At 57.5% G+C, this 42,111-nt stretch carries 39 protein-coding genes and 1 pseudogene (1 of these 40 cut by a window edge); 18 read left to right on the forward strand and 22 right to left on the reverse strand.

What is annotated here, in order from left to right:
• Together ASC96_RS05325 and ASC96_RS05330 are read right to left on the reverse strand one after the other, a co-directional pair.
• Window positions 1-256, reverse strand: the 5' end (the start) of a protein-coding gene (locus tag ASC96_RS05325) for an ABC transporter permease (RefSeq protein WP_082511959.1). It extends 725 nt beyond the left edge of the window; 256 of the gene's 981 nt are visible here — the first part of the coding sequence; its start codon is at window positions 254-256; its stop codon lies beyond the left edge, outside the window.
• Complete coding sequence (locus ASC96_RS05330) at window positions 253-1,761, reverse strand: sugar ABC transporter ATP-binding protein (RefSeq protein ID WP_200956618.1); 1,509 nt, start codon at window positions 1,759-1,761, stop codon at window positions 253-255. Before ASC96_RS05330 ends, ASC96_RS05325 begins: the two co-directional genes overlap by 4 nt.
• A gap of 561 nt (window positions 1,762-2,322) precedes the next feature.
• On the opposite strand from ASC96_RS05330, the gene ASC96_RS05335 reads away from it, so the two are divergent.
• The gene (locus tag ASC96_RS05335) at window positions 2,323-3,807 is read left to right on the forward strand and encodes a cytosine permease (RefSeq protein WP_060502016.1); all 1,485 of its coding nucleotides are present in this window, start codon (window positions 2,323-2,325) and stop codon (window positions 3,805-3,807) included.
• A gap of 27 nt (window positions 3,808-3,834) precedes the next feature.
• Window positions 3,835-4,449, forward strand: coding sequence for an urea carboxylase-associated family protein (locus ASC96_RS05340; RefSeq protein WP_060502017.1), 615 nt, complete (start codon window positions 3,835-3,837; stop codon window positions 4,447-4,449).
• A gap of 280 nt (window positions 4,450-4,729) precedes the next feature.
• Here ASC96_RS05340 and ASC96_RS05345 read toward each other — a convergent pair whose 3' ends face one another.
• The 12 genes from ASC96_RS05345 to nthA form a co-directional block, all read right to left on the reverse strand.
• Entirely contained in the window at window positions 4,730-5,287 is a 558-nt protein-coding gene (locus ASC96_RS05345) for a CatB-related O-acetyltransferase (protein ID WP_244481896.1), read from the reverse strand.
• 488 nt (window positions 5,288-5,775) lie between these two features.
• The gene (locus ASC96_RS05350; RefSeq protein ID WP_060502018.1) at window positions 5,776-6,483 is read right to left on the reverse strand and encodes an ABC transporter ATP-binding protein; all 708 of its coding nucleotides are present in this window, start codon (window positions 6,481-6,483) and stop codon (window positions 5,776-5,778) included.
• Window positions 6,480-7,205 carry an ATP-binding cassette domain-containing protein gene (locus tag ASC96_RS05355; protein ID WP_060502019.1) on the reverse strand — a complete coding sequence of 242 codons (726 nt, stop codon included), beginning with the start codon at window positions 7,203-7,205 and terminating at the stop codon, window positions 6,480-6,482. The genes ASC96_RS05350 and ASC96_RS05355 overlap by 4 nt, the downstream gene beginning before the upstream one ends.
• Window positions 7,202-8,242 carry an urea ABC transporter gene (locus ASC96_RS05360; protein ID WP_060502020.1) on the reverse strand — a complete coding sequence of 347 codons (1,041 nt, stop codon included), beginning with the start codon at window positions 8,240-8,242 and terminating at the stop codon, window positions 7,202-7,204. The genes ASC96_RS05355 and ASC96_RS05360 overlap by 4 nt, the downstream gene beginning before the upstream one ends.
• On the reverse strand, window positions 8,239-9,105 hold the full coding sequence (locus ASC96_RS05365) for a branched-chain amino acid ABC transporter permease (RefSeq protein ID WP_060502021.1): 867 nt from the start codon (window positions 9,103-9,105) through the stop codon (window positions 8,239-8,241). Before ASC96_RS05365 ends, ASC96_RS05360 begins: the two co-directional genes overlap by 4 nt.
• A gap of 20 nt (window positions 9,106-9,125) precedes the next feature.
• Window positions 9,126-10,364, reverse strand: a complete 1,239-nt coding sequence (locus ASC96_RS05370) for a transporter substrate-binding protein (protein WP_060502022.1) — start codon at window positions 10,362-10,364, stop codon at window positions 9,126-9,128.
• Window positions 10,365-10,454: 90 nt separating this feature from the next.
• Complete coding sequence (locus ASC96_RS05375; protein ID WP_060502023.1) at window positions 10,455-11,156, reverse strand: isochorismatase family cysteine hydrolase; 702 nt, start codon at window positions 11,154-11,156, stop codon at window positions 10,455-10,457.
• Window positions 11,157-11,915: 759 nt separating this feature from the next.
• Complete coding sequence (locus ASC96_RS05380; RefSeq protein WP_060502024.1) at window positions 11,916-12,659, reverse strand: CbtA family protein; 744 nt, start codon at window positions 12,657-12,659, stop codon at window positions 11,916-11,918.
• Window positions 12,660-12,671: 12 nt separating this feature from the next.
• Window positions 12,672-12,881 (reverse strand): CbtB-domain containing protein, encoded by a 210-nt coding sequence (locus tag ASC96_RS05385; RefSeq protein WP_060502025.1) that lies wholly within the window; start codon window positions 12,879-12,881, stop codon window positions 12,672-12,674.
• A 22-nt stretch (window positions 12,882-12,903) separates the two neighbouring features.
• Window positions 12,904-13,422, reverse strand: a complete 519-nt coding sequence (locus ASC96_RS05390; RefSeq protein WP_060502026.1) for a nitrile hydratase accessory protein — start codon at window positions 13,420-13,422, stop codon at window positions 12,904-12,906.
• Window positions 13,419-14,084, reverse strand: a complete 666-nt coding sequence (nthB, locus tag ASC96_RS05395) for a nitrile hydratase subunit beta (protein WP_060502027.1) — start codon at window positions 14,082-14,084, stop codon at window positions 13,419-13,421. The genes ASC96_RS05390 and nthB overlap by 4 nt, the downstream gene beginning before the upstream one ends.
• Window positions 14,084-14,701: a nitrile hydratase subunit alpha gene (nthA, locus tag ASC96_RS05400; RefSeq protein ID WP_060502028.1), complete on the reverse strand. Its 618-nt coding sequence runs from the start codon at window positions 14,699-14,701 to the stop codon at window positions 14,084-14,086. The genes nthB and nthA overlap by 1 nt, the downstream gene beginning before the upstream one ends.
• Window positions 14,702-15,057: 356 nt before the next feature.
• Between nthA and ASC96_RS05405 the strand changes: the two genes are divergently transcribed.
• The 4 genes from ASC96_RS05405 to ASC96_RS05420 all read left to right on the forward strand — a co-directional run bounded on the left by ASC96_RS05405 (window position 15,058) and on the right by ASC96_RS05420 (window position 19,398).
• Window positions 15,058-16,305 (forward strand): MFS transporter, encoded by a 1,248-nt coding sequence (locus tag ASC96_RS05405; RefSeq protein ID WP_060502029.1) that lies wholly within the window; start codon window positions 15,058-15,060, stop codon window positions 16,303-16,305.
• Window positions 16,306-16,388: 83 nt separating this feature from the next.
• A complete protein-coding gene (locus tag ASC96_RS05410) occupies window positions 16,389-17,099 on the forward strand; it encodes an isochorismatase family cysteine hydrolase (protein ID WP_060502030.1) in 711 nt (236 codons plus the stop codon).
• An 87-nt stretch (window positions 17,100-17,186) separates the two neighbouring features.
• Complete coding sequence (locus ASC96_RS05415; RefSeq protein WP_060502031.1) at window positions 17,187-18,572, forward strand: amidase; 1,386 nt, start codon at window positions 17,187-17,189, stop codon at window positions 18,570-18,572.
• A gap of 94 nt (window positions 18,573-18,666) precedes the next feature.
• The gene (locus ASC96_RS05420) at window positions 18,667-19,398 is read left to right on the forward strand and encodes a LuxR C-terminal-related transcriptional regulator (protein WP_060502032.1); all 732 of its coding nucleotides are present in this window, start codon (window positions 18,667-18,669) and stop codon (window positions 19,396-19,398) included.
• A gap of 142 nt (window positions 19,399-19,540) precedes the next feature.
• On the opposite strand, the gene ASC96_RS05425 is transcribed toward ASC96_RS05420, so the two are convergent.
• Window positions 19,541-20,458 carry an IclR family transcriptional regulator gene (locus ASC96_RS05425; RefSeq protein WP_060502033.1) on the reverse strand — a complete coding sequence of 306 codons (918 nt, stop codon included), beginning with the start codon at window positions 20,456-20,458 and terminating at the stop codon, window positions 19,541-19,543.
• A gap of 218 nt (window positions 20,459-20,676) precedes the next feature.
• Here ASC96_RS05425 and ASC96_RS05430 point away from each other — a divergent pair, with 218 nt between their 5' ends.
• From ASC96_RS05430 to ASC96_RS05440, 3 genes are read left to right on the forward strand one after another with little or no spacing between them, the layout of a single operon-like run.
• Window positions 20,677-21,783, forward strand: coding sequence for a substrate-binding domain-containing protein (locus ASC96_RS05430; protein ID WP_060502034.1), 1,107 nt, complete (start codon window positions 20,677-20,679; stop codon window positions 21,781-21,783).
• A 23-nt stretch (window positions 21,784-21,806) separates the two neighbouring features.
• Entirely contained in the window at window positions 21,807-22,751 is a 945-nt protein-coding gene (locus tag ASC96_RS05435; RefSeq protein WP_162246329.1) for an ABC transporter permease, read from the forward strand.
• A gap of 18 nt (window positions 22,752-22,769) precedes the next feature.
• Window positions 22,770-25,268: an ATP-binding cassette domain-containing protein gene (locus tag ASC96_RS05440; protein WP_060502036.1), complete on the forward strand. Its 2,499-nt coding sequence runs from the start codon at window positions 22,770-22,772 to the stop codon at window positions 25,266-25,268.
• A 374-nt stretch (window positions 25,269-25,642) separates the two neighbouring features.
• Here the strand turns inward: ASC96_RS05440 and ASC96_RS31565 are convergent.
• From ASC96_RS31565 to ASC96_RS05475, 7 genes and pseudogenes are all read right to left on the reverse strand, one after another.
• Window positions 25,643-25,916, reverse strand: a pseudogene (locus ASC96_RS31565) (IS3 family transposase); the annotation flags it as partial.
• 68 nt (window positions 25,917-25,984) lie between these two features.
• Complete coding sequence (locus ASC96_RS05450) at window positions 25,985-26,956, reverse strand: zinc-binding alcohol dehydrogenase family protein (protein WP_082511961.1); 972 nt, start codon at window positions 26,954-26,956, stop codon at window positions 25,985-25,987.
• Window positions 26,957-27,038: 82 nt separating this feature from the next.
• Complete coding sequence (locus ASC96_RS05455; RefSeq protein ID WP_060502071.1) at window positions 27,039-27,797, reverse strand: SDR family NAD(P)-dependent oxidoreductase; 759 nt, start codon at window positions 27,795-27,797, stop codon at window positions 27,039-27,041.
• 144 nt (window positions 27,798-27,941) lie between these two features.
• Complete coding sequence (locus ASC96_RS05460; RefSeq protein WP_060502039.1) at window positions 27,942-28,964, reverse strand: carbon-nitrogen hydrolase family protein; 1,023 nt, start codon at window positions 28,962-28,964, stop codon at window positions 27,942-27,944.
• Window positions 28,965-29,122: 158 nt separating this feature from the next.
• Window positions 29,123-30,052, reverse strand: coding sequence for a substrate-binding domain-containing protein (locus ASC96_RS05465; RefSeq protein ID WP_082511962.1), 930 nt, complete (start codon window positions 30,050-30,052; stop codon window positions 29,123-29,125).
• 31 nt (window positions 30,053-30,083) lie between these two features.
• Window positions 30,084-31,049, reverse strand: coding sequence for a ribose ABC transporter permease (locus tag ASC96_RS05470; RefSeq protein ID WP_060502041.1), 966 nt, complete (start codon window positions 31,047-31,049; stop codon window positions 30,084-30,086).
• A complete protein-coding gene (locus ASC96_RS05475) occupies window positions 31,049-32,596 on the reverse strand; it encodes a sugar ABC transporter ATP-binding protein (protein WP_060502042.1) in 1,548 nt (515 codons plus the stop codon). Before ASC96_RS05475 ends, ASC96_RS05470 begins: the two co-directional genes overlap by 1 nt.
• 499 nt (window positions 32,597-33,095) lie before the next feature.
• Here ASC96_RS05475 and hpaR point away from each other — a divergent pair, with 499 nt between their 5' ends.
• The 9 genes from hpaR to hpaI all read left to right on the forward strand — a co-directional run bounded on the left by hpaR (window position 33,096) and on the right by hpaI (window position 42,059).
• On the forward strand, window positions 33,096-33,599 hold the full coding sequence (gene hpaR, locus ASC96_RS05480) for a homoprotocatechuate degradation operon regulator HpaR (protein ID WP_162246330.1): 504 nt from the start codon (window positions 33,096-33,098) through the stop codon (window positions 33,597-33,599).
• Window positions 33,600-33,871: 272 nt separating this feature from the next.
• A complete protein-coding gene (locus tag ASC96_RS05490; RefSeq protein WP_060502045.1) occupies window positions 33,872-34,648 on the forward strand; it encodes an SDR family oxidoreductase in 777 nt (258 codons plus the stop codon).
• 207 nt (window positions 34,649-34,855) lie between these two features.
• Window positions 34,856-35,245, forward strand: a complete 390-nt coding sequence (locus tag ASC96_RS05495; protein WP_060502046.1) for a 5-carboxymethyl-2-hydroxymuconate Delta-isomerase — start codon at window positions 34,856-34,858, stop codon at window positions 35,243-35,245.
• Between the two features lie 69 nt (window positions 35,246-35,314).
• Window positions 35,315-36,829: a 5-carboxymethyl-2-hydroxymuconate semialdehyde dehydrogenase gene (gene hpaE / locus ASC96_RS05500; protein WP_060502047.1), complete on the forward strand. Its 1,515-nt coding sequence runs from the start codon at window positions 35,315-35,317 to the stop codon at window positions 36,827-36,829.
• 37 nt (window positions 36,830-36,866) lie between these two features.
• Entirely contained in the window at window positions 36,867-37,847 is a 981-nt protein-coding gene (gene hpaD, locus ASC96_RS05505; RefSeq protein WP_060502048.1) for a 3,4-dihydroxyphenylacetate 2,3-dioxygenase, read from the forward strand.
• Window positions 37,848-37,911: 64 nt separating this feature from the next.
• A complete protein-coding gene (gene gabD, locus ASC96_RS05510) occupies window positions 37,912-39,363 on the forward strand; it encodes an NADP-dependent succinate-semialdehyde dehydrogenase (RefSeq protein ID WP_060502049.1) in 1,452 nt (483 codons plus the stop codon).
• Window positions 39,364-39,557: 194 nt separating this feature from the next.
• Entirely contained in the window at window positions 39,558-40,427 is an 870-nt protein-coding gene (locus ASC96_RS05515) for a fumarylacetoacetate hydrolase family protein (protein WP_060502050.1), read from the forward strand.
• A gap of 1 nt (window position 40,428) precedes the next feature.
• Window positions 40,429-41,232: a 2-oxo-hept-4-ene-1,7-dioate hydratase gene (gene hpaH, locus ASC96_RS05520; RefSeq protein WP_060502051.1), complete on the forward strand. Its 804-nt coding sequence runs from the start codon at window positions 40,429-40,431 to the stop codon at window positions 41,230-41,232.
• 11 nt (window positions 41,233-41,243) lie between these two features.
• Window positions 41,244-42,059 carry a 4-hydroxy-2-oxoheptanedioate aldolase gene (hpaI, locus tag ASC96_RS05525; protein WP_060502052.1) on the forward strand — a complete coding sequence of 272 codons (816 nt, stop codon included), beginning with the start codon at window positions 41,244-41,246 and terminating at the stop codon, window positions 42,057-42,059.
• Window positions 42,060-42,111: the final 52 nt, after the last annotated feature.

Raw genomic sequence — 42,111 nt, forward strand, 5'->3', positions numbered from 1 at the left:
TCGAAGATAGCGATAGTACGAAGAGGTTGCCCGAAAGAGTGATAAGCGCGAGACCAACCGCCGCGACGCCTACAGGCGCGGCGGTGTACAGGATCGCGCTTATGTTGTTCGCTGACGCAAAGTCGGGGATGAAGATCGACGCCACCACGATCATGACGATCAGCACGAGTAGGATCGAAGTTGCGTGCATGCGGGCAGGAGAAAAGGCACTCACAGTGATAGCCTTGCCAGGCTGAGGCATTGTGTAAGCTGTCATTGAACCGCCTCTAGGTGTCCGTGGAGAATGTCCCGGAGAATCTCGTCAGGGTTGGTAAAGTCGCGTTCGACGGTGCGGACAACCTTGCCCCGGTAAACAGTCACGATCCGGTCCGCGATTTCCATCACCTCTTCGAGGTCCGTTGAGTAGAAAGCGATGGCAAGGCCCGCGTCGGCCATCTGTCTCAGCCGCGCGTAGATCTCTGAACGAGCCCCAACGTCAACACCGCGGGTAGGCTCATTCAGGAGCAACAGAGTGGGATCGCATGCGGCGGCCTTCGCCAGCGAGACCTTTTGCTGGTTACCGCCGCTAAGGGTCGAGACCAAGTGGGAGACGCGGTTGGGATCGATCGCAAAAGCTCGTGCGAGGTCCAGTGTACGATGGCGGCTGAGCTGCGCCGAAACGAGGCCGCGCGGGCTGATCCTGTCGAGTATCTGGGAGGTAATATTTACCTCGATGCTTGCGGTCAGGAAGACCCCCCGCCCCGCCCGATCCTCGGCGACGTATGCGATGCCATTGCGGTAAGCATCGGAAATGCCGCCGAACACGATTTCGCGGCCATCCGCTCGTAATTTGCCTGCGGCCGGTTTGCGCAAACCCGCGAACGTCTCCAGGATGGCATCTGCGCCAGAACCGAGCTGACCAACGATCGCGACGACTTCGCCTGGCCAAATTTTGATGTCGACGGGCCCAAAACTGTTCTTCACGGTCAGTTCGTCAGCGGAAATCCTGGGAGATGCCTTTCGATCGACGCCGCCATCTGTCGCTCTTTTGGCGTGCTCGACATCCCTGCCGATCATAGCTCTCACCAACTCATGTGGGGTTAGACTAGAGGTCGGCTGCGTAAATATGTGTCTGCCATTCCTGAAGACTGTGATGCGGTCGGTTAGCGAAAAAACCTCCGCGAGCCGGTGACTGACAATGACGATCGACGCACCGCGCTCGCGCAGCTGACGCAGGACAGCGAACACCTTGTTGATTTCCGCATCGGACAGCGTCGCGGTCGGCTCATCCAGAAGAAGGACGCGAGAATTGCTTGCCAGACCGCGGGCGATCTCGATCAATTGCTGCTCGGCGAGTGTCAGCTTCCCGGCGAGCATGGTGGGCTGAACATGCTGCAAGCCTACCTGTTGGAGGAGATCACGTGTCTCCGTCTCAAACGAGCGCCTGAAGTAGAAACCTCCAGCGCCCCTACGACCCATCATTATGTTGTCGAGAACCGACAGGTGCGGGATGATCGAAAGCTCCTGATGAACGATCGAGAGAAGAGATGGGTCGGGCCTATGGCCAAAGTGAACGGCGGCCCCGTCGATAGACAAACTGCCGCTGTCGGGGGTTACAATGCCGCCGAGAATTTTGATCAGCGTGCTTTTCCCAGCGCCGTTTTCGCCGCACAGTCCGAGGATTTCGCCCTTGTTCAGCTGGAATCCGGCATCGGTGAGCGCCGCTACCCCGCCATACCGTTTGGTGATTCCGGATGCGATGAGCATCGGTTCATTGATCATTTTGCAACGTTCCCGCATCATTCCATTCGCGCTGCGAGAGGTTGCCCCGTTGTGCGAAGGTGCTGTCTTGGTGAGATCGTTGTATGGCGCGGATGGAAGAGGTAATTGTCTGATTCTGCCAATCGTTCGCCTGCCACTGCCAATCTGGCCCTCGGTTGGCATCCAAGGTCTGTATCGAAGCGTCCGCTTCAAGGGACGAGTGCTAGGCGCTTCGCAAAACACGGACGCCGAATTTGGAGTTTCGGCAATCGACACGTTCAGCTAGCCGCCAATGGGTCGAGATTGGAAACACATTGGAGATCACCAGATGCGTCCATCTCGAAATTACAAGAATCGGGCGGAGGACAACTCGAGAGGCCTCGCACACCTTGGCGATTGATCACCCCCCCTCTCCTCGTTGACGCTCCGGTCCAGACGAACTGACCCTCCCGGTCATTTGCGCACCTCTCCCGAGCCACTAGGCTGCCTACGCGAAAAGAAATGAGTCCGGACCACCGGACCATGGCCGCCGGATTACTTCATCCGGTGGACCCTCAACATTTGATATGGGGAACGACATCAATGACAACGAAACCAACTGCGTTGGCGGGAGCCGACGTGCCACTTGCCGGATCAACCAAAACCCTTGAGGTCGAAAGCCGCTCATTCGAATTCGTACCTCTTAATGAGCGACATGGCACGGTGCAGGACCAGCAGAAATTCTGGTTCATGGCCAACGCTTCCCTCCTTACTCTCTTCTCCGGCGCGGTCGGACATCAGTTCAATCTCGGTCTCTATTGGACCATCCTGGCGATCATTGTTGGGTCGATCGGCGGCACTATTTTCCAGGCGCTTCATGCAGCGCAGGGCCCGATCATGGGTATTCCCCAGATGATCCAATCGCGTGTGCAATTCGGCTCGCGCGGTGCCTTGATCCCGCTGCTCGCCGCCATGCTTGTTCTGTGTGGCTTCCCTCTCTTCGGCATCCTGTCCGGCGCCGGAGCTCTGAACCAGCTTGTTCCCTTGGGCTCGAGCGCTTCCCTGATCGTGGTCGGCGTGTTGGCGGTATTGGCAGCCGTTTACGGTTACAGGCTGCTGATCAAATCTGAGAAGATCGTCGCCTACGTCGTCTGTGTGAACTTCCTGATCTTGAGTGCCGCGGTCGCTTACATTGTCCCGTGGGGAGCGATAACGGCGGATGGCTGGGCGTTCACTACGGCGGGCTTTCTCGCCCAATTGGGGGCATCGGCGATGCTTCAATTGGGGATCGCCCCGTTGGTTTCTGACTACACACGATACCTTCCGACAAACATCAGTGGATTGAAAATCACCCAGGCCGTTTTTGGCGGAACCATGATTTCCGCTCTTTGGCTTTCTTTTTTGGGAGCGATCATCATCACGGCCTACCCCGGCGTCGATGAAATCGAAAGCGTCCGTCGGATCGGCAATCAGTTCGGCTTCGGTCTCGGAACCATCACTATGATCATCGCCATTCCTGCGACAATCCTGGCGGCGTCTACGGGCATCTACAGCTGCTGCGTCTGCCTCCTGAGCGGCGCGGAGGCATTCCGCCACTTCGAGACCACGAAGACGCTCCGGACGGTCGTGCTACTTGGGCTGGGTATCATCATTATCGCCGCGGGCCTTGTACTTCCCGATAATATCGTTGGAGCCTTTGGAGGCTTCCTGGCGATACTCGGTTACTTCCTCATCCCCTGGACGGCGGTCAATCTAGTCGACTTCTATGTGGTTCGTAAGGGCGTGTACTCGATCACCGACATCCTTCATCCAGACGGTGGGTTCTACGGTCGATGGGCATGGGACGGCATCGTCAGCTATGCCATCGGATTCATCGCGATGATCCCGTTCTTCAGCACCGGTATCTATGTCGGACCGGTCGCACACATGCTCGGAAACGCCGACATTGCCTTCGCGGTTGGGCTGCCTGTCTCGTGCATCGCCTATCTCATTCTGACACGGGGATTCAACAGCGCCGCATATCGCGCCAAGGTCGCGGATGCCCCTCTCAACACTCTCAAGGCCAGCACCTCGGTGATGGACTTCTGACAATCCTCCACGAAGAAAGGACTTCAAATGACAAATGCAAACGAGGAAATCATCTCAAGTATAATTGTCCAGCCAGGCGGCCATGCAGCCGGCCGGCTGGAGATCGGCCAGCGGATTCAGGTCATCGACCTTGAAGGCAAGCAGGTCTGCGATTTCGTCTGCTACAATGCCGACAACCTGAATGAAGTCAGCGACATGGTCACGACCTGCCTCGAGCAGGATAGCTGGCGACTTTCTGAAGGCAAGGCGATCTATTCCGACTACGTTCGCCCCATGCTCCGCATCACGGACGACAAGGTCGGCGTCCACGGTTACACGGGCGGTGCCTGCACGCACGAAATCAACAAGGCGGCGGGCGTCGACCAGCCGGGATGCACCGAGGCGATGTGCCAAGGCTTCGCAAAACTGGGATATCCGCAGTTGGGCGCGCCCCGTATGGCGGCACTTAACATCTTCCAACCGCCCCTAACGCAGCCGGACGGTAGCTTCCATCCGCTCGAGCCGCTTTCCAAGGCGGGCGACTATCTCGAAATGACGGCCGAGATGCCCCTCCTGTGGGCGCTCTCCTGCTGCCCGTATCCGGGTCCAATCAACGGTTTCGGGCCAACTCCGGTGGAAGTCAGAATTCTGCCAGCCTCTTAACAGGTTTGACCATTCAAGCGGCCCCGCTCAACTCGGGGCCGCTTTTCGGCCTGCGAGGACGTCGCTGCGACCCTCAGAGACCAAAGTCGTCGCCGGAACCCTCCTCACCTCACCCAGTAGAATTCCGAAGGCGTGCCGAAAGGTCCGGCCTATCGGGGCACTCGCACAAGAATGCCAAAGACATCCACTGAAATGCCGAGTGAGGGGTCGGTTCCGGCTGGGAGGCGAAATGACACTGCAACAACGCTGGATGACCGAAGCCGACGAGGATGCCAGTAATTTAGGCTAGCCTCAGTGCAGCCATGTCCCCGGAGCTAAGTGCCGATAAATTGGCTTCGATTTTATCGATGGGCCAATCCCACCAAGCGATCTCAAGAAGTTCGCTGACAATCTTGCTCGGATAGCGCATTCGGATGATCGCGGCCGGATTTCCTCCAACAACCGCGTAAGGCGGAACGTCGCGAGCAACGACAGATGCAGCGGCGACAATCGCGCCCGCACCAATTTGGACACCAGGCATAATCGCTGCGTTTTGACCGATCCACACGTCGTGGCCCACAACCGTATCCTTCACGGGTAGGTCTTTGTAGCCGAAAGTCTCAGGCTTGAAGACGCGAAATGGATATGTCGTGAAGCCTGTCATCGGATGGTTGGCCGAACTGGTTATGAAGTAGCTCCCCCTAGCAATCTGCACGAACTTTCCGATCACCAACCGTTCGCGAACGCCACGACCAAGATATGGTGCCAAAATTAGGGCGGTGTCTTCAGGCTGTCCAGAATGCGTATAGTAGCTGAAGTCTCCCACCTCCATGCGAGGATGGTCGATGACGTTTTTCAGCTACACAGTATCCGAGTATATGGTTCCGTCCGGCAAGGTAACGGGATGAACCGCATTTACGTTGAGAAGAGGCATGGAGAACCTTTCAACAGACAGCTGATCGCGCGACGTTATGGCGATCAGCCTATTGCCTGTGAGTGGTGAAATCCATTGCGCAGCCCTTATCGGACGCATGAATAATGTTTATGCCTTACTTCTCTAACGAGTCCTGTTCGCCATGTCCGCAATTGACGCGCAAGGAAGACATCACCGGTTAGAGAAAATACGTACTGTGCGCTTTTCTCGTCCCATTCGAACAAAAGTCATTAGGGACAATAACCGCACCATATTTATCAGGGCGATCAAATCCATGATGGTTTCATTGGGACAGCAAGGAATAGCCTTTGCAGGGTGATTTCACCCCCAGCCGGAACCGACCCCAGTGACGTTCTGGCTGCCGCGCGTGATGAGCCGTAAACCGGCCTCGCATGGCCAGCCTCAGCACCGGATCAGAAGGCTGCGGCCACGAGCCTGTCAATTACCTCTGGGTGACCGAGCATGTCCTGTGGCATCTCGGCAGTAATCCGACCCTTCTGAAGCACGAGCACTCGGTCAGATAACGAACTGATGAAATTGAGGTTCTGCTCTACCAAGAGCATCGTAATCCCTCGATCTTTGCGGAGACCTTGGAGCGTGTCGATCATTTCGTCGATGATCGAGGGTTGAATGCCTTCCGTCGGTTCGTCGAGCAGGATCAGTTTCGGTTCGCAGCAGAGGCATCGTGCTAACGCGAGAAGCTGCTGTTCCCCACCGGACAGTGCTCCGCCCGGCCGGTCCAGGAGCCTTTCAAGCCTCGGAAAGGTCAACAGCGCTTCCTTGATTGCGGCCTCTTCGTTTTGACGAGAAAGGCAGCCCATCCTGAGGTTTTCCAGAACGCTCAGCGTCGGGAAAATTTGTCTGCCTTGGGGCACATATCCAATGCCCAACTTGGAGCGCTGTTCCGTCGTGAGATCCGAGAGGCTTTGCCCCATGAAATTGATCTTGCCCCCGAGCACTGGAAGGAAGCCGATGATGGTTTTGAGCAGCGTCGTCTTACCCATGCCGTTGTGACCAAGGATGCCGACGAACTCGCCCTGATTGATATGGAAGTCGGCTCCAAAGAGCGCGGGAACGCGGCCGTAACTCGTCGTTAGCTGGCAAACCTCGAGAATGTTCATGCCGCTTGCCTCCCGAGATAGACCTGTCTAACGCGTTCGTCTCCGAAAACGGTATCGACATCACCTTCGACGAGAACGCGGCCCTGGTTGAAGACGGTCACTGTCTTGGCGATTTGGCGGATGAACTGCATGTCGTGTTCCACGACGATCACCGCCTGGCGGTAATTGATCTGCCGGATGATTTCCGCGGTTCGGTGGACCTCTTCGTCCGTCATCCCCGCGGCGGGTTCGTCGAGGAGTACAAGGTCCGGTTCCTGCGCCAGGACCGTTGCGATCTCGACCCATTGGCGTTGTCCATGAGATAGAACCCCGACAACGGAATTCGCGATCTTGGTCAAAGCCAGTTCCTCGATTGTCTTTTCCACAATCCGGCGGGCGGATGATGCGCTTTTCTCCCGGCCTGCGCCGATGGCGATATTCTCCCTGACTGTCAGGCCATCAAAGACGTTCGGAATCTGGGTTTTGATCCCAACACCGCGGCGAGCGATCCGATGGGAGGGCTTCCCAGTGATATCCTGGCCCCGATGAAAGAGGGTCCCATTTGATGGCTTGAGCTGGCCCGTCAGCAGCTTAAAGAACGTGCTCTTGCCAGCGCCATTGGGACCGATCAGGCAGCGCAGCTCAGTTTCACGCAGAACGAAGTCGACTTGGTTGACGGCGACAACACCTCCGAAACGCATTGTCAGCGAACGGCATTCAAGCAGTGGTGTGATCTCGCTCATCGCGCTTTCTCCGCGTCGAACGCCGGCGTTTGTATTGGCTCCGAAACTGGGGGTTTATTTTCCATGAATCGAACCGCCAGATCGCGCGCCAGAGGTATTATCCCCTTGGGTATAGCCAGAACGAAAATGACAAGGACCCCACCGAGCAGAAGATTGGCGTCAAACGTGCTTTGGCTCCCCGCGGCCGAGACCAGCCATTGTATAATAAGTGCTCCCACGATCGGACCAATGAGGGTTCCCAGACCTCCCACGAGGACAAAGATGATTGCCTGTGCCGACATGGCCATCGCGAATATGGTCGGACTGATAAAGGCGCTCCAGTTCGCGAAGAGGCAACCTGCAAGACCCGCGATAGCCGCCGATAGTACAAACGCCAGAAGTTTGTAGAACCTGGAATCGTAACCAAGGAGGTTCACCCGTGTTTCATTTTCCCGTATCGCGACGACGACCTGCCCGAACCGCGTCGTGAGCACGCCCCGCAAAAGAGCGTAGACGGCGATGACGGTACCCATAGTCACGTACCAAAGTTGCTCGGGATCGAGTACAGTTGTTGGATCGCCAATCGCATTCAAAGTGGGGATGGACGGGATTCCGTTAAAACCACCAAGGGCCGCGGCCCCGATCCTGTAGGCATCTCCCGACGTCGAGTTGATCACGTTGAAGAGAATTATCCCTGCGGTCATTGTGATAACCCCGACGTAGGCATCGCTTATCTTGCCGTAAAACATGAAGTAACCGAGCAAGCCCGCAAACACGGACGGGATCAGGACAGCGAAAAAGATCGCAGGCGTGGAGTCGCCGAAATTGATCGCCGCGACGGCGTAGGCGTAGCCACCCAGCCCCATGAACGCAGCCTGCCCGAACGACATTATCCCGGCAAAGCCCCAGACAAATCCCTGGCTCAAGGCGAAGACCGCAATCGCCATAAAACCGGTGATCTGCATAAGGCCGAAAAGATCGGTAACATTTGGCATCACGACGAGAAGTGTGATGCCAATACTGATCGCCGAAAGAAATTCCAAATTTTTCGCGTTCATAGGCTTCGCCTCAAGAAACGTCCCGTGATGCCTTGCGGAAGGATCCTCACAAGAACGATTGCGGATAAGAGCAGCGCGACTTCACCGATGATCGGGGTCGTATGGAATGATACGATCTCATTGATCGGGCCAAACACGGCCGACGCCAAAGCAGTGCCGCTGACGATAGCCGGCCCGCCGCCGAGCACAGTGATGAATGCCTTGGCTATGTATGCCGCACCCATGGATGGGGAAACACCGGAAACGGGAGCCAGGACGCCTCCCGCCAGACCCGCTAAGGCCGTTCCGAGCGCGAACGTTCCCATGTAAACCACCTTTGGCGGCACGCCCAGCGCTGACGCCATGGCAGAATTCTGCATCGTGGCACGCACGATCAGGCCAATGCGAGTGAACTTCAGCACCATGAAGATCGTCGCGAGAGAGGCCGAGGCAGCGCCAAAGATGACGAGGCCAAAAAGTCCCACATCAAAACGCCCGATGGAGAGGCTGCCGATGGGAGTTGCGACGCCCCTCACCTGGTTTCCGAAGATGGTTGTCATCACGCCGGTCATCACAAGGCCCAGGCCCCAGGTTGCCAGCATCGTGTCGATCATCCGCCCGTACAGGAAACGGATAAGCAACCGCTCGACGACGACCCCGGCAGCCCCGCTAACCAGCGGGGCAAGAACGAACAACGCGAGCCATGTGTTGATGCCCTGGCTTGTCGCTACCACCACGGTGTAAGCACCCAGCATCATGAACTCACCATGGGCCAGATTGATGATCTTCATCATCCCGTAGACCACCCCCAATCCGATCGTAATCAGAGCGAGGGTGGAGATGCCGACGAGAATATTGAACGCTTGAAGCGCGATGTCATCCATGAAGACGCAATCCCATCCGCTTAGTTGACTTCGATGACGAACTGCTTGTTGGTATTTGGCGCTGCCGCCAGATCGCAGACGGCCGCGGTGTCCGCCGGAGGCTGATCGGCATAGCTAGCCTCGATCGCCCATTTTCCAGCCTTCGCTTCGGCTATAAAAGCACTACGGACTGTGTGATGGGTCTTGGGATCAATCGCGACATGCCCGGATGGCCCGCCGAACGAACGCCCGCCTTCGAGCGCTTCGATCACCTTCATCCGATCGGTCGTTCCGGCAGCCTGGACTGCCTGGGCCCACAGATTGACGGCTTCGTAGGCGCAGGCAGTGAGTTCGGTTGCCTGGCTTCCCGAGGGTACGGTTGGCTTCACGGCCTCTACGAAAGCCTTGCTCCCGGGCGTATTCACCGTGTCATAGTAGCCGAAGGAGGACATGATGCCTTCCGTTGTGCTGGTATCGAGCGTAAGCACCTCGCTGTTGGCTCCGAAGGTCGTCGAAGCTATGGGGATGCGCTGCTTGAGACCCGCTGATTCCCACTGACGATAGAAACCGAGATGATTGGCCCCGACCATCGCCGAGAACACGATATCGGGCGAAGCCGACTGGATCCGGGCGATCGCGGACGAAAAGTTAGTGACGTCTAGGGGGAAGAAGTCCGTGTTCATAACGGTTCCGCCGTTATCCTTGACGAACTTCGCCATCCACTTCGCGGTGATCTGGCCGTAGTTGTAATCTGCGGCGATGATGTAGACCTTCTTGCCCCACTTCTTCATGGCTTCGGGGACGAGCTTGCCCACTGTTTGGGCCGGCGTCGTTCCGGTGCAGAAGATGTTGCGGTCGCACACGCCGCCTTCATACAGACAGTTGTAGAAGTAGAGTTTCTTGAAACGGCTGAAGATCGGTCGGATCGCCTCTCTTGAGGCGGAGGTCAGGCCACCGAAAACCGCGTCGACGTTGTCCTTCAGCGCCAACTGCTGCGCATACTGCGTGTAGAGCTGCATGTTGGACTGGGCATCGTAGTTGACGATTTCGACCTGCTTTCCGAGCAGACCGCTTTCGTTGATCTCCTTTACGGCCAACGTCATGCCCGGCATCACCACCTGACCGCCCGCGCCAATCGGTCCGGTAAGATCGATCAGGTTCCCGATGCGGATGGTGTCGGCGGCGAAGGCCGGGCGAGCGATATAGGGCATTGCCAGGGTGCTCGCGAGAAACGCGCTGGATTTGAGGAATGTACGGCGAGCGACTTCGTTGTTCTTCATTTTGTCCCCTCAGACATTGTTAAAGAATCGTTTCTGCATGTCGTGACGTGCGGCCGACCGGCAAGCGGCGGTCGGCATGGAGACCGAGGCTTACGCCGCTGCAGCCGTCCTCTTCTGCATGATTTGCAGGATTTGACCGGTAGACATTACGTCGCCGTAGGCGACGTAGATGCTGCCGAGGGTCGCGTTGTGTTCTTCGTCCGTCATGGCGGCATTGCCATCCGAAACGAAGATGACCTTGTAATCCATCTGGTGAGCGTCGCGGGCGGTCGCCTCCGAGCAGCAGTTGGTTACCGTTCCCGTGATGATTACGGTGTCGATGCCGCGCGCGCGCAGGACCGTGTCCAATTCGCAAGTCCCCGGCATGAAGCCGCTGAACCGGGTCTTATCGAGGATTGGCTCACCGGGAGCCACATCGATCGCCGGCCAGATTTCGTGTTCAGGATTGCCCGGCGTGAAACCTCTGGAAAGGCCGGTCGAAAAGGGACTTCCAAGCAGTGCTTTATACCAGCTATCCCAAGGCTTCTCCTCGTTCTCAAGATAGGTGTATCTGAGAAACACGTTAAGGCCGCCCGCTGCGCGGACTGCCTGAGAGATGGCATTGACGTTGTCGACGATCTCCCGGGCAATAGGAACCTCCGAAACGCTTCCCTCGGCCATGAAGCCGTTTTGCAGATCGACGATAATGTGCGCCACACGCGCCATCTCGAGGTCAGCGTATACATACTCGCGGCCATCGCGATTTTTGCGACCGCGAGCGAGCTGGGCGGGATGTATCTGAATTTGATGCATTTTGCTTTAGTTCCTCTAACTGGCATGGCGCGAAGAGATACCGCCGAAGGTCGGCGAACTGAGCCTGAAGTGGAGGTCAAGCACCTCCAGCAAAGCGCCTTTTCGCCTGATTAAGTTTTGGGCGGTTTGAAGCACTGATTAAATTTCTATCAGGCTTCTATTTTGCGCGGCATCGACACTTTTGCGGATTTTTGTGATCAACACGGCCGCGTGCGCCAGAGATTGGCCTGGAAACGCCTGAGTTCTGCATGCGGTTGGCCAACTGCGGCAGCGCGACGCGCAGACAACAAGTCCGACGAGACCGCAACGCCGGAGGTGCCCCAACATTCGCACGAAGCGGACTATATCCTGTGCAGGACGTCGATTTGTGATCCATGGCGCAGGGCAAGTCGTTGAACCAGACGGAAAACCACGTTCACACGGTAACTGCCAAGATCACAGCTTCAACGAACGCGCCAGGCTTGCCGGTCATCAGAGGAAGATTGACTTTCGGGCAGGGATCCCCTCCCAAGGTCCGGCATCAGCGCTCGTCGCCGTTTAAGCATAATCCCTCTCGTCGTCTGCAGCGCCTTCGAGGGCGCTCTGGTTCGTCTAGCTGAGGAACGGGCAGACGTCCGAGCATGAGCCGGGCTATCACAATAGAGGATCAAAACCATAAGCCGGACAGAGGGAAGCCCATTTCATGGTCAGGAGACCAAGACGGGGCGCTCTGTTGGAGCAGCGACAGGCGGGTACCCCCGCAAAACATAGACGATGATGTCAGCGAGAATGAGATGGACGACGCGCGTAATCAACGCTTGCTGCGCGATTGCCTCTTTCCATCCATGCGCCGAAGCCCAAGCCCAATACGCCCCAAAGCACAGCATGCATACCTAGCGAAGTTGCCCGGAAGCTCCACAGCGTCACGGCGGGGAAGTTCTCAGGCACTTCATTGACCGATGGCAGCAGATACTGGGCTAGACCGATTATCGAGATGTAGCTGACCGCGGTGATAATTGACGCGTCCCAGACCCCAAAGCGAGGGCGAAGCGCTTTCAAAAGGGATATCGATGCGCAAAGTGTAATGACCGATATCAAAATCATCACGAAAAACAACACGGTTCTGGCCCCGATAGTATCTTCAGCGCCCACCGCGGGCGGATTGGCCGGATATTTCAAGTCCGGCACAAGAGCGATCGCGACGAACGCAGCGAGCGCTATGAGCGCAGCCGTAGCCCTCGGTCCGAACGAGCTAACCCGGCCCTGGGCGAAAGCATAGACCAACGCAAAAAGTCCGCCGAGTGCCGTACCGAACACCACGGTCGCGGTTGCAAGCCCCAGACCCGACTGCGTAGCACGACCGACGAGGTGCTCGTGCGGCTCGCCCGTGGCGTGCGCAACCTGCTTCTCAAATGAAACCGCGGTTTCAACCAGCGGTTCACCGAACACAAAAGCGACGGCAAATACCAGAAGCCCGGCCACGAACCCGACGATCATGCCTCGGAGCAAGAGACTGCCAACCATATCGAGATTCCTTTAATGGCAGGGGAAGCCGAGCAGATGGCGACCGTCATGGGTGAACTCGTGGACGTAGGAGCCCGAAATCACCGAAGTCGCTCCCTGCTCCGTGCCGACAAAATAGATCGCGATCAACGCCAGGAGACCTACGAAAAGGGCCCATGGAACAAGTTGGCCGACCGGGATCGGTGCCGAAACTGCGGTACCGTGATGAGTTGCTATGGACATTGTGGTTCTCCAATTTGGCAATTTACATTCTCGCCAAACTGACGGCGATTGGTACCGGGCTTCTCACATCATCACCATGATGATGATGGTGGTGATGGTGATGGTGATGGTGATCATCATCGTGATCATGATCATGGTGGTCCATCTTGTCGGTGGCGGGCCACGCCCGGGACAGTACAATCGGTTTTCCATGGGGCGTGTTAAGGTAGGACCGCCGCCAGTGCTCGGAAGTTTCACCGATTTCAGAATCCGAGACCGCGCCCCGGTTTCCGACGAGTGTTTCGAGAGCGGCGAGCCACTGCCTGTAGTACGCGGCCTCGCTTGTCTCATCGATGTGCTGTGGATTCGCGAGAATTTCGGCGCTGAATGTCGTCACCCAGGTTTCCCAAGTGAACAGGCCCGCCTTCGCAAGAGCCAGCGAAGTTCCAAATGCCTGTGCGTGCCAAGGGTCGCCGAAGCCCGGGATACCTGCATCGGTGTTTAGTCGTAGTCCCAATTTGCAAGAATCGAGCGCGCTGAGGATGCTCTGGTTGTCCATCATGCATCCTCCAGGTACGAGTCATATAGATCGATGTAGACGGCATCGCGCGGACCCGCATCAGGACCCCATAGCTCTTTGCCTTCGAACCTCACGCTATACGTGTGCTGAAACTGTTCGCTGCCGCCATGCGCTCGTGCGTCCGCGTACAAGCACGCACCTACATGCTTTACGACGATGCCTTTCTTGCCGCGAGTATATCTCGGCAACCGTGTGTGAGTTCGAGGATTGATGTTCTTGGCCCGAACTACGTCGCCTTCCTTGAAGGAGGGAACCTTTTCGATGTCACCGGTGACGGGATGGTTATGCAGGGCGATGTTACGAATCGCGTCTGGATCGATATAATTTGCGAGAGGTCCAGCCCTACCGGACATCGACGACTTTCCCGAATCCATCTCTTCCGCGGTAACGATACCTTTGTCTTGGAGAATAGTTTCGAAACCATCGATCCAGTGGAGGTAGTAAGGGGATTCAAGCCAATGCAGCGCGGGGATCTTTTCCATCGAGTGACGATGCTCGTCTGCTGTGTATGCACCTGACAGAAGAAGAAGCATATTCACGCCGAAAACCGTCCGCTCCCATTCCGCATGGAACTTGGGTTCGTTCTCTTCGAATGGCAGGGGACCCATGCCGTGCATGCCGCCGAGGTCGTGAATGCTGTTCATTAGACCACCCCCTCGTCCGCATTTGGCACTTTGCAAACCGCTGTGCCGATCATGGAGTCCCTGGTGACAATTTCAGCCAACGCTTCCTCGCTCCAGCCTTCAGTCCCTACCGGCCGCTGCGGCAAAACCAGATATCTGAGTTCGTTGTTGGAGTCATAGACACGGACTTCGACATCGTCAGGGACATCCAAGCCAAATTCAGAGAGTACCGCCCGCGGTTCAATGACCACGCGGCTGCGGTATGGCGCGGTCTTGTACCAGTTGGGCGGCAAACCTAGGACTGGCCAGGGGTAGCATGAACATAAAGTGCAAACGACGACATGATGGATGGCCGGGGTGTTTTCGAGGACCACCATGTATTCGCCCTGCAGGCCAGCAAAACCCATCTCCAGGATGGCTTCCGTCCCGTTTGCCAACAACCGTTCTTTGTAGGCCGCGTCAGTCCAAGCTCTCGCGACGATCTTTGCGCCGTTGCGAGGTCCGAGTTGATTTTCGAAGAGGTCGACGATCTCGTCGACGGCTCCGGGCGCAAGTATCTTCTTCTCTAGAAGAACACTTTCGATAGCCTTGATCCGAAGCGCTCGCTCTGACGGCGGCTCGGTGAAAGATTCTGACATCGAATTATCTCCAGCTACTTTTCAAGATGGTGTTGCTGGGTGAGAAGTTACGGATTGCCGATTTAATCAGCAAGTCCATATTTTAGGCACATTCGCAGCGGGCAGCTTAAAAAACAGCATTATGGCGCTCAGAGACAAATTCTGTCTGTGCAAGTTGATAATCTGCATCAACTTATCAAATTGAAATATATACATTATTTCATCATTCAAAGTTGCCTATATTTCATACAAAAATTTATCGTCTATCTGCATAATTTTTTTTATTTACAAATTGATTTGGCAATAGCATATCTATTTCTCGTCGTTTGGCAGCTTCGCAGTTGCCAAAGCCATGAATTCAACCGAAAAGCGAACACATGAGACCGAACCTGTCCTGCAACTCTCCGGCAGCGGGGACCGACAGGCATGTTGCAGCGCGCCTGTTTTGCGCTCTTGCAATCTTCGCTGCGCTGCTTGGCAGCACCGCTCCTAGCCCTCTGTATCCCCAGTACGCGGCTCAGTGGAAAATCGGCCAAGGCGCGGTCAATGCGTTATTCGCTGTGTATTCGCTCGGCACGCTATTCTCCCTGGTTTTGGGTGGTGTCTTGAGTGACCGGGTGCCTGACCGCAGATGGATGATACTGCCCGCCTTGGCTACCGTCGCCGCTGGAGCGTTCTTGATGGCGATCGCCTCCAGTTTGCCAATCTTGTTTCTCGGTCGTTTTCTCGCCGGCGTAGGCACCGGAGCGATCACGGGAACGGCAACAGCCGCGCTGAGCGAGTTAGACCCTTCACCAACACATGGCCGGGCTGCCGTCATAGCTACCCTTGCCTTCACTGGCGGAGCCGCAATCGGGCCAACGGTATCCTCCATAGCGATCGCCGGCGACCTATTTCCCCGGGTTACACCGTTTCTTTTCATCGTTGCACTGTCGTTGCTGGTGATTGCCGGGCTGGTGGTATCACCGTGGTCGCGCCCCCGAAACACGACTAAAGCGACGGTCCCGAAGTTGGCCGAAGCGACTGATCCGGTGGCTGACAAATGTGGAAAGTTCGCATTGTCGGCCTTAACAATTTGCGTCGCATGGATGGTGGGTTCGGCGCTGATGGCGGTAGGGCCTGCTGTCGCCATATCCGCGTTCGACCTGCAGTCGGCTGCGACCGCTGGCCTTTTTCCGGTGGCCTTCCAGGTGTTTGCCGGATGTGGCCAATTTGCGTTTGGGCGGATGCGCCACCGCACTGCGATCCGTGTCGGCCTCGCGGGACTTGGTCTCACACAGACGGCGGTCGCGGTTGCGTCGGCAACCGGAACCGCCTCGCTATTGCTTGTGACCATTCCGATCTCCGGTCTGGTTTACGGTGCGGCTTTTGTAGGCGCAGCAGGGCTGGTCAGCCATTCAGCTTCGCCCAACCGACGGGGATCAATCATATCGCGGTTCTACGCCATCGGGTATCTGGCGAACGCCCTTCCGGTTCTGGCAATGGGCTTTCTCGCGGATCAAATCGGTCTGCGGCAGTCATTTTCGGTGTTTTCGGCGATCGTACTGATCCTCGCAGTCCTCGGTATCATTGCGACTATCAAAAGTGCCGATGTTCGAGCCTACATCACACGCGCTATGAAATAGCCCACCGTGGCCGTGCAAATGGTCGCCGGAGTCCGACCGGGACCAATTGCTTGATTTAGCCCAATCACACAGGAGCATATGCAATGCATAAAATCGCTATCGACCCAGTCATGCTTGAAAGAGGCAGAACGAACCGGAACAACCGGGATCGTTCTTTCACCCATCTCGACATGAAGAAAGTGGCGCATGTCGTGATCGACATGCAAACAGCGTACCTTCAGCCTGGCAGCCGATGCGAGGTTCCAATCGCCCGCGAAATCGTCCCCAACGTCAACGCAATCTCCGAAGCGGTGAGACAGGGCGGCGGCCTAAATGTTTTCATCAGGAAGACATTCAATCCGAACGAGGCCTTTCCGTGGAATGGTTGGTACTCCGATCTGCTCGGAGATTCGTTTTCGACGGATCTGAAAGGTCTGCTGACACCGGGAAGCGAAACCCACGAACTTTGGCCGGAGATAGATGCCGCACCGGGCGAGCAAGTGGTCAACAAGACACGTTTCAGCGCCTTTACGCATGGTACCTGCGATCTGCACGACCTGCTTCAGGAGCGCGGTATCGACACCGTTATAATAACAGGCACACTGACGAACTTCTGCTCGGAGTCATCTGCTCGTGACGCGAACCAGTTGAATTACAAGGTCATCTTCGTCTCCGACGGCAACGCCGCGTTGACCGATGAAGAGCACAATGCGACCCTCGGCACCCTCTATACCTGCTGGGCGGACGTCATCTCCACCGAACAGGTGATCGAGCTGATCGCAAGCTCGTCCGCCAAGCGCGACGCAGCCGCTTAAACGCCTCGCATCGAAATCATTTTGGACCTGGAACCGCGCGGGCTGTCCGCGAAGCCTTTTCCGTGACCATTTTTCAAGGAGACACTCATGCACTACTGGTCTATTGCCGCGTTGTCCGACGCATTGAGGAATCGGGCGTTGTCGCCCGTGGAAGTCACGACGCATATGCTCGAACGGATTGAAGCGCGCGACGCGGCATTGAAGAGCTACGTCACCGTGACTGCCGAGCGCGCCATCGCACAAGCAAAGAAAGCAGAAGCGGAGATCATGGGCGGCAACTGGAAAGGTCCTCTGCATGGGGTTCCTATCGCCTACAAGGATATCATCTTCACCGACTTCGCGGTCACGACCGGTGGCAGTCGCATCCACAGGGACTTCCGGCCCGGATATAGTGCAACCGTCGTCAAGCGTTTGGAAGCCGCGGGCGCTATCACGCTTGGCAAGGTCAAAACAACCGAGGGAGCATACGCCACCCACCATCCAGACGTTGAGCCTCCTTTGAACCCGTGGAACGCGGGTCACTGGTCCGGCTCATCTTCCTCCGGATCCGGAGTTTCGGTCGCTGCCGGTCTCGCCTTCGCTGCATTAGGGTCCGACACGGGCGGCTCCATACGCTTCCCCGCTGCGGCCAACGGCGTTACGGGTCTGAAGCCGACTTGGGGCCGGGTCAGTCGGTATGGTGTCTTCGAGCTGGCTGCATCGCTTGATCACATCGGGCCGTTCACGCGTTCCGCGCAGGATGCGGGGCTCGTGCTTGCCGCGATGGCGGGCGCCGACATCAATGATCCCACCGCACTCTCGGCCCAGGTTCCCGATTACCAGGCGGACATCGGCCGCCCGGTCGCGGGGCTGCGGATCGGCGTTCCACGCGACTACGCGACCGTCGGTATTGATCCGGCCAACGCAGCAGCATGGGAAGCAGCCGCCAAGGTTCTGCAAAGTCTTGGCGCGATCCTCGTCGAGGTCGAAGTGAAAGGATGGCGCGCCTCGGCTTCAAGTTGGATGGCGATATGCGGACCGGAAACCGCACTAGCGCACTCGACAATCTTCCCTGAGCGAAAAAATGAATACGGTGACGTCCTGCGCGGCTTCATCGAGATGGGGCTTGGAGTTTCAGCCGCGGAATTGACCGCAGCTCACCAGACACGTCTCGCGTTCGCGAACGAGATCGCGATGCTCTTTGACAACGTCAATCTGCTTCTGATTCCAACGACGATTTGGCGTGTTCCCTCGCTCGACCGTTGGAGCGAACTTGCCGACGGCGACAATGCCGAGTTCATCCGCTTCACGGGACCTTTCGACATAACGGGATCACCTACCATCACCATTCCGGCCGGATTCGATGACTCTGGCCTCCCCTTGACCGTGCAACTGGTAGGCCCGGCCCTGTCCGAAGGACTACTTGTTCGTGCGGGATCTGCATTCCAGCGGGCGACCGACTGGCATGAGCGGCGCCCGCCATTGGGCGCATGATGTAATCTCGAATTGGCACGCCGCTTGCAAAGCAAGTTGAACTCGCGGGGGAGCGCAGCTTTCGGCGAGTTCAACCAAGCGAAGGAGGCGACCAATGATCATCCGTGACATTACCTCGAGCGAGATGACGCTCTTTGCCAGCATCGTCGGCCGTTTGCAGATATCAAATTCCGTGGAAAGTGTTCGTTCTGCGATCTTGCCGGATGTGGTAAAGCTCTTGCGCGCGGACGGCGGGTCGAGCTTCATATGGCGCGACGCAGAGCGGAAATTCTGCAACGGCTTGAACTTCGGCATAGCCCCGGAAATTCACAGTTTGTATGTGGATTGGTTCCAGACCCGTGATCCTATGACATTCAAAATGCGCGCAAACGGGCGGGCAACGATCGTCGACCAGGTACTTGCTCGGTCGGACCTCCTGAAGTCCGAATTCTACAATGACATGCTCAAGATCGACGGTCTGGAATGGGGTATCAACCTCTATTCCTTTGACGATCAAAATAGAGATTTGGGCGACCTGAGGGTTTGGCGTCGAAAAGACAAGGAAAATTTTGAAGACCGAGAGAAGATGCTGCTCGACATTATCGAGCCCCTCTTCCGGACCTCACTTCTTCGTGAAAACGCGCAACGGGTGTCACTGACACCTCGGGAGCGTGAGGTCGTCGAACTGATGTCACGCGGCTGCACCGACCGTGACATCGCGCGTATCCTCGGCATGAGCTTCAGCACCGTGCGGACCCACCTAAACAAAACGATGGACAAGTTCGGGTGCGCCAACCGCGCGGAACTTGCAGCGACCTTCGTGAAACAGCATGGGATGGTCAGTTGAGCGATGGTGCCGACCCGCAACGCGCATCGACATTTCTGCCGATATATTTCGTGATAAATGGGATGCTACATCTGCCGGCCTGGCAAGGGTGAAACTTCGGAGGTCGCCATTGGAAAGATGCATTAGCAGTGGAAGCAACCGTTTAAATCTCGCTCGAAACCGTTCGCTTACGGCCGCGCTTTTTGGGGCCGCCGGCCAACGCTACTTCCTCGGTCTTCATTTTCTTTGCTGTGCGCCTGGTCCCCGACTTAACTCCCTCCGTGCCAATGTCCATGGAAGAGTAAGTCGATTGGAATCCGAGTTCTTCAGACAAACTCCGCGTAAAACGCAACAGACCCCTGACATGCTGGCCGTCGACCGACAAATCTATGTTCCGGGTAGCGCCGACAATCGCAAGCGTGAACTGGATCTGGCCGCTTTGGTCGAATACTGGAGCGCTTATCGAGGCGATGCCGGGCGATGGGTCGTCTTTCGTGAATGCAAACCCGCGCGCGCGCGTAGCCTCCATCGTCTGGACGACCTCCCGCATCGTAGGAGCCTCGCCAACGAACTGCGCTTTGTCCCATCGCTCCAACTCGATCTGCAATTGAGGCTCGACAACTGATCTTGGAAGATAGGCTGCGAATACTTTGCCCGTTGCCGTCTTGATCAAGGAGTGATGTTTACCAGGGCGGGAGTCGATATGAAGGTCTTCCTCTCCCTCTTCGATCTGGACCGATATTGGACCGTGCGAGCCCCATACTCCAACGAGCGCGCGAAGTCGGGTCTCGTGAGCCAGCTGTACAGCTGCCTTGCTGGCGAGCTTCATGGGGCTGAATGCGCGCATGCGACCAAGCCCGAGATGCAAAGCAAAAGGTCCCAGCAGATATCGGCCAGTGTCACTGTCTTGTTCGACGAGGTCCATGCGCCGGAAGCTGATTAGATACGCGTGAGCCTGAGCGGGAGCAATATCGGCCATGGCTGAAAGGTCCTTCAGCATCAGTGGTTTTCCCGACTGCACGAGGGCTGTGAGTATCCGCCCGCCGACGTCGATCGACTGTACACCGCGACCATTGACCATGCTCTTTGCTCCGTTTCGAATAGTTCGTTTGGCTCACATCCTGGCGGTTTGCAACTCTCCACTCAAAATAATTATTCAATATGCACAATGCCTATTTAATACGCAAATTAATTTGTTAAATGCTAATTCTTTGACGTCGACAAATGCACTTATATGTAAATAATGAATGCGTTCGGTGAGAAATAACTCGCTGTCATCCATTACAAAAAGGGAAGCTCATGAAACAGTTCTCGCTGGCCAGCGTGTTGTTGGCTATGACGTTGGGCACGCAGGCCTACGCGGCCGAGCCAAATCTATATCCAACCAAGGTCGGTACGATTGACGAGCTGCGTCCGATTTCGGACTTCTGCGGCACCAAGCCAATCAAAGTGGCTTACTCCTCGGGCATCTCAAGCGACCCTTGGCGGAAAATCTCGCGCCGTGAGTTCGAGCTTGAAGCCGCGAAGTGCAAGAACATCACCGATGTTCGGTATACGGACGCACAGGGCAGCGTCGAAAAGCAGATTTCCGACATTACAGGGCTTGCCGCTCAGGGCTTCAATGTCATCATCGTCTACCCTGACGGTGGAGAGAGTTTGCTTCGCGCGATGAGCCAAGCCACCAAGATGGGCGCGAAGGTGGTTCCTTTCTATGGCGGTACGAGCTACCCGGGCAAGGCTGGGAAAGACTATGTCGCGATGGTCACAAACGACCAGGGCCTCGAAGGCAAAATGGCGGCCGAATGGATCGCTAAGGAACTGAACGGCCAAGGCAACATCATTTACCTCGGCGGCGCCGCCGGCGCGACCTCTGTCAAAAGCCACTTCGAAGGTGCAATGGGCGTCTTCAAAAACTACCCAGGTATCAAGCTCCTCGAGCCCGGCCCGATCACGACAAACTGGGATCGTGCGCAGGAGCAGAAGATCATGACAAGTCTTCTGGCGAAACACGAAAAGATCGATGCCGTCATGAGCGACTACGGGATCGGATCTATGGGCGCACTTCGCGCGTTCGAGATCGCCGGCCGTCCAATTCCTCTCTGGACGACCCGCGACGGTAACGAGGTAGCTTGCTTCTGGTACAGCCACAAAGATGCCAATCCGAAGTTCCAGCTGTTCACGACGTCAGCTGGTACTTGGTTGACACGCATCGCCCTTCGTAAGGGCGTGGCTGCCGCTGAGGGAATCGATAACGACGAGCCTTCGATTTTCCACGATCCGGTTATCGACAACACCACGTCGAGCGATCCCAAAGTCAAGCCAATCTGTGACCCTGATCTTCCTCCGGGGGCTCACGTGTCCACGTTCACAATGACGAAGTCCGAGCTTCAGGACGTGTTCAAGTAGTACTATTGGAAAGGATGGCGGCCATGGCTGGTTTGATGCGGCATAATGGGGCGCGGGCTTTTCTTGCCGTGCTCTTCCTGGTGATACTGGGTGCCATCACGGCCCCAACTACTGTTCAGTCGGCTTCCATCGTTGGCATGCTACCGTTCGCCGCGATCCTTGCGCTCGCGGCGATTGGACAGCACCTCGTCATCCAGCAAAGAGGACTGGATATCTCCGTCGCTGCAATTTTCTCCTTTGGCGCAATGGTCGTGACGGCCATGCAATTCAGTGACGGTGGCGTGGGGTCCACTTTCGCGCTTATTTGCATCGCACTGCTTGCCGGAGGTGTCTTCGGGCTTGTTAATGGCCTCGTTGTCACGGTGCTTTTGGTTCCGCCATTGATCGTCACAATTGCAATGAACAGTATTGTGTTCGGGCTCGTCCTTTTCATCTCGGGAGGCGTTTCCTCCGCGGTCTCTCCGGCGATCAGCGCCTTTTCCCTTGGGCGCACCGTCGGTATACCGAACCCCGTGATCGCGGCGTTTATTTTGATCTGCGTCGTGGCGTTTGTGCTTTCGAAAACAACTTTGGGCCGCCGGTTTCAGGTGGCGGGATTAAGCGGCGCAATGGGACTGGCGTTAGGCTTCCGCGTCCAGGCGCTGAAGATCGGAGCTTACGTCGCTGCTGGCATCCTGTTTTCGGCTGCGGGCGTCCTCTTCGCCGGACTGTCGGACGTCCCTTCGCTATTCGCCGGAAATGATTACATGCTGGCGACTTTCGCTGCCTACATCGTCGGAGGCAATTCGATCGCAGGTGACCGAGGCAGTATCCTCGCCACGGCGATCGGAGCGTTTTTCCTGACGTTCTTGGGGCAGCTTGTGGTTAGCCTGGGGTTCGACACTTCGGCTCAGTACATCATCCAGGCGATCATCGTGCTCATCGGCGTCGGGCTACCGTCGGTCGCCCAGCGGCTCAAATTCGCCTGAAGTCCAATGGAGTAAGAGATGACCATCATACAGCCCATAAAGCAGGCGATGGAGCAGGTTGCTGAGCCCGTTCTTTCGCTTTCTGGAGTGACGAAATCGTTTGGCTCTGTACAAGCCCTCAAGGGGATCGACTTCGTCGCCTACTCCGGCGAAGTGCACGCGATCGTGGGCGAAAATGGCGCGGGGAAATCCACGCTTATCAACTGCGCCGCAGGCGTTTTGAAGCCAGACGCAGGCGAGATCCAGATTAACGGCTCCATGGCTGCGGACAGTCCATCGCTCGTGCGCCAGCTCGGGCTCAGCGTGGCATTCCAACACCCTGCCCTGTCGCCAGACTTGACCGTTTTGGAAAACCTGCGCCTAGTCAGGCCATCGCTCACCCGGGGTGAGGCGAACACGATCCTTTCCCGTGTGACGACAGAAGCATTGGCGATGACTTTGGATAAGCGGGCCGGTGGGCTGTCGCTAGCACAGGGACACGTGCTGGAAATCGCGAGGGCTCTTACGAGTCAGCCGTCGGTGCTCATCCTGGACGAGCCAACAGAGCCCTTTCAAGACCCCGAGGTCAGGCACCTTTTCTCCGTGATCGCCGACCTGAAGAAGTCAGGAACCGCGATAGTATACATTTCACATAGACTCCACGAAGTGATGTCGATCGCCGATCGCATTTCCGTGCTGCGCGATGGGGAGATGATCGAGACACGCATGGCGGCGGGGATCACGACCACTGAAATCATCGATCTCATCGTAGGCCGACCCCTGGGCCAGGTATTCCCGCAGAAGGCGGGTAAGGCCTCTGGTGATCCAATACTGACAGCGGCGACCCTTTCGGGTCGCGGCTTCAGCGATGTTACGCTTGATCTCCGGCCCGGCGAGATAGTCGGCCTGGCCGGTGTCGATGGACAGGGGCAGCGGGAGTTTCTTCGTGCGCTCGCCGGGATCAACGAGATCACGTCCGGCAGTTTGCGCATCGGCAGAGACACTGTCAGGGCGTCGAATGTAGCCCAATTCCGCGCCCTCGGCGTGGGCTTCGTTCCAGACGACCGCCATAAGGAAGGCTTGGCTCTCCCGTTCTCAATCCGCGAGAACGAGGGGCTTGGTCAACTAAAAGAAATCTCCGTGGCGGGAATTGTCTCCGGGCAAAGAGAGAAGAAGCTGGCGGAAGAAATCCACGCAAGCTTTCGGATCAAGGCACCTTCGGTTCAAACCACGGTTGCCAGCCTCTCTGGCGGAAATCAGCAGAAGGTTCTCATCGGACGCGAAATCGCCCGCAAACCTCGTGTCCTTTTGATAGATGAACCGACAAAGGGTGTGGATGTCGGATCGCGGAGCGACATCTACGGAAAAATTCGCGGACTTGCCGCTGACGGCGCTGGGGTTGTCATGGCCTCCGCCGACGGCGTCGAAATCGAAGGCCTTTGCGACAGAGTCCTCGTATTTTCCCGGGGAGCAGTCATTGCGGAGCTTACGGGCGCTGAAGTCAATGACGAACGCATCACTGAAGCCAATCTTAATGCAACCGGGGTCCGACAAAATGGTTCTGGGGGCGAGAGAAAGAAGCCGCACGGGCTGGGGGTCTTCGCGGCTTCTGATCATGGCCCTGCGGCACTGCTGCTCATCCTTTCGATATTGGTCGCGTGCGGCACACAATGGCTCAACCCGAGCTTCTTCACGGATTTCAACCTCAGTAGCATCGCTTTGCTTACGACGGTTCTCGGCCTAGCGGCGTTCGCCCAGCTCTTCGTAATGCTGACAGGAGGCATAGACCTCTCCGTTGGTCCCCTTGCCGGACTGGCGGTAGTCCTGGCATCCTTCCTTCTTACAGAGGAGCCGCAATTCGGCCTGTTGGGCGGATCGATCCTCATTGTTCTTGCCTGCGCCGTATTCGGTCTCCTTCAGGGAGCCCTTGTAGAACTGCTTCGGCTGCCGGCGATCGTCGTGACATTGGCAACCTACACAGGGCTTCAGGGTATCTCATTGACGCTGCGACCGTCACCGGACGGTACGATCGGCGACAGCTTCATGAGCGGCATCCAGTATGCCATCGGGCCACTCCCCGTTGTGTCCGCGCTCGTGATCCTTGGTGGATTCGTACTCGAACACTTCCTGCTCAACCGTCCAATCGGCCGTGCCTTGCGCGCAATGGGATCGAATCCGAAAGCTGCGGGCTTGATCGGTATTGATCGTGTCAAAATCGGAGTGATGGCTTTTACGTTGAGCGGACTGTTTGCGGGGCTTGCGGGTTTGTTGATGGCGTCTCAAGTCGGCATCGGCTCAGCGACCACCGGGGTGAACTACACGCTCATGGGAGTGACGGCCGTAGTCCTCGGTGGGACACAGATCACAGGCGGACGGGGTTCATTCGTTGCATCCCTCTGCGGAGGCCTCTTCGTACAGACGATTGTGTCCGCGCTACCTTTCCTGAACCTTGAAGCGGTCTGGCAGTATTGGATCGTGGGGGCTTGCACTTTCGCGGCGGCGGGTCTTTTCGCTCGTCTTCGTAGAAAGTCCGTGTGATAGCATAAGAATACCGTTGGGCCCGATGCGTTCTATTGAAATTTATCGGGCCTTCTGCGCAGGCGAAACGGGACGCCTGCGAGGGAATGACAGACATACTCGCCTCGCACTCAAGGGGCCCCGACAGAAACCACCTCGTTCACGCGTTTGCGGAAGAGACAGCGATTGTGGAATGAGTCCACCCCGCTGCAAATCCAAACGCGTGAACGCCTCTGGAGGAGCCTCATTTTCGTCATCGGCCGCGATATCAAGTCGACCATTCTCTCCTCGACACCAGCGTCGTGTACTGGAACTTTCAAAATTGGAACCTGTTTGGTCCAGCCGGATGGCTCCGACAACATCGATGAACTCAGCTCCTGCGGCGTGAACGGCTACGCCTTGCGCAGCATCTCGTTGGCGAAGCTCTCGGCTCCCCCACTCCAGAGCTTTTATCTTCTCTGCCAACCAGCTCAGCAGACCTGCTCGCTTGCCGCTAACCACTTCGGCCTTCTTCACCCATTCATTGAGCGTCTGCGCCGTGTAGCCGATCTTGGCCGCCATTGACGAAACCGCTGCTCATCGCAACGGATGCCAGCTTTCGTGACCCAACACCATGCGCCCCACGCGGGAGCGCACTTCAGGGGAAAATTTGTTCGTTGTCTTGCTCATCAGGCCTCCACTTTCAAGTTGGAGCCTCCGGCAAAGCCGGCGCGGTTCATTGGGCGTCGGCCGGGGCACTAAAGCCGCAGCAGGATCGTTCCCGTGGCCTGGCGAGACAAGAGCCGTTCATAGGCTTCTGCAAACTGCTCCATAGGGAACGTGCTATCGATGGATGGCCGCAGCAGGCCGCCATTGATGAAACCCTTTATGGCTTTGAGTGCAACAGCAACGTCTTCGTTTGTTTCAAGCCAGGCATCATACCCCAGGACACGTTTTTCATAGATTACGACATCGGCGACATTGATGCTCGCCGTGACACCGCCAACAAAGCCAATTGAAACAACTGCACCCCTTGTGGTGAGCGCGCTCAAAAGCTGCCCCAGCACTTCGCCGCCGACAGGATCGAACGCCAGATCTGCGCCTTGGTCGCCTGTCGCCTCAAGGACTGCTTGTCGCAGATCTTGGGTACTTAGATCGATAACGGAATGCGCACCTGACTGTTGTGCACGGGCCACTTTCCCAGCCGACGAGACGACGCCGATTGGGATGGCACCGAGAGCGCGCGCAGTCTGGATCAGAGCATGTCCCAGTGCGCCTGAGGCACCGGATATGAGCACTGTCTGGCCTTTGACCACCTTTCCGACACGTGTCAAAGCTTGGTAAGCGGTGACGTAGTTGATCGGAAGAGCAGCCCCCTCGTCGAGGTCGAAGCCAGCAGGCAACTCTATGATGCGCCGGTCCTCGACCAACGCCCACTCCTGCTGCAGGCCATCCTGCGTAATCCCGAGCTGGCCACCGCCGTAGATTGCTACCGGGGTACCTTTCTCGAAGCGTCCGCTCGCTTCCACGAGCCCCGAACCGTCATTGCTAAGCACTAAGGGTGCTTTTGCCGTATCAACCATACCCGACCGCACCTGATGCGACAGCGGATTGATTGTCGCAGCATGCATTTTCACGAGCGTAAACCCATTCCTGGCAACGGGATCGGGTCGAACCTCGATATTCATTTGAGGAACTGAACCGAACTGATTGACGACCAAAGACTTCATAAGGGATTCCTCAGGGTGGTGCGCCATTAACGGACGCCGAGTTGATTTTCATTCCTTGCAAGTCGCTAGCGACGGAAGACCCTTAGCGAGCCGTGTATCCACCGTCCGCGAGCTGGACTGATCCAGTGACGAAGCCCGCTCTATCAGAAAGCAGATACACGATCATATCGGCGATCTCCTGTGGCTTGGCCATTCTGTCCATCGGGTGGCGCTGCATGATACCCTGTCTTTCTTCGGCCGAACGCGATGCCATCAAAGGGGTGTCGACATATCCGGGGGCAACCGCGTTGATCCTGACGCCCTTGTCGGCGTAATCCAAGGCTGCGGTCTTTGTCAGTCCGACTACACCGTGCTTCGCCGCGGTGTACGCCGCAGTCCCCGCGACGGCGATGACCCCGCAGATCGAGGAGACATTCACGACCGAACCACCGCCAGCGGAAACTATCGACGGAATTTCAGCGCGCATGCAGAGAAAAACGCCCTTGAGGTTGACCGACATGCACCGGTCCCAGTCGTCGGGGGACTGTTCCGCGGCGGCTCCCCGTGGCGTCACGATCCCGGCATTGTTCACCGCAAAGTTCAGATTGCCGAATTGTCGGGTCGTTGCAGCAACAGCGCTCTCCACCGAAGTGGCGTCAGCGACATCCAACTCTACGCCAAGGGTCTCGAGACCTTGAGCATTGAGTTCTGCTGCCAGTCGATTTGCACCTTCGATATCACGGTCCGCTATCGCAACCTTTGCGCCCAAAGCGGCCAATGTCTTGCAAAGGGTCTCGCCGATTCCCGACGCGCCCCCTGTGACAAACGCAACTTTCCCCTTGATGCCTAGATCGAAACTCATCGTGAACACTCCTATGTCGCCAGGCGCGGCTGACACCGCTCTAGGACCGTCTCCAGTTATGATTTTGACCGGGTGAGCAGCCTGTCATGGCCGAGGTACGGATGGGTTCCACGGCCATGACGCCTAGCTACTATCCCCAATCCCTTACGCCAGCGTTTGAGCGTCCGCGTCAGTCTCCACGTCCGCTTCATCTCGAACCTCGTCGAACTGTGTCGCGCGGACGACGGTTTTCTTGCGGCGATCATGAAACAGCGCCAAGGTGTCCGGGCGGCTGTAGTGACCGACAGGATCGGCACCTGATTTCGCCATGATCACCTGATGAGGGTCGAGTTCGGCATAAAGGATACCTTCCTGATCTTCAGGGATTGGATCGCAGAGCGGGCGGCCATCCGGACCGAAGATCATGCTGAAAGCGCCGCCAGGTCCGGCCGTGCGAGTGTTGAGCATCTGCCTCTGCTCGGGTGTCTCGCAGATCAGATCGAACACATCCTGGCCCGTCACGCAGCTCGGCGCGATCACGTAGCAGCTCCCTTCGACGGCGTAGGTCTGGGTGATCGCATTGTTGACTTCCGGACCGAACGAGTAAATTTCGTCACGGCAATTGCAGAACGTCGGCCACGATGCCACGTGGATTTCTTCATGCTGAGCGTACATCGCCATCTTGGTGAGCGGCTGGATATGCTCCCAGCAATTCAAAGCACCCAGACGACCGAATGGTGTTTCGATTACGCGCAGGTCAGAACCGTCACCTTCACCAAATACCATTCGTTCCGCATGCGTCGGCTTCAGCTTCCGGCGCGTTTGTAGCACCTTGCCATCTGGGCCGATGATGGCCTGTGCGATGTAGCGAGAACCCTGTGCTCTCTCCGAAAAACCGACGACCAGCGTGACCTTGCTGTCCGCGGCGATCTTCCGGATCCGCTCGAATTCCGGAGAGTCAATCTTCAAGCTGTTTTCGTGGTACTGGGGCATGAACTTCGCCCACTGGACGGGCGGCATCAACCAGACAAACCAGGGATAACCCGGCAGAAAGCACTCTGGAAACGCGACGAGTTCCGCCCCGTTGGCCGCAGCCTCTTTGGTGAATTTTTCGACTTTGTCGATGCTTGCGTCTAAATTCATGTATGCGGACGACGCCTGGACCGCCGCGGCCTTGATCTTCTTCATTGCATTCTCCGTTAATATATTGTTCGACGCCGACTGACTTGAGGTGCTGCCGTGGGCGGGAACGAGACGTCATAGGCCCGCATGAGGCCCACGACCTTTTTTTGAAACCGCTCAGGGGTTAAGGGCAGCCAGCCGCTACATGAGGTAAACGGGGCTAATTACCAACCCTTGTAATCGTGGATGGTATCGACGGTCACAAGGTTGGGGAGAAGCTTGCGGAAGGGATCGGCAGGCTTGTTGCCTTGAACGATCTCTACTCCGAGAGCGGCGGCCTCACGACCGATCTCAAACGGGCTCTGCGCTGCCGTGGCGACAATCAGGCTGCCCTCCTTCGACATCACCTCGGTCACCGCCGGCGAACCGTCGACCGAAGAAAACTTGATGTCTTTCAGTCCAGCCTGAACCGCGGCGAGCTGCGCGCCGACAGCCATGTCTTCGGCCACGACGAAGGCACCGTCAACGCGCTCAAAACGGTTCAAAAGGCCCTGCATTACCTTCATGCCGCCGTCTCGCGTGAAGCCGCCGTTATTGTCGGTGCCCAAAAATTCGATTTCAGGATACTTTGCCAGTTCCTCCGTGCAGCCCTTCTCGCGATTGACCGCGTTCGGGAGCGGCGGACCGCTGATGATGGCCACCTTGCCTTTGCCGCCCAGACGTTTGGCAAGCTCCTCGCAAGAAAGGCGGCCAGCGGCAACGCTGTCCGTCGCCACGGTCGCATCGAGACCGTCCGCCAGGTTGTCGGCACCCACGACGACAATACCCTGAGCCTTGGCGCGCGCCAAGGCAGGAGCGATCGCCTTGTCGTCGGCGACGGTGAGGACGATGAGCCCAACGCCGGCCGAGATGAAGTTGTCGATTTGGTTGACTTGTTTGACGATGTCGAAATCCGCGGACGTGGTCATGACTTCGGCATCCGGGAATGCTTTTTTGACCGCTTCTTCCGCTCCCTTGGCGACCGCCACGTAGAAGGGGTCTCCAAGATTATTGACGGAAATGCCGACGCCCTTCAGTTCTTGAGCTTGCGCTCCCACAACCGAGGTCACGAGCATCAGAGCAGATGCCGCAAGAAGCTTGCACGATATTTTCATTTGATAGTTCCTCTCTTCTTTCTGTTTTCTGTTATGCTTGGCTGAGTTTCAGGCGGTATTTGTCGATGCCAACGGCGAGTACGATGACCGCGCCCTTGACGATGTATTGCCAGATCTCCGATACCCCGGCGAGAATGAGGCCGTTGGACAACACGGCGATGATCAAAGCTCCAACGAGAGCGCCCCAGATCGAGCCCAAGCCTCCCTTGAAGCTAATGCCGCCCAGGATGACCGCAGCGATGGCATCAAGTTCGTAGCCCTGCCCCATTTGGAGACCGTTCGCAGCGAAAAGCCGTGCCGCTGCCATGATGCCACCAAGAGCGGCCAGGAAGCCCGAGACGAGGAACACCGAGAAGGTCAGCCATGTCAGCTTCAGGCCGCTGACATGCGCGGCTTTCGGATTACCCCCGACTGCGTAGATGTGAAGGCCGTAGACCGTGCGCCGAAGAACGAACCACGAAATCAGGATCACGAGGAACGCGATGATGACCAGATAGGAGATCCCAAACAGGCTGCCGTTGCCGATGACGGCGAATGGTAGGTCTGCGTTGAAGATTGTCTGATCGTTCCCGATCAGGCGAGCCAGTCCCCGGACGGCGGTCAATGAGGCCAGTGTCACGATAAAGGAAGGAAGGCCAAGGCGTGCGACCAGAAAACCATTGATGGTACCGACCAGGATTCCGGCCAGCAGCCCCAAAGGGATTGCGAACATGGCCATTTCTGGGTTCAGGCTTGTTATGAGGGATACCATTGCAGACAGGGCGACAATGGCACCGACAGAAAGGTCGATTCCCCCGGTCAAGATCACGAAGGTCATGCCGGCTGCGAGAACGGTGTTTACCGAGGCCTGCTGCAGCACGATCGAAAGGTTTCCGATGCTAAGAAACCGATCATTTGCGATCGCAAGTCCAAGACATAGAAGAAGGAGTACGGGCAACATGCCGAGCGTTTGGGCATGAGACGAGAGTTTGGATCTGACACTGGACTTTATTTTCATCACCGCTTTACCTTGTCGTTTTGTTCGCCAGCGGAAATCATCGACATGATCTCCTCCTGGCTCGCCCTTTTCGTCGGCCCTTGAGTGATTTCGCCCACCAGATGACCGTCTCGCATGACCAAAAGCCGATCACAGATCCCGATGACCTCGGGCATCTCGCTGGAGATGACAACGACCGCCACCCCCACTTTCGCAAGCCCGTCGATCAGGTCGTAGATTTCCATTTTTGCGCCGATATCAACGCCGCGCGTCGGTTCATCCAGCAGAAGAACTTTGGGCCGGATTTCCAGAAGGCGCGCCAGGAGGACCTTTTGCTGATTGCCACCGGAGAGTTTTCCGACCGCGATCGCGTCGTTCGCCGCCTTGATGTTGAGGCGCTTTACGGCTTCGCGCGAGCGGTCTGCTGCCTTCCTGCGGTTGCGGACGCCGAAAACCGACGCATCGTCTGAAGCGATGTTGATGTTGATGTTTTCGCGGACACTCAGATGAAGAAACAGACCGAGGTCCTTTCGATCCTCCGTCAAATAGACCAGCCCAGCGCGCATGGTCTCGGCGATAGACAGATCAGTGACATCCACTCCGCCCAGGATGACTTTTCCGCCTGTCTTTTTGTCGATCGAAGCAACCAGTCGCGCCAGCTCCGTCCTGCCGGAGCCGACCAGACCGGCGATCCCGACGACTTCCCCAGCCTTAACGTCGAAGCTACATCCGAGGACGTGCCTGTCGTCGGCGACATCTCTGACGCTCAAGGCGGTCGCTGCGGTGGAAAGGTCTGTTTCGCTGGCTTTCTGGTAGAAGGACGCGATGTCCCGCCCGACCATCATATTGACGATACGACCTGGGTCCAACTCGGCTCGTTCGAGACGCCCGACAGACTTTCCGTCACGGATGACAGTGACACAGTCCGACAGAGCGTAGATCTCGTTCATACGGTGCGAGATGTAGATGATTGCCATACCGCTTTGCTTCAGCCTGGCAATCAGTTCGAAGAGCCCCTTTGTCTCTCTTTCTGACAGGGAGGTTGTCGGCTCGTCCATGATGAGGATGCGGCTACGAGCATGCAGCGCACGTGCGATCTCGACCATTTGGCGATGCGCCAACGACAATGAACCAACGACTGCATCAGCGCTGAATGGCGCAGAAAGCTCTTCCAGAAGGTCATTTGCCCTCACTCGCATCTGGCGGCGGCTTAAAAGCCCACCGCGAGCGAGCTCGGCGCCCAGAAAAATACTTTCCGCTACCGTCAGGTTATCAGCAAGAGCGAGCTCCTGATGTATCGTGGCAATTCCCAATGCCTGTGCATGACGAGGCCCGACGATCTGAACCTCGACTCCGTCCAAAAAAACGCTCCCCTCATCCGCCGTCACGAGACCCGAGGCGATGTTTATAAGCGTGGATTTTCCAGCACCGTTCTCCCCCATCAGGGCATGAACCTCGCCAGGACGCACTCGAAGATCCACGCCGGACAATGCACGCGCAGAACCCCAGCTTTTCGAGATACCCTTCAACTCAAGAAGAGGCTGCCCGCCTCGACCTAGCTCACTCATCGACACCCCGAATGTAATCGAGCGCTCAGCTCCACACTCGGAACGGACACGCCTCTAAGACCCACCAAATCACCACGCCGACCCCTGCGCCGCGCCGCTAGCGCGGCACAAAAACCGTTCGCGCATTAGCAATCCATAAAATCTGCTTAACATGTTAATAACACCGATGTCAACGAGATCTCTCGATGGACCTCGTAATCGCCTGAGAAAAGTCTTGTCATCGGTTAAAACGGCTATCGCGTGGAGGATGGCGCCGGATAATTGACATGTCTGAATTTAACATGTTAAGTCTATAATAGTCTATCTTGTTAGGGTAGGGCGCAGAGAGTGCAGTCAGGTTACTTTCTGGAGGAAAGGTCTCACGCGATTGCCACTGCTTGAAATGGTGCCTCGGCAATTGGACCTCGACGGGTCGCTACGCGTGATAACGTTGAGTTTGAACGATAATCGGTCGCCGGGACCGGACAATGTCCACTGCACCGAACCCGGGGAAAGTGATATGGAGCGTATGGCAGTTGCAACATCACGTAAGGGAGTGCCTGGTTTGAATCCAAACAATGCGGAAGAATTCGAGGATGTTCGGCCGTTGGCGGATCCAGGGAGAGGACTTGGCATGCTTTTGCTAAGGGCTCGAGAGGTGGTATTGGCCGAATATCGCCCAATCTTTCGCTCGTGCAATCTAACCGAACAACAATGGCGCATATTGCGGTTCATCGAGGGCCAGTCCCCCATGGACGCCACCAGCCTCAGTGAACGAAGCGTTATACTGGCACCCAGCCTCACACGGATTATCCGCGACCTTGAAACGCGGGGATTGATAGAGCGCGTCGTCAACCGAGTCGGGCCAAGTCGCGTCCTCATCTCTATCTCGCCTCAAGGTCGGGAACTCGTGAAGACCATTCAGCCTTTGATTGCTGACAAGTTGAACCGGATAAACTCCCGCCTGACTGCTGTCGAACGGGGCCAGTTGACGGCACTGCTCGACAAAATCATCGGGGGATAGACGAGGCCCCGCTTCCCGGAGCGAAGGTCGTTCATAGGCCTAGTGATAGAAATTGAGACTCGGCGCTCCACGCACGCATCGAAACATTGGACCGGGGACCCGTAGGTCGCCCGAGATTTCGTGCGACTTCAATTCGATGAAGACCAGCGACAGCTTGCGCAGCCCTGATCCAAGCATGTGCGGCACGGTAATGCCTTCCTTTTCCCGAGGCTTCGCCATGTCACCGCGCTTCGCTTAACCGACAATACCCCTGGTTCTAAGAGGATAAACTTATGACCCAAAGACTTCCGAATAAAATAGCCCTTATCACCGGTGGGGCTTCCGGCATCGGAGAATCTATCAGTAGACGGTTTGTCAAGGAAGGTGCCCGTATCGTCGTAGCAGACCGGAACATCGAGCAGGCGGCAAAGCTTGCCTCCAACCTGCGCGCCGCCGGACATGAGGCGCAAGCATTTGAAGTCGATGTCTCAACAGGTGAATCTTATCGAGCAACTGTAGAATTTACCATCGCCGCTTTTGGTATTCCTGACATCGTCATCAACAATGCCGGCGTCCCCCAGCCTTTCCAGATCGCACACGAAGTCAATGAAGAAACCTATGATCGTCTCTACGCGGTGAACACAAAGCCACTCTACTGGAGTGCGGTGCATGCAATCCCGCACATGGTCGAAAACGGCGGCGGCGCAGTGATCAACGTATGCTCGGTGTCCGCTACTCGGCCGCGTCCTCTCAACACCTGGTACGCGGGCTCGAAGGCCGCTGCGGTGGTCACAACCAAGGCGCTTGCTCTCGAATACGCGAGCCGGAAGATTCGGGTGTGCGGCGTCAATCCGGGACTGGTTCTCACCCCACTTCTCCAAGCGGCCCTGGCAGGCCATGGAGACGCGGATGAGCAGCTCGCGGCGCTTGAACGCATGAGGCTTGGGTTTCCTATCGGCCGTTTGGGTCAGCCAGACGAAATCGCCAACCTCGTCCTGTTTCTCGCATCGGATGAGGCGAGTTTCGTAACTGGTGTCGTTGTGGAGGCGGACGGAGGAAGAGCGATATAACTGTTTCCACTCAGACACTTGGAGCGCCAGCGGTCAAGTTTGGAACGATCGCTCGAGAATGCTGTAACGTCTCGCGCCAAGGTCCTGAAGGTGTGGGAAATTTTGCGGAAGAACGTTTTTTTCAAGTCCCGCAGAATCCAAAACTCTTGACAATGCGGCGGATATGCTTAACATGTTAAATAATTAAGAGGTATCAAGGGGAGTGAGATGCCGCACCTGATCATACAATATTCGTCGAACCTTGAGCATCAGATCGACTTCACCGCGCTCTGCAAGACGGTCAACGAGGCGATCGTGGACACTGGCCTCTTCGAAACCGGAGCGGTGCGAGTTCGCGCATCATCCGCGCACCATTTCGCCATTGCTGACGGGGCTCCCGAGAATGGCTTCGTCGACATGAATTTCCGGATAGGTACAGGTCGGAGCGAAGAAGAGAAGAAGCGTGCTGGCGAGATGATCTTCGCTGCTGCCGAGAAGTTGCTGCCTCGTTTCTTCGAGACGCCGCACTTCGCACTCTCACTCGAGATCCGTGAAATCGATCCGGTCTTCAGCTGGCGACGAAACACGCTGCACGCCCGCTTCAGAGACCAAGCGTAACTCCAGTCCCCCAAAACGATGAAGCGTCGCACTGAAATCGGTGCCAGTTCGCTACGAAATGGAGAGAAAATGTCCAAGCTAGAAGAAAACATCCTGAGGGCGAAAGCCTACCTCAAGCAGTTTGAAGGTGGCGTGCCGAACCGGATCGGTGGAAAGGACTGTGCAGCCGCGGACGGCATGACGTTTGAGACGATTTCCCCCGTGGACCTGAAGCCGCTAGCCAACGTGGCAAAGGGTGCTGAAGCGGACATCGATAGAGCTGCAGAGGCAGCGAAAGCAGCATTCGGGGACTGGGCCGCCCTGCCCGGCGACGCACGCAAGAAAATCCTTCACAAAATTGCGGACGCCATTGTGGCCCGCGCAGAAGAGATCGCCTTTGTCGAATGCATGGACACGGGACAATCCATCAAGTTCATGGCTAAAGCCGCGCTTCGCGGCGCAGAGAACTTCCGCTTCTTCGCCGACCGCGCGCCTGAAGCCAGGGACGGCAAATCCCTGCGGACAAGCGGCCAGGTCAACGTGACGACGAGGACCCCTATCGGCCCCGTGGGGATCATCACCCCGTGGAACACGCCTTTCATGTTGTCGACATGGAAAATCGCGCCCGCCTTGGCTGCCGGATGCACGATCGTCCACAAGCCGGCAGAATTCTCGCCTCTCAGCGCGCGCCTGCTTGTGGAAATCGCGGAGGACGCAGGTCTCCCGCCGGGAGTTTGGAACCTTGTGAACGGTTTCGGAGAAGACGCCGGCAAGAGGCTGACGGAACATCCTCTGATCAAGGCCATAGGATTCGTGGGCGAAAGCCGGACGGGCTCGATGATCATGAGGCAGGGATCGGAGACGCTCAAACGCGTTCATTTCGAACTTGGCGGCAAGAATCCGGTGATCGTGTTCGCGGATGCGGACTTGGAGCGAGCCGCCGATGCCGCGGTTTTCATGATCTACTCACTCAACGGCGAGAGATGCACTTCGTCGTCACGTCTTCTTGTCGAGGAAAGCGTGTACGAGAAATTCACGAGCATGGTCGCCGAAAAGGCAAAACGTATCCGCGTCGGCCACCCGCTCGATCCCGAGACCGTGGTTGGTCCCCTCATTCATCCCGTCCATGAGAAAAAGGTGCTCGAGTATATCGAGATCGGCAAGTCGGAAGGCGCGGTCGTCTCCGCTGGCGGCGCGAAGTTCGAGGGTCCAGGGGGCGGCTGCTACGTGAGCCCCACCCTTTTCACAAAGGCCACCAATTCGATGCGCATAGCCCAGGAGGAAATCTTCGGTCCCGTACTCACGGCAATTCCATTCAAGGACGAAGCAGAAGCCCTGTCGCTTGCCAACGACGTTCAGTACGGCCTGACGGGCTATCTCTGGACTTCTGACGTCACCCGGTCCTTCCGCTTCACCGAGCAGCTGGAGGCAGGCATGATCTGGGTCAATTCCGAGAACTTGCGGCATCTTCCAACGCCTTTCGGCGGCGTGAAGAACTCTGGCATCGGCCGGGACGGTGGCGACTGGTCGTTCGATTTCTACATGGAAACCAAGAATGTCGCGTTCGCCACCACCGCCCATGCAATCCAGAAGCTCGGTGGCTAGACCGAGCCGGTAAACATTTTCAAAGGAGGAAAACCCAATGGCCCTGCCAGCCCCAAACCTGTATCCACCATTCAATATCGTCCGTCTCAGTCACGTGGAATTCGGCGTTACAGACCTTGCAAAGTCGAGAGCGTTCTACGTCGATACGCTGGGCCTTCAAGTGACGGACGAAGACAGCGACACGATCTATCTCCGCGCGATGGAAGAGCGGGGACACCATTGCATCGTACTCAAGAAGTCCGAAATCGCAGAAGCGCGCGACCTCGGTTTCAAGGTTTTCTCGGATGAGGATCTTGATAAGGCGGAGCATTTCTTCAAGGGAAAAGGGCTCCCGGTCGAGTGGATCGAGCGTCCTTATCAGTCGAGGACGTTCCGGACACGCGATCCACACGGCATACCGCTCGAATTCTACTCCAAGATGGAGCGCCTGCCGCCGATCCATCAGCAATACGCGCTGTATCGCGGCGTGAAGCCACTGCGGATCGATCACTTCAATTGTTTTTCGAAAAATGTCGACGAGTCGGTCGCGTTCTTCAATGAGATCGGCTTTCGCGTTACGGAATACACCGCCGATGAGGAGACGGGACGGCTATGGGCCGCATGGACGCACCGTAAGGGTGGCGTCCATGACATCGCCTTCACAAACGGTCGCGGTCCCCGCCTCCATCACACGGCATTCTGGGTCCCGACGCCGTTGAACATCATCGATCTGCTCGACCTGATGGCAACCACTGGATGGGTGGCCAACATCGAGCGCGGGCCTGGGCGTCACGGCATCTCGAACGCCTTCTTCCTCTATATCCTCGACCCGGACGGCCATCGCATTGAGATCTACTGCTCGGACTACCAGACGGTGGACCCCGATCACGAACCGATCAAATGGGATCTCAAGGACCCTCAGCGGCAGACGCTATGGGGAGCCCCCGCCCCTCGCTCCTGGTTCGAACACGGCAGCCTGTTTCAAGGAATAGAGCCGCAGGATTCCGAACTCGCGGCTCAGCCTATAATCGCCCCCTGATCCTCCGACTGGCGGGTGCGCAAGCACCCGCCTTTTTTCAGAATTTGGCTAGGAGCCACGTGATATGGAACTGAAAGACCCGACTTTGTTCCGCGAAGCCGCTCTGATCGGCGGTAAGTGGATCGCCGCGGAAGCGGACGGCATCGAAGTCAAAAATCCGGCGACGGGCCTTGCAATCGGTCGCGTACCGCGTCTCGGCCAAGTTGAGACGGCACAGGCGATCTCAAGTGCCCAGGAAGCGCAGAGAGCCTGGGCCGCGCGGACGGCTAAGGACCGTTCGGCGACTCTCAGACGTTGGTTTGAGCTGATGATCGAGCACAAGGAAGACCTCGGCCGGATCCTGACGATGGAACAGGGCAAACCGCTGTCCGAGGCGATTAGCGAAATCGTCTATGGTGCGAGCTTTATCGAGTGGTTCGCCGAAGAGGCTCGGCGCGTCTACGGCGACATCATGCCGGGTCACCAGCCCGACAAGCGCATTCTTATCATGAAGCAGCCGATCGGCGTTGTCGCCGCGATCACGCCGTGGAATTTCCCGAATGCGATGATTACCCGCAAGGCCGGACCCGCGCTCGCGGCAGGCTGCGCGATGGTCCTGAAGCCCGCTTCACAGACGCCGTTCTCGGCGGTCGCGCTCGCCGTGCTGGCAGAGCGTGCCGGACTACCGAGCGGTCTCTTCAGTGTGGTGACAGGATCGGCAGCGGCTATAGGCGGCGAGATGACCGCAAACCCGATCGTGCGCAAGCTCACCTTCACGGGGTCCACCGAAATCGGAGCCGAGCTTTACAAACAGAGCGCTTCGACCATCAAGAAACTTGGGCTGGAGCTCGGCGGCAATGCGCCATTCATCGTCTTCGACGACGCCGATCTGGACGCAGCGGTCGAAGGCGCGCTAATCGCCAAGTTCCGCAACAACGGACAGACCTGCGTCTGCGCCAACCGTCTCTACGTCCAAGACGGTGTGTATGACGCTTTCGCTGAGAAGTTGGCCGCGGCGGTCGGCGCATTGAAGACGGGCAACGGCTTTAACGAAGGTATCAACCTCGGTCCTTTGATCGACAAGGCAGCGTTGGAAAAAGTCCAGGAGCACGTCGCAGACGCCGTCTCAAAGGGTGCGCGGGTCCTTCAGGGCGGAAAGCCACATTCGCTCGGCGGGACTTTCTATGAAGCCACAGTCTTGGCCGATGTGACGAAGTCGATGGCAGTTGCGGCTGAAGAGACCTTTGGCCCGGTCGCTCCGCTTTTCCGATTCACAGACGAAGCCGACGTCATCGAACAAGCGAACGACACCGAGTTCGGGCTCGCCTCCTATTTTTACGCCAAGGACCTTGCCCGCGTTTTCCGGGTGGCTGAAGCGCTGGAGTACGGGATGGTCGGTGTGAATACCGGACTGATCTCGACGGCAGAAGCTCCGTTCGGCGGTGTCAAGCTTTCGGGTCTTGGCCGGGAGGGATCGAAGTACGGTCTCGAGGAATTTCTGGAAATCAAATACGTCTGCCTTGGCGGCGTTGTCTAAGCGTTGGATAAAGGGATCGAAGTACGGTCTCGAGGAATTTCTGGAAATCAAATACGTCTGCCTTGGCGGCGTTGCGGTTCGGCGGTGTCAAGCTTTCGGGTCTTGGCCGGGAGGGATCGAAGTACGGTCTCGAGGAATTTCTGGAAATCAAATACGTCTGCCTTGGCGGCGTTGTCTAAGCGTTGGATAATCACATGACCCATCCGAGATTTGCGAGTTTCTTTGCCGAGGGCAAGAGCCGTTACGGGCTTGTCGTCAACCACGGCATCATCGACCTTTCGAGCCGTTACGGCGCGACATGGCCGACGTTGCGGGACGTGGTGGCGGACGTCGCTCTGAACCGCCTTGCCGAAGAGGGCGCGCGGTTCACGCCGCACTTCTCGTTCGACGACATCCGCTACGAGATCCCGGTCCCGGCACCGGAGAAAATCATCTGCGTCGGGGTGAACTTTCCCGACCGCAACGAGGAATACAAGGACGGCCAGAGCGCGCCGTCCAATCCTTCGCTGTTCATCCGCTTTCCGCGATCCTTTACAGGTCACGAGCAGCCGCTGATCCGTCCGCCGGAAAGCCCGCAGCTCGACTACGAGGGCGAGATCGTCATCGTCATCGGCCGGGGCGGACGCCGCATTGCTGAAGCCGACGCACTCTCCCATATCGCGGCGCTGTCGCTGTGCAACGAGGGAACGATCCGCGATTGGGTCCGGCATGCCAAGTTCAACGTCACCCAGGGCAAGAACTTCGACCGGACCGGATCGATCGGTCCGTGGATGGTGCCATACCGCGACGAGAGCCAGCTGGCCGACATTGCGCTTCAGACCCGCGTCAACGGCGAGGTCCGCCAGAGCGACCGCACGAGCCGGATGATCTTTTCGTTCCGCAAGATCATCAACTACGTCTCGACCTTCACCACGCTGGTGCCGGGCGACATGATCGTGACGGGCACGCCGACGGGAGCCGGCGCACGTTTCGATCCGCCGATCTGGCTGAAGCCCGGCGACGTCGTCGAGGTCGAGGCCGATGGCATCGGCATCCTGAAGAACACGATCGCCGACGAGGTCTGAGATGCTGACGTCCAACGACATCGAGACGGCGGCGGCAAGCCTCGACGAGGCGGAGCGCACCCGCGTCCAGACCGGGCTGCTGTCGCTCCAGTATCCGCACATGACCATGGACGACGCCTACGCGGTGCAGGCCGCGTGGGTGAAGAAGAAGATCGCCGCCGGACGCAAGGTGATCGGCTGGAAGATCGGACTGACGTCGAAGGCGATGCAATACGCACTGAACATCGACACGCCCGATTCCGGTGTGCTGTTCGACGACATGCTGTTTGCGGATGGCGCGACCGTTCCGGCCGGGCGCTTCATCCAGCCGCGCATCGAGGCTGAGATCGCCTTCGTCATGAAGGCACCCCTGAAGGGACCGAACGTCACGGTCTTCGACGTGCTGAACGCCACCGACTACGTGACCCCGGCGCTGGAGATCCTCGACACGCGCATCCTGCGCGTCGATCCGCAGACGAAGAAGGCGCGCAACGTCTTCGACACGATCTCCGACAACGCCGCCAATGCGGGCATCGTCACGGCGGGCCGGGCGATGCGTCCCGACCAGCTCGACATGCGCTGGATGGGAGCCATCGTCTCGCGCAACGCCGAGGTCGAGGAGACGGGTCTGGGAGCCGGCGTGCTCAACCATCCGGCCCGCGGCGTCGCATGGCTGGCCAATCGCCTCGCCCAGTACGGCGACAGCATCGAGGCGGGTCAGATCGTGCTGGCGGGTTCCTTCATCCGGCCGATCGAAACCCGGCATGGCGACACCATCTGCGCGGACTTTGGTCCCTACGGCTCCGTCAGCCTGTACTTTGCCTGAGGAAAGAGACCATGCCAGCACCGACGAACCTCTTCAAGCAAGCCCTGAAGGAAGGCCGCGCCCAGATCGGCCTGTGGCAGGCGCTGGCCAACCCCTACACGGTCGAGATATGCGCGGGTGCTGGCTACGACTGGCTGCTGCTCGACGCCGAGCACGCGCCGAACGACATTCCGCTGCTGGTCTCGCAGCTGCAGGCGATGAAGGGCAGTGCCAGCCAGGCGATCATCCGCCCGCCGATCGGCGACACCTACATCGTCAAGCAACTGCTCGACATCGGTGCGCAGACGCTGCTCATCCCGATGGTCGACACGGCGGAACTGGCGCAGAAGATGGTTCAGGCCGTCCGCTACCCGCCGCACGGGGTTCGCGGCGTCGGGGCGGCGCTTGCCCGTGCTTCCGCCTTCAACCGCATTCCCGATTATCTGCAGACCGCCAATGACCAGGTCTGCCTGCTGGTGCAGGTCGAAAGCCGTGCCGGCATCGCCAACCTCGACGCGATCGCGGCGACCGATGGTGTCGACGGCGTCTTTGTCGGACCCGCCGACCTGGCTGCCGACATGGGCTTTCTCGGCAAGCCGGGCGCGCCCGAGGTTCAGGCCGAGGTCGAAAAGGCGCTGGCCAAAATCCAGTCGCACGGCAAGGCCGCCGGTATCCTGATCGGTGATCCCGATCTCGCCCGCCGCTACCTCGATCTCGGCGCCACCTTCGTCGCCATCGGCAACGATGTCACGCTGCTCGCAAACGCAACGGCGAAACTGCTCGCAGACTTCAAGGCAAAGCCAGCCACACAAGTCCGAACCGAAAAAACCAGAACCGACGTATATTGAAGGGGACGCCGTCTTCCGGTTCTTTGCAGGCCGCCGACGGGTATGCGAGGAT

The sequence above is a fragment of the Rhizobium sp. Root1204 genome, assembly GCF_001424965.1.
GTDB lineage: Bacteria > Pseudomonadota > Alphaproteobacteria > Rhizobiales > Rhizobiaceae > Pararhizobium.

Coding starts and splice junctions, on each gene's coding strand:
- ASC96_RS05360 (WP_060502020.1), bottom strand. CDS start 8,242: ATGAACGCGAAAAATTTGGAATTTCTTTCGGCGATCAGTATTGGCATC.
- ASC96_RS05415 (WP_060502031.1), top strand. CDS start 17,187: ATGCACTACTGGTCTATTGCCGCGTTGTCCGACGCATTGAGGAATCGG.
- ASC96_RS05355 (WP_060502019.1), bottom strand. CDS start 7,205: ATGAGCGAGATCACACCACTGCTTGAATGCCGTTCGCTGACAATGCGT.
- ASC96_RS05410 (WP_060502030.1), top strand. CDS start 16,389: ATGCATAAAATCGCTATCGACCCAGTCATGCTTGAAAGAGGCAGAACG.
- ASC96_RS05365 (WP_060502021.1), bottom strand. CDS start 9,105: ATGGATGACATCGCGCTTCAAGCGTTCAATATTCTCGTCGGCATCTCC.
- ASC96_RS05475 (WP_060502042.1), bottom strand. CDS start 32,596: ATGAGTGAGCTAGGTCGAGGCGGGCAGCCTCTTCTTGAGTTGAAGGGT.
- ASC96_RS05330 (WP_200956618.1), bottom strand. CDS start 1,761: ATGATCAATGAACCGATGCTCATCGCATCCGGAATCACCAAACGGTAT.
- ASC96_RS05460 (WP_060502039.1), bottom strand. CDS start 28,964: ATGAAGAAGATCAAGGCCGCGGCGGTCCAGGCGTCGTCCGCATACATG.
- hpaI (WP_060502052.1), top strand. CDS start 41,244: ATGCCAGCACCGACGAACCTCTTCAAGCAAGCCCTGAAGGAAGGCCGC.
- nthA (WP_060502028.1), bottom strand. CDS start 14,701: ATGTCAGAATCTTTCACCGAGCCGCCGTCAGAGCGAGCGCTTCGGATC.
- ASC96_RS05420 (WP_060502032.1), top strand. CDS start 18,667: ATGATCATCCGTGACATTACCTCGAGCGAGATGACGCTCTTTGCCAGC.
- ASC96_RS05390 (WP_060502026.1), bottom strand. CDS start 13,422: ATGATGGACAACCAGAGCATCCTCAGCGCGCTCGATTCTTGCAAATTG.
- hpaR (WP_162246330.1), top strand. CDS start 33,096: ATGGAGCGTATGGCAGTTGCAACATCACGTAAGGGAGTGCCTGGTTTG.
- nthB (WP_060502027.1), bottom strand. CDS start 14,084: ATGAACAGCATTCACGACCTCGGCGGCATGCACGGCATGGGTCCCCTG.
- ASC96_RS05450 (WP_082511961.1), bottom strand. CDS start 26,956: ATGAAGTCTTTGGTCGTCAATCAGTTCGGTTCAGTTCCTCAAATGAAT.
- hpaH (WP_060502051.1), top strand. CDS start 40,429: ATGCTGACGTCCAACGACATCGAGACGGCGGCGGCAAGCCTCGACGAG.
- ASC96_RS05515 (WP_060502050.1), top strand. CDS start 39,558: ATGACCCATCCGAGATTTGCGAGTTTCTTTGCCGAGGGCAAGAGCCGT.
- ASC96_RS05495 (WP_060502046.1), top strand. CDS start 34,856: ATGCCGCACCTGATCATACAATATTCGTCGAACCTTGAGCATCAGATC.
- gabD (WP_060502049.1), top strand. CDS start 37,912: ATGGAACTGAAAGACCCGACTTTGTTCCGCGAAGCCGCTCTGATCGGC.
- ASC96_RS05465 (WP_082511962.1), bottom strand. CDS start 30,052: ATGAAAATATCGTGCAAGCTTCTTGCGGCATCTGCTCTGATGCTCGTG.
- ASC96_RS05490 (WP_060502045.1), top strand. CDS start 33,872: ATGACCCAAAGACTTCCGAATAAAATAGCCCTTATCACCGGTGGGGCT.
- ASC96_RS05370 (WP_060502022.1), bottom strand. CDS start 10,364: ATGAAGAACAACGAAGTCGCTCGCCGTACATTCCTCAAATCCAGCGCG.
- ASC96_RS05440 (WP_060502036.1), top strand. CDS start 22,770: ATGACCATCATACAGCCCATAAAGCAGGCGATGGAGCAGGTTGCTGAG.
- hpaD (WP_060502048.1), top strand. CDS start 36,867: ATGGCCCTGCCAGCCCCAAACCTGTATCCACCATTCAATATCGTCCGT.
- ASC96_RS05435 (WP_162246329.1), top strand. CDS start 21,807: ATGGCTGGTTTGATGCGGCATAATGGGGCGCGGGCTTTTCTTGCCGTG.
- ASC96_RS05340 (WP_060502017.1), top strand. CDS start 3,835: ATGACAAATGCAAACGAGGAAATCATCTCAAGTATAATTGTCCAGCCA.
- ASC96_RS05405 (WP_060502029.1), top strand. CDS start 15,058: ATGAGACCGAACCTGTCCTGCAACTCTCCGGCAGCGGGGACCGACAGG.
- ASC96_RS05335 (WP_060502016.1), top strand. CDS start 2,323: ATGACAACGAAACCAACTGCGTTGGCGGGAGCCGACGTGCCACTTGCC.
- ASC96_RS05455 (WP_060502071.1), bottom strand. CDS start 27,797: ATGAGTTTCGATCTAGGCATCAAGGGGAAAGTTGCGTTTGTCACAGGG.
- ASC96_RS05385 (WP_060502025.1), bottom strand. CDS start 12,881: ATGTCCATAGCAACTCATCACGGTACCGCAGTTTCGGCACCGATCCCG.
- ASC96_RS05425 (WP_060502033.1), bottom strand. CDS start 20,458: ATGGTCAATGGTCGCGGTGTACAGTCGATCGACGTCGGCGGGCGGATA.
- ASC96_RS05375 (WP_060502023.1), bottom strand. CDS start 11,156: ATGCATCAAATTCAGATACATCCCGCCCAGCTCGCTCGCGGTCGCAAA.
- ASC96_RS05380 (WP_060502024.1), bottom strand. CDS start 12,659: ATGGTTGGCAGTCTCTTGCTCCGAGGCATGATCGTCGGGTTCGTGGCC.
- hpaE (WP_060502047.1), top strand. CDS start 35,315: ATGTCCAAGCTAGAAGAAAACATCCTGAGGGCGAAAGCCTACCTCAAG.
- ASC96_RS05430 (WP_060502034.1), top strand. CDS start 20,677: ATGAAACAGTTCTCGCTGGCCAGCGTGTTGTTGGCTATGACGTTGGGC.
- ASC96_RS05470 (WP_060502041.1), bottom strand. CDS start 31,049: ATGAAAATAAAGTCCAGTGTCAGATCCAAACTCTCGTCTCATGCCCAA.
- ASC96_RS05350 (WP_060502018.1), bottom strand. CDS start 6,483: ATGAACATTCTCGAGGTTTGCCAGCTAACGACGAGTTACGGCCGCGTT.